We start from the raw sequence: 56,676 nt of genomic DNA on the forward strand, positions 1-56,676 counted from the left end.
CTTCGGCGGTTTCGAACCAGGCCGCTTCGCGCAGGAACACGCCTTCCATGAAACCGATGCACCAGCCGCGCAGGTCGGAATCATCCGGGTCTTCGCCCAGGTCAAGCTCGCAAGGCAGTTCAAACTCTTCATCCGAGGCCAGCTGGCGAGCGATGTGAGCCTTGAGCGCGATCAGTGTGGATTCGATGGCTTCACGCTCGGTGTCATCAGCGTAATGTGGCTCTTCGGCGAACAGCGCGTCGATCCACTCACGGTCCGGCACGGTTTCGGAACAGATCGACAGGGCGGTGAGATAACCGTGGGCGGCCACGTAGTCCAGCGCCTCGTCATGCAGTTCATCGGCGTCGAGGAAGACTTGCAGGCGGGTAAGTTGCTCAGCGAAGGACATTAAAGGGCTACCTTGGGAATTAAACAGATGCGGGAATTCTAGGCCTTCTTGAGCAGTCAGGCCAGCCGCGCGGCATATTTGCGCTCGATACGCACGACCTGTCCCCTGTAGGAGCTGCCGAAGGCTGCGATCTTTTGATCTTGCTTTTTAAAGACAGGATCAAAAGATCGCAGCCTTCGGCAGCTCCTACAGGGGATCAGTGTTTGTCCTAATGTGTCTTCTCAGCGGCACCCTTTGAAGAGGAGGCGTCGGGTATACTCCCGCGTTTTGTGATGCCCTGCTGGCGTTGCGGCTGAGATGTGAAGCGTCATGCAATGCGCACTTACGATTCGTTGGTGCAATCTGCGTGGTTCTGAACCAGCCTTGCGGGGATGTTTCGGTGATTTTTGGAGTTTTTATGCTCGAACAGGCTCAACGCGTCCTCAAGGACATCTTCGGCTACGACAGTTTCCGTGGCCGCCAGGGTGCAATCATTGAGCGCGTGGCCAACGGCGGTGACGCCCTGGTGCTGATGCCTACCGGTGGTGGCAAATCGTTGTGCTTCCAGGTGCCCGCGCTGTTGCGTGAAGGCCTGGCGGTGGTGGTGTCGCCCCTGATCGCGCTGATGGACGATCAGGTGGCCACCCTCGAAGAGCTGGGCGTCGCTGCCGCTGCATTGAACTCGACCTTGAGCGCCGAGCAGCAACGAGACCTGGCAGCGCGTATCAAGCGTGGCGAGGTGAAGATGCTGTACCTCGCCCCCGAGCGCCTGGTTCAGCCGCGCATGCTGGCTTTTCTGCAAAGTCTCGAAATCTCCCTGTTCGCCATCGACGAAGCGCATTGCGTCTCCCAGTGGGGCCACGACTTCCGCCGTGAATACCTGCAACTGGGCCAGTTGGCGGAGCTGTTCCCCAACGTCCCGCGCATTGCATTGACCGCCACGGCCGACAAGCGCACCCGCGAAGAAATCGTCGATCGCCTGCACCTGCAGGATGCAGAACGCTTCCTGTCGAGTTTCGACCGCCCCAATATTTTCTACCGCATCGTTCCCAAGGAGCAGCCGCGCAAGCAGTTGCTGGCGTTCCTTGCCGAGCGGCGCAGCGATGCCGGGATCGTCTACTGCCTGTCACGCAAGAAGGTTGACGAAGTCGCCGTGTTTCTCAGTGAACAGGGCTTCCCGGCACTGCCGTATCACGCCGGATTACCCAACGAAACCCGGTCCCATCACCAGAAGCGCTTCCTTAACGAAGAAGGGCTGATCATGGTGGCCACCGTGGCGTTCGGCATGGGCATCGACAAGCCAAACGTGCGTTTTGTCGCTCACCTGGACCTGCCGAAATCCCTGGAAGCCTACTATCAGGAAACCGGGCGGGGTGGCCGTGATGGCCTGCCGGCGGACGCCTGGATGGCGTATGGCCTGCAAGATGTGGTGATGCTCAAGCAGATGCTGCAGAACTCCGAAGGCGATGAGCGCCACAAACGCCTTGAACATCACAAGCTCGACGCCATGCTCTCGCTTTGCGAAGAAACCCGCTGCCGTCGTCAAACCTTGCTGGCTTACTTCGACGAAGACATGCCGGAGCCGTGCGGCCATTGCGACAACTGCGTCGATGGCGTGCAGACCTGGGACGCCACCGAGCCGGCCCGGCAGGCGCTCTCGGCCATCTACCGCACCGGCCAGCGCTATGGCGTCGGGCATCTGGTGGATGTATTGCTGGGCAAGGACAACGAGAAGGTCCGCAGCTTTGGCCATCAGCATCTGTCGGTCTATGGGGTCGGCAAGGCGATGGGGGAGAGCGAATGGCGCTCCCTGTTTCGTCAGCTGGTGGCCCGTGGTCTGGCCGATATTGACCTCGAAGGGTACGGTGGTCTGCGTTTGAGTGACACGTGCCGGCCGTTGCTCAAGGGCGAAGTCACACTGGAGCTGCGCCGCGACCTCAAGCCGCAAACCACCGCGAAGAGCAGCAAGAGCCCGGCGAGCCAACTGGTTCGTGGCGAAGAGCGCGAGCAGTGGGAAGCGTTGCGCGCCCTGCGTCGCAAGCTCGCCGAAGAGCATGGGGTGCCGCCGTACGTTATCTTCCCGGATTCGACGCTGCTCGAAATGCTGCGCAGCCAGCCGACCTCTCTGGCGGAAATGGCCAGGGTCAGTGGTGTGGGTGCACGCAAGCTGGAGCGTTACGGCGAGGCCTTCCTCGAAGTGCTCGGCGGCCAGGTCGAAGCGCCGAAAGTGGTGGCCGACGTGCGCCACGAGCTGATCACGCTGGCCCGTGCCGGCATGACTCCGATGCAGATCGCAGGCCAGCTGCAATGTTCGGAGAAGAACGTCTACACCATGCTCGCCGAGGCGATTGGCAAGCAGCAGTTGTCGGTGGAGCAAGCCCTGGACCTGCCCGAGGATTTGATGGGCGAGATTCAGGATGCTTTCCTGGACGGTGAAGGGGAGTTGCCACCCGTTGCGGAAATTATTCCGCTGTTTGCCGGGCGGGTACCTGAGGGCGTTTTGTACTGTGTTCGGGCGGCACTTCAGTCAGAATTTGAAATTTAAATGACCCGTTACATTGATGTAACGATTCAGTACATAGCAACCCTTGCTTAGCGCCAACGGCCATGCTTAGCTGACTAATAATTAGGTTTTCTCTATTTCAGTCTAACCATGAGTTTTTTATGCCGTTAACCGACCAACACCGTTTTGGCATGCAATTAGCCCAAATGTCCCGAGGCTGGCGCGCCGAACTCGACCGTCGCCTTGCCGGCCTTGGGTTGTCCCAGGCGCGCTGGCTGGTGCTGTTGCACCTGGCTCGTTTCGAGGACGCGCCTACTCAGCGTGAATTGGCGCAAAGCGTTGGCGTCGAAGGGCCAACCCTGGCTCGACTCCTCGACAGTCTGGAAGGCCAGGGCCTGGTCCAGCGCCAATCGGTTCTGGAAGACCGTCGAGCGAAAAAAATCGTGCTTTGTGCCCCGGCCCGCCCGTTGATAGAACAGATTGAGACCATCGCCAACCAACTGCGCCAGGAACTGTTCGATGGCGTCGACGAGGCGGATTTGAAGATTTGCATGCGCGTCCACGGACACATACTGGCCAACCTGGAAAAATCTTGAGGCATTGCCTCCCGCAGGATTTTTGAGATACCCCGTTCGGCAGACTATAAAGAACTACTAGGCAATATCGCGTTCGTACCGGATGTGCGAACGCGTACAGGTTGGTTCTGGTTATCTAAGGGATGCTCATGCTCGAGAGTTGGCACGTTGTAGTACGGTATTGCGCCAGACTGGTTTTGGTCGGTGTTGCTGTCAGTTACTCGGCATTGGCCCCCGCGCTGGGGTTGGGTGACATCACCCTGCATTCGGCACTGAATCAGCCGTTGCGCGCAGACATCGCCCTGGTGGATGCCGCAGGACTGGAAGAGGGCGACCTATCGGTCAGCCTGGCGACGGCGGATGAATTCAGTCGTGCCGGTATCGAGCGCGTGTTCTTTCTCAATGACCTGAAATTCACGCCGATCCTTCGTGGTAATCGCAGCGTGATCCGGGTCAGTTCCAACAAGGTGGTCAACGAACCCTTCCTGAATTTTCTGGTGCAGCTCAACCAGCCCAACGGACGCGTGCTGCGCGAGTACACGGTGTTGATCGATCCGCCTGGCGCTCCGGGAATTGTCCCGGTCGTCGATGAGCCGGTGGCCAGCGCGGCAAATTCCCCGTTCCCCAGTGTCAAACCTGCAACTGCAGCGCCTGCTGCGGCGAAAAAAACGGCGCCAGCACCCAAAGTCGAACCTGTCGCAGTTACTCCGGCGATCGATCCCGTCGCCGAACAGTTGGCTGCCAGCGTGCTGCAAAATCAGCAACTCCAGGTGACCATCAGCGAGCTCAATACAAAACTTCAGGCCCAGGTCGAGCAGATCGCCGGCCAGAAAAAGCAGGTCACCGAGCTGCAAACCCAATTGGCAGAAATCAAGCAGGCGCCGCCAGTCGTGCCGGTCGCTGTGGCACCCGCTCCAGTCGCCGTGGAAGAACCCGAGGCCAGTCGTTGGCCACTTGTTTTGGGGTTGCTGGGTTTGGTTGGGTTGGTCGTCCTTTGGCTGTTTCTCCGGCGACAACGCCAGCGGGCCGAGGTCTCTACAGAGGCCTCACCCGTTACGCCGTCTCGACATGAACCGGTACTGGATCAGGCTGCGGCACCCGCTGTCATGGCTACCATGCTGAAACCCGCTCCCGATCGACATGATGAAAGCCCTGCAGGCGATGTGCTTGAAGGCGTGGGTATCTATATGGCCTATGGACGATTTTCCGAGGCCGCGGGTTTGTTGCACGAGGCATTGGCCAAGGATCCACAACGAAAGGATCTGGCCTTGCAATTGTTGGAGGTTCTGGGGAAACATGGCGGCGTAGCCGCCTATGAAACTCAAGAAAACAACCTGCGTGACGCCGGTGTTGACGAACAAACCCTTCAGGAAATTCGTGGTCGTCATCCCAAGCTGAACACTTTGGCGCCGATGGCTGCTGTAACGATGGCGGCTGCACCGATCATCGCGATTGCGACACCCACACCCGCGGCGCCGGTCGTAGCGCCCAACGATGACTTCCAGTTGAATCTCGACGACCTGTCGATGGACGCCAACTGGGATCTGATCAGTCCCTTCGACAACGCTCCATCCCCGGCAAAGCTCACTGAAACGCCGCATGCGGATGAGCCTGCGTTCACCTCCAACCTTCACGTCTTGCCCGATGTGTTCGAAATGCCTGACGAGCCGGCGTCGGACGACACAGAGCTTGAATGGAGCGCCGAACCGGATGCGCAATCGCTGGATGACGATTTTCTTGCCGAGTTCAGCGATCCCGACCAGTCCCTGGAGCTTGAGCCGCTGAATCTGGAGCCAGATAACGCCGGCAAGCTCGAACAGGCGCAGACCTGCATCGATGACGGCGACCTGGACAGTGCAATCGAGCTGTTGAACGAGCTGCTCAAAGAGGGCGACGAACCGCTCAAACAGACTGCCCGGAGCTTACTGGCGGGTATCCGCTGAAAGGTTTTCAAAAGACTAAAACGTCTGCCCCAGATTCAGATAAACCGCCTGTTCATCCGCATCGTTGAAGCCATAACTGAAATTCAGCGGCCCCAAGGGCGTGTCGAATCCGATGAACACGCTGGCCGCGTTGATGTAGCCGCTGTCGAATTCATTGTCATTGTTCCACGCCCGACCACGCTCCAGCGAACCGCCGACGTACAGCGGGAAGTCCAGCGGCAGGTAGGAACGCGGGGTCAGGCGTCGGTAATAAACCCCGCGCATCAGGCTGATGTTCTGCCCCGAAATGGCGTCTTCTCTAAAGCCCGACAGTTGCCGTGCGCCGCCGAGCAGGAAGCTTGAGGTGACCACGTTGGCGTCGTTCAGCGTGCGGCCATAACGACCGCCGAGAATGAAGGTGTCCGGGCCGCTGCTCAGGGCTTTGTCCAGTTTGAATTCCCATTGCCGATATCGCTTGTCCGAGCCCAGCCCTGGCTCGTACTGACGGAACGCCAGGCCGATGTCTTCGCCTTCATGAGGGAAGTAGACGTTGTCCAGTGAGTCGAACGAGTACTTGAGCTCATAGAACCCCTCATTGAAACTTTCGCTCGGCAAGTCCTGATCGCCAATGCGCACGTCCGCCTTGCCCCAGGCTTCGCCGACACCGAAACGCACCTCGCCGCTGTTGCCGATTTGGCGACCGACGTTCAGGCCGAAGCCGTAGCGCTCAACGCGATATTGCGCGATAGGGTCGTTTTCGAGGACAGCCTCGACGTTCTGCGCATCGAAGGCCGCATAGGGCGCGATGAAGTAACGCGAACCGACATCCAGCGGCTGATAGAACTCGCTGTAGAGTTCTTGCCGGTCACCTATCTGCACGCGGGTCAGCCATTCGGCACCCATGCGGTTGATACCGTTGACCCGATAGCTGGCACCCAGGTTAAACGCACTGTCGCCCCGCATGTCGTCTGAAAGATTCAGGCCGACGCGCAAATAATCCGTCCCGCTGCGCTTGCCCCGGGCGCTGATGATAAGGGTGTGGTCCTTGCCCTTGTGAGCGACGCGATACTGTACCTGCTCGAAGTAATCCAGCCCGTACAGCGTGCCCATGTCGGTTTGCAGGCGGCCCAGGTCCAGGGGTTCACCGATGTGCTGGCGGATGTAGTAACGAATGACGTCGTCGCCGACTTTCGAATCGTTTTCGACCTTGATCGCGGTGATGATCGGTGTGCGCTGACTCGGCGCGCGCGCAGCGTTCAGTTCTTCATCCAGTGACTGCGCGGGTTTGAGTTTTGTCAGGCGGGCATCGAGGATCCGCGTGGCGCGATAGCCGGCGTCGATCATTTCCTGAGCCCGGCCAAAGTCGGTGACGCCGAAGCTTGCCAGTGATGGCTGGATCAATATGTCGTCTTGATGCAGGGCGGCGAGTTGTTCTTCGGAGTTGCGGCGGGTCATCAGGGTGATGGACTGGTTCAAGACATCGACCACCGTGACCAGTTGTTTGCGATTACGCAGTGGTGTGCCGATGTCGACCACAATGGCAATGTCCACGCCCATTTCCCGGGCGACATCCAAGGGGATGTTGTCGGTCATGCCGCCATCCACCAATAAGCGGCCGTCCATTTCGACCGGTGCAAACACGGCCGGAATCGACATGCTGGCGCGAATCACCTGGGGCAGGTGACCCTTGCGGAACACCACTTTTTCACCGCTGGCAATGTCGGTCGCGACCGCCCGGAACGGAATCGGCAGCTTGTCGAAATCCCGGGTATCACTGGCGTGGGCCAGCAGACTTTCCAGGAGCAGTGCGAGGTTCTGGCCCTGAATGACGCCCAGGGGCAGACCCAGACTGCCGTCGTCGCGAAAGCTCAGTTTCTGTTTGACGAGGAAGTCGCGGTCATCCTGTTTGCGCCGGAACGGTACATCCTCCCGTGGCGGTGCATCGGACAGGGCTTGCTGCCAATCGATGTTCAGGGCGAGCTTCTCCAGCTCATCGATCTTGTATCCCGACGCATAAAGCCCGCCGACCACCGCCCCCATGCTGGTCCCGGCGATTGCATCGATCTGGATCCCTTGCTCCTCAAGCGCCTTGAGCACGCCGATATGCGCCAGGCCACGGGCGGCACCACCGGACAGCACCAGGCCGACTTTCGGTCGAGGTGTTTCAGCGGCCTGAACGATCAAGGGCAGGAGGCAGAGCAGCAGGCAGGACAACAGATGGCGCATCATGAATCTCGGGACGAGCGAAAAAGGCCGCTATTATAGCGGCGCCCTCTGTCTCAGGAGTTTTGTCGATCATGACTGCAAGTAAACCGGAAATCATCATCACTTATTGCACGCAGTGTCAGTGGCTCCTGCGCGCCGCCTGGCTGGCGCAGGAACTGCTCAGTACCTTTGGCGATGACCTGGGGAAAGTGTCGCTGGTGCCCGGTACCGGTGGGGTCTTTCACATCTTTTGTGACGATGTGCAGCTCTGGGAGCGCAAGGCCGACGGCGGCTTTCCCGAGGCCAAAGTATTGAAGCAGCGGGTCCGTGACCGGATTGATCCGGACCGCGATCTGGGCCACAACGACCGCACTCAGTGAGACGCGGCCTCTGCTGCGACGACCTTCTTGTTTGATCCGCCTGAAAGCCGGCTCGATACCACGATCGCCACAATGATCAGCGCACCGCCGATCAGCATGCGCAGCGTCGGATTTTCATCGAACAGCAGCCATGCCACGGTGATGCCGTAGACCGGCTCCAGGGTGAATACCACCGCAGCCGTTCGCGCCTTGATCACCGCGAGACTGGCAACGAACAGGCTGTGAGCGACGCCCGTGCAGAACACCCCGAGCAGCCCGATCCACAGCCAGTCCAGGGCGCGAACTTCGCTCAATTGCGGTGCCGCAACCGGCAGCAGGCACAGCGCGACCACCACGTTCTGACACAGCGCTGCCTGCACCGGCGGGATGCGCCCCGAGCTGGCGCGGTTGGTCAATGAAAGCAGGGCGAACAGCAAGCCGGATGCGATGGCCCACAACAGGCCCGTGGTGGCTCCGCTGGCCAGATCGAAGTCAGGCGTGACCAACACCAGTCCGACACTCACCAGCACCACCAGCAGGATTTCGTTAGCGCGAATGCGTTCGCGGAAAATCAGTCCTTCGAGGATCACGGTGAATGCCGGGAAGCTGGCGAAACCCAAGGTGGCAATCGCCACCCCGGCGACCTTCACGGCGATGAAAAAACTTACCCAGTGTCCGGCCAGCAACAAGCCGCTGAGCAGCAGTCGACGCCAGTCCACCGTTTGGAGTTTGCGCCACGGTGTATCACTGGCGAATCGCGCAAACACCGCCAGTGCCAGTACGGCGAAAGCCGCGCGACCGAAAACGATGACGGCGGGAGAGGCTGCGGCGAGTTTGCCGAACACACCGGTCAGGCCGAACATCAATGCGCCGATATGCAGGGCGCCTAAAGCAGTACGGGGAGTCATTGCGATCCTTGAGAAACCTGTTGAACCGGGCCGACCCATTCATCAAAGATAAACGCGGTCCCCTGTAGGAGCTGCCGAAGGCTGCGATCTTTTGATCTTTTCAAGATCGATGAAAGAAAGATCAAAAGATCGCAGCCTGCGGCAGCTCCTACATTGAATCGTGTGAAGGCCGTCATGTCTGTCGTCAGGCTACTGTCATTTGTCGCCAGCCTCGCGTCGCAATGCCCCGGGCGAGGCGCCGAATTCCCTCAGCACCGCTGCCGCGAAGGCACTTTGAGAGCTGTAGCCAACCTGACTGGCGATCTCGCCAATGGGCAACGCCGACCCGCGTAACAAGTCGACGGCCCGGTGCAGGCGGCGGCTGCGTATGTAGTCCATCGGCGTCTGTCCGCACTCGGCAACAAACCGCGCATGCAACCGGGCGCTGGACAATCCGGCAACACGGGCGAGGTCGGCCACTTGCAATGGGTAAGCCGCGTGCTGATCGATGTGTGCGTTCAGCGCAGCGTAGGGCAGACGCCGGCCACCCACGGTCTCGGGTCTGGCGTTATTGAGGCTCGCTAGCAACAGCACCGCGCCCTGTTGCGCGATCACCGGATCGTTGACCTGGCTTCCCGCCAGCCAGCTCACTAACTGACTCTGTCCCGCGTCCAGTGGCAGGCGTCCGGCGTTGTCGAGCAGGCGCCGGCTGGCTTCGGCGTGATCGCCCAGGGACTGTGAAACCCATTGGTCGCTCGGCACGTCCAGCACCAGGCACCGACTGCCATTGGCGCTGCCGCAGGCATGGTGAAAACCCGACGGTACCACCACAAAACTTTGCTGGACGACCTGACTGCCATGCCCGCCGACTTCGAAGTCCAGCGCGCCCGACAGCCCGAACACCAGTTGCGCGTGGTCGTGGCTGTGGACAATCAGGTCTTCTGTGTAGTGGCGTAGCGTGAGGATCGGTCTCATCGCAGGTCTCCCGGGCAAGGTTGTCAGTCTACACCGAGGTTACTGCAGCGCGCTGTCACAGGACTGACGCGCACCTGTCATGGACGGTTCACCCGGCCGGCGCACAGTTGCAAAAACAATCGCAGAGGGTTGCCCATGACCAGCGCCGAGTTCGTCAAACCCAGTCGCAAGCAGCGTGTGCGTACCTTGTGGATTTCCGACGTGCACCTGGGTACCCGGGATTGCCAGGCCGAGCACCTGTCGCAGTTTCTCAAGCGCTACCACACGGACAAAATCTACCTGGTCGGTGACATCATCGATGGCTGGAAACTGCGCGGCGGCATGTACTGGCCTCAGGCGCACACCAACGTGATTCGACGGCTGCTGACGATGAGCAAGCGCGGCACCGAAGTGATCTACGTCACCGGTAATCACGACGAATTCCTGCGCCGTTATTCCAAGTTGATTCTGGGCAACATCCATCTGGTGGACGAGGCGGTGCACGTCACGGCCGACGGTCGACATCTGTTGGTGATCCACGGTGATCAGTTCGATGTGATCACCCGCTATCACCGTTGGCTGGCCTTTCTCGGCGACTCGGCTTACGAATTTACCCTGACCCTCAACCGCTGGCTCAACCATTGGCGTGCACGGTATGGCTACGGGTATTGGTCGTTGTCGGCGTACCTCAAACACAAGGTAAAAACAGCGGTCAGCTTCATCAGCGACTTCGAAGAAGCCATCGCCCACGAGTGTGTGAAGCGCGAGTTGCACGGTGTGGTGTGCGGGCACATCCACCATGCCGAGATCCGCAAGGTCGGCGGGGTGGATTACCTCAATTGCGGGGATTGGGTGGAGTCATGCACGGCGTTGATCGAGCATTGGGACGGGTCGATCGAGTTGTACCGGTTGGCGGACGCGCAGGCGCGGGAGTCCGGGTTGAAGGCGGTGAAAGTAGCGGAGCCCGCTTAGAATTTGCAGTATCAGGGCCGGCCTCATCGCGAGCAGGCTCGCTCCCACATTGGGCCTTCAGTGTTCATCGATACGGTGCGTCACCGAAGAAACCCTGTGGGAGCGAGCCTGCTCGCGATGGACCGCGAAGTGGTCCCGGGATTAATCAGGCTGGCGCATGCTCTTCCATGGCCGCCTTGTAGATCGAGTTCCTGGGCTGCGCAAACAGCCGCTCCATCATCGGTTCGAAGAAGCTCAATGGCAGCGTGTCATACGCCGGATCAAACGCCGCAGCATCGTATTTGGCACAAAACTCGATCGTCGCTTGATACTGCGGATGCTGGCTGAATTGCTCGCGCAAATGCCTGTCCATCCCCAGGTGGTGAAAGAAGTAATAGCCCTGGAAAATCCCGTGCTTCTCGACCATCCACAAGTTTTCCGGGCTGACAAATGGCTTGAGGATCGCCGCCGCGATGTCCGGATGATTGTAGGAACCCAACGTATCGCCAATGTCATGCAGCAACGCACAGACCACATATTCCTCGTCGCGGCCATCGCGCCAGGCGCGACTGGCGGTTTGCAGGGAATGAGTCAGGCGATCCACAGGGAAGCCACCGAAATCACCTTCCAGCAACTTCAGGTGCGCCACGATCCGCTTCGGCAACTGCCGCGCGTAAGCACTGAAATCGGCGGCGATAATGGCCCAGTCTTCCTGGGTGCCGTCTTTCATGTGGGTGAAGCGGGCGTTGGCATTCATCGGTTTTCCTCGTGTGACGGTTGTGCACCTAGAACGGCACGCGACCCAGGATCATGTCGCGGTACATGACGAAATCGCCGAACAGGCTGTAAAGCGGGTGTTGAAAGGTGGCGGGACGATTCTTTTCGAAAAAGAAATGTCCGGCCCAGGCGAAGCTGTAACCGGCCAGCGGAAGCGCCAACAAGAGCCACCAAGCGCCTTTAGCAATGGTCAGCGCCAGGATTAAAATAACCAGGGACGTACCGATGAAGTGCAATCGTCGGCAAGTACTGTCGCTGTGCTCACTGAGGTAATACGGGTAGAACTCAGCGAAGCTGTTGAAACGCTTGGTGTTTTCCACGACTGCGATCTCTGTGGTTATTGTTCTGACGGCAAGTTGTTCTGCGGGTAGCTTATTTGAGTCTAGAGTGATCATTGGCATCAGCCAGTGACAATGGGCGCCACTTTAGTATCCTTCGGGAAATTTGCCGCGGTAGACGGCTCACCAAGACAGAAAACGCCATGAGCGAACGAACGACTTCTGCAAGCTGGGCGATGGGGATTGTCAAAGCACTGGAGATGGACGGCCTGGATTGCCGGGTTCTGTTCAAGCAGCTAGGGCTCGACTACGCATCACTGAATGATCCTGATGCGCGCTTCCCTCAAGACTCCATGACACGACTGTGGCAGCGTGCGGTCGAGCTGTCCGGCAACCCGGCGATCGGCCTGAACATGGGCAAGGTGGTGCGACCGGCCTCCTTTCATGTCGCGGGCTACGCTTTGATGTCCAGCCAGACCCTCGCCGAGGGCTTTCAGCGGCTGGTGCGGTATCAGCGGATCATCGCAGAAAGTGCAGACCTGAGTTTTCGTCTGCTGGATGAGGGGTATGCGCTGATTCTGACGGTGCATGGCGACCACTTGCCGCCGACCCGGCAAAGTGCCGAAGCTTCACTGGCCTGCGCCTTGGGGCTGTGCAGCTGGCTGACCGGACGTACCTTGCAGCCGCGCAAAGTGGTGTTTCAGGGGGCTCACCCCGCCAACCTTGAACCCTATAAACAAGCTTTCCACGCGCCGCTGGTGTTCGACGCGCCGTATGACGCGCTGATCTTCGAGCGTGCCGACATGGAGGCGCCACTGCCGACCGCCAACGAGGCCATGGCGCTGTTGCATGACCGGTTTGCCGGCGAGTACCTGGCGCGCTTTTCCGAGAGTCGCGTGACCCACAAGGCGCGGCAGGTATTGTGCCGTTTGCTGCCGAGAGGCGAACCCAAGCGCGATGCCGTGGCGCAGACGCTGCACCTGTCGCAGCGAACCCTGCAGCGACGACTGCAGGAAGAAGGCACCAGCTTTCAGACGCTGCTGGACGACACCCGGCGCGAGCTGGCCGAGCAGTACCTGGCGCAACCGACCATGACCCTTCTGGAAATTGCCTACCTGTTGGGATTCGCTGACCCGAGTAATTTTTTCCGCGCTTTTCGACGATGGTTCGACGCCACCCCAGGCGAATACCGGGCGCGGCTGTCGGGCATGCCTGCGCCGGTCAGTGACGCCAAAACGCCGGTATACACAGAACGAACACCGTAATGATCTCGAGTCGGCCCAGCAGCATGCCGAACGACAGAATCCATTTGGCAGCGTCCGGCAACGTCGCGAAATTGCCCGCAGGGCCAATGGTCTCGCCGAGCCCCGGGCCGACGCCTGACACGGTACTGGCCGCGCCGGTCAACGCCGTCATCCAGTCCACGCCGAGCAGCGACAGCAGCAGGGCGATCACGCAGATGGTGATGGCGAAGAAGAACGAAAAGGTCAGAATCGAACGCACGATCTCTTCGTCGAGACGGTGACCGTTGTACTTTTGCTTGATCACCGCACGTGGGTGGATCAACTGGTTAAGGTTGGCCTTGAGCAGGATGTAGGCCACCTGGAAGCGGAAAATCTTGATCCCGCCGGCGGTCGATCCCGAGCAGCCACCGACAAAGCCCAGATAAAAGAACAACATTAGCGAGAAATTACCCCACAAGCTGTAGTCCCCCAGCGCGAAACCCGTGGTGGTTACCACCGAGGTCACGTTCAGCGCCACGTGCCGCAAGGCCTCCAGCCAGTGCAACTGAGTCGTCCACCAGTACCAGGTGCTGAGTACCAGCCAGGTCACCAGCAACATGCCGAGCAAGCCTTGGACCTGTTGATCCTTGATCAACGCCCGACGGTTGCCGCGTAACGTTGCCACGTACAGGGTGAACGGCAGGCTGCCGAGGATCATGATGACGATCGCCACCCAGTGCACCGCGGGTTGCGTCCAGTTGGCCAGTGATTTGTCGGACGTCGAGAAGCCGCCGGTGGAGATCGCCGACATTGCGTGGTTGATCGCGTCGAACGGGCTCATTCCGGCCCACCAGAACGCCAGGCTGCCGAGAATGGTGATGCCGACGTAAGCTGCCACGATCAGGCGCGCCACCATATGAGAGCGGGGCATGACCTTTTCAGAGCGGTCCGAGGACTCCGTCTGGAACAGGCGCATGCCGCCGATGCGCAGCAACGGCAGAATCGCTACCGCCATGCCGATAAAGCCGATACCGCCGATCCAGTGCAGCAATGAGCGCCACATCAGGATGCCGGGTGACATGGTGTCCAGGCCGTTGAGTACCGTCGCACCGGTGGCGGTGATCCCGGACATGCTTTCGAAGAACGAGTCGGTGTAACTGATGTGTTGGGTCAGCAGGAACGGCAGCGCGGCGAAGATGCACACCACCAGCCAGCTGCTGACCGTCAGCAGGTACATGTCCCGGGGCCGCAGGTGCACGTGTTCGGGACGACCGGGGATGACCAGGGCCAGACCGGCGACAAACGTGATCATGCTGGCCCACAGGAAGGATGGCAGGTCGCTGGTGCGGTCGAAGATCAGCAGCGTGGCCATGGGCACGACCATGGCGATGGCCAGCGTGATCAGGAAGATGCCGATGATGAAACCAATTGTCCGTAAGGTCGGCAACGCCATGAAGTCCGCTCGGGCTGAAATAGGGAAGGGCGCCATTCTACCCGCGGGGCAGGGCATGTAAACCGGCATCCCTGCGGCACTTACCGCTAGAATAGCCAATCATTTTTAAAGGAGGTGGCCGATGCAGGCTCTCGACGCTTTGCTCAACCGTGTTTCCGTTCCCCGATTGCTCGAGCCGGCGCCGACCGCAGAGCAGCGTGAAGTGCTGTTTGCCGCCGCCATGCGTGCGCCGGACCATGGTCATTTGCAGCCGTGGCGCTTCCTGACCGTCGAAGGCGCAGCACGCGAGCAAATGGGCGAGCTGCTGGCCGAGGCCGCGAAGCTGCAGGACGGTGAAGTGTCCGACGCCGCGCTGGACAAGGCGCGTAACGGTCCGCTGCGTGCGCCGTTGGTGGTCGTGGTGATCGCGCGTTTGCAGGATCACGTCAAATACCCCAAGTCCGAGCAATTGCTGGCTGCGGGCTGTGCAGCCCACGGGATTCTGCTGGCGGCTTATGCCCAAGGCATTGGCGCAGTGTGGCGCACTGGTGAGCTGGCGTATTCGGCCCATGTGGCCAAAGGGTTGGGGCTGGCGGAAGGGGAGGAAGTGATCGCGTTTCTTTATCTGGGGACACCGCAGAAAGAACCGCGCATTGCGGAGAAAGTCGACCTCGCGGAATTTGTCAGCGCCTGGCCTGCTAACGTTTGAAGATCAAGAGATCGCAGCCTCGTTTCACTCGACAGCTCCTACAGGGATGTGTGTGAACCTGCCTTCACCTGTAGGAGCTGTCGAGTGAAACGAGGCTGCGATCTTTTTGTATCAACTCCGCATTACGGTTGGACTGTGGCTCCCGGTGCCAACGGTAATTCCAGGCTGGCCACGAACCCGCCGTCCGGGTGATTGGCCAGCACCAGACTCCCGCCATGTCGCTCCGCCGCCCGCCGCGCAATCGCCAGGCCCAAACCGTGGCCTGCCGCTGTCTGCCCCGGCGCTCGATAAAACGGCTCACCCAATTGGCCCAGGTGTTCGACCTCGACACCCGGCCCATGGTCGCGAACACTGACCACAATCCGCTCTCCCTGACGTGCTGCGTGCATTTCAATCGGCTGACCTGGCGGGTTGAAGCGCTGGGCGTTGCGCAGCAGATTGTCCACGGCGCGTTCGATCATCGTCGGCCAGCCTTTGAGGTTCAGCGGCGATTCGGCTTCCAAACGCACGGTCTGCTCCGGCGAACCGAGCTGGGCGTCTTTTTGCAGGGTGTGCAGCAGCGCATTGAGATCAATGTCTTCAGCGCTGGCGTTGTCGGCGTCAACCCGCGCCAATACCAGGATTTCGCTGATCAGGGCTTCGAGTCGGTCGCATTCGCGCGTCAGACGCGGCCAGAGTCTTTCGCGTTCTTCAGGGTTCGCCCGCTCGGCCAGTGCCAGGGCAATGCGCAGTCGGGCGAGCGGCGAGCGCAGTTCGTGGGAAACGTCACGCAACAATTGCCGCTGACTGCCGATCAGGCTTTGCAGGCGTGCGCCCATACGGTTGAAGTCGTTGGCCAGCACGCCGAACTCGTCGCGACGATTGGCCAGTTTGACCAGGCTGTTTTGCTGATACGTGGTTTGCCCGAGATCATGCACCGCGCCGCGCAGACGGCTGAGCGGACGCGTGATGGACAGTGTCACGAGCAGGCTGAACAAGGTCAGCACCACCAGCGCAATCCCCAGCGCACTCAATGGCCAGAGCAGGCTTTCGCGATGCCATGAATCGAGTTCCGGGTGCGGGATGCGGTAGATCAACAGGTAGGTGTTGCCGGTTTTTTCGCTGGTGTATTCATCGGTCAGACGACGCCACGGCAGACGGCGATCACCATCGTTCTGGCGCGCTTCGAAGGCGGCCGCCCGGCGTGGAAACGTGCCGCGAACCACCGGATCACCGCTCTCGTTGAGCACTTGAACGTCGATGTGATACTGGCGTTTGCGCTGCTCGAGAATGTCCTGGGCCGCTTCCTCACCCTGAGCTTCGTAGGTTTGTGTCCACTGTTCTGCCAGGGTATTGAGCCCCGGGTGGCGGCTGAGTATCCAGGCGTCCTGATTCAGCATGTGCCCCAGCAGAATGGAGAGACCTGCAACCAGAGCGATGGCCAGCCAGAAGCTGGCCAGAATACGCCAGAACAATGAGCGCACAGAAAATCCTCGAACAAACGCAGATCCCCTGTATGAGCGAGCCTGCTCGCGATAGCGCAGTGTCAGTCGATTAGCTTGGTTTGACACACCGCTATCGTCGGAACGCCGCCCGGAGCAGGCTCACTCCTACAAGGGTTTTGAATAGAGTCAGACCCAACGGTTGAGGCCGTTGGGTCCATGGGTCAGCTCATTATTGCGCTTTTTGCGGTTGTTGCGCTTTCCAGGCCTTGAACTCGGCCCATTCGGCGCGACGCTCTGCCTGTTTCTTCTGGATCTCGTCGAATTGCTTCACTTGATCCGGTTTCAGCAGGGCGCGTACATCCGCCTCGGCTTTTTTGTGATTGGTCGCCATTTCGTCTTTCATGGCTTTCTGGTCGGCTGGCGAGAGTTTCTCCAGGTACTTGTCGACCACTTGCTTACGCTCGTGCATCTGCTCGCCCATGATCTTGCGGATCTGTTCGCGCTGTTCGCGGCTCAGGTCCAGCTGGCTGTACGGGCCTTTGCCGTGCCTGTCATGCATCTGACCGCCGTGGCGTGGACCGTCCATCGGGCCACCCATCGGGCCTGTGCCTTCAGGCATCGCCATGGCAACGGTTGGCAGGGCGGTAGCGAACATCAGAGCGATAAGAGTCTTGCGCATGGTGAATCTCCTTGTCTCGTTCCCGGTACGTTCCGGATGAGTACAGATTACGGAGATCAAGGTCAGCGGCGGTCAGCGGAGCGTAAAGCTTGGGTAAAGACGGTTTCGGACCGTCCTTACAAACTCCGAGTCTCCGATTTCTTTTTTACGACGCATAACCTGTAGCAGCTGCCGAGCCTGCGAGGCTGCGTTCGAGTGCGCAGCGCTCGCCAGTTCGACGAATGCTGCGCATCCGAACGCAGCCTCGCAGGCTCGGCAGCTGCTACAGGAGACAACGCAGCACCTGCAGGGGCGAGTTTTAAAGGCTGTAGTAGTAACCGCGGCTGCGCAGGGCAACGATGCGAGGGCGGCCGTCGGGGTGCGGGCCGATTTTTTTGCGCAGGTTGCTGACGTGCATGTCCAGGCTGCGGTCGTACAGGGTCAGCTTGCGACCGAGGGCGATTTGCGCCAGTTCCTGTTTGTCCAGCGGTTCGCCGGGCTGCTTGAGCAGCGCTTCGAGCAGGCGGCTTTCCGAGACTGTGAGGGTGAATTCCTGTTCATCGATGCTGACCACGCCACGCACCGGGCTGAAGCACAGGTCACCCAGCTCTACCTGACTGGTCACGGCCACCGGATGGCTGCGACGCAACACTGCGCGCAGGCGGGCGGTCAGTTCCCGAGGATCGCAGGGCTTGGCCAGATAATCGTCAGCGCCAAGTTCCAGGCCCAGGATGCGGTCCAGCGGTTCCCCACGGGCTGACAGCATCAGCACTGGCAGGTCCGGGTGATCGCTACGCAATTGTTTGAGCAATTCCAGGCCGCTGCCGTCCGGGAGCATCACATCCAGCACCACGGCTGCCGGCGAAGTTTCAGCCAACGCGCGGCGGGCGCTTTGGCCGTCGTGGCACGCACGGACCTGAAAGCCTTCCTGGCTCAGCCAACTGCCCAGGAGCTCACACAGTTCCTGGTCATCATCAATTAATAACAACTCGCTCATGAATCACTCAATTTAACCATTGCCGACGTTTTCGACTTGCACCACTGGCGAAGATACCGCAGAGCAGTGCCAACAGTGCAACTCCCGCTCCCGTGACGAACCACTGTTGTTGATCGGTCAACAGACGCGGCTGCTGGGGGCTGGCCTGTGCTTCCTTGAGTTGCAGCTTGAGGCGCTGGTTCTCTTGGCGCAATCGGCTCAGTTGGGCGCTTTCGCGTTCGCCATCGTTACTTTGCAATTGTTTGCTCAGTACTTCTCGTTGCTGCTCGCTTGCCTGCAAACGTTGCTGCAGTTCGCTGATCTGGCTGCCGGCACTCGGGGAAACGGGCGTCGAACCGGCGCTCTCTTCACCTTGGGCGGTGCCCACCACCGACAACGTTACCAATATCAGACACAACGGACCCTTGCGCATCGCGACTCCTGATTCCAATCGGGTTATTGGGCAAGTTGTCGGCAGGCAAACGGGAATAATGAGCGATTGAGAGCACGATGAACCCACAAAGGTTCATCGTGCAGGAGCGTATCAGGGCAGAACTTGCTTGAACGGCTTGACCGAAACGTTGGCGTACACGCCGGCGGCGATGTACGGATCGGCGTCGGCCCAGGTCTGGGCGGCGCTCAGGGAATCGAATTCGGCAACGATCAGGCTGCCGGTGAAGCCCGCTGCGCCCGGATCATTGCTGTCGACCGCCGGGTGTGGGCCGGCCAATACGATACGGCCTTCGCCCTTGAGCTGTTGCAGGCGCTCGAGGTGCGCAGGTCGCGCGGCCAGGCGGGCTTCCAGGGAGTTGGCGACGTCTGTGGCAATGATTGCGTAAAGCATGTCAGTCCTCGGTTTTTGGAGTTGTGGTATCGGCGTCGTGCAGGTGGCGGGACAAGTAAATGCCCTGGCCGACCAGGAACAGCAAGGTCATGCCCAGGCTACCGAAGACCTTGAAGTCGACCCAGTAGCTCTGGAATGTGAAGGCGACGAACAGGTTGGCCGCACCGCAGAACAGGAAAAACGCGATCCAGGCAATGTTCAGGCGGGTCCAGACCGGATCCGGCAGCGTCAGCGCGTGGCCCATGATGCGTTTGATCAGCAGGCGGTCACCGATGAAGTGGCTGCCGATGAATGCCAGGGCGAACAGCCAGTTGACCACGGGCGCTTTCCATTTAAGGAAGGTCTCGCTGTGGAAGGCCAGGGTCAGGCTACCGAAGACCAGGCAGGCGATGAGGGTCAGCCACTGGCTCTTCTCCAGCTTACGCTGAGTGATGAACAGCGCGCCGTACACCACCAGGGAACTGATGATCAGCATGGCGGTGGCGCTGTAGATACCGCCTACAGTCAACTCATGGCCGGCGATGTCGACGACCCGGGGATCGAGTTTGTAGACGATGAAAAACAGGAGAAGCGGGATGAAATCGATGAATTGTTTCACAGTGGCAGCCAGAAGCAGGATGTGGCGGCATAATAACAAACATATGGGCGCGCGATAGCGCCAGCTGATTTGAGGTAATACATCCCCGTGAATGTTGATTTGCACTGCCATAGCACGGCCTCCGACGGCGCACTGGCGCCCAGGGTTTTGGTCGAGCGTGCGTTCGAGAAAGGCGTGCGAGTCCTGGCCTTGACCGATCACGACACCCTCGAAGGGCTCGATGAGGCCCGTACGACGGCAACGGCGCTGGGGATGCAGTTGGTCAACGGCGTCGAATTGTCCTGCACCTGGGGCGGTGCCACCATCCACGTGCTGGGCTACGGTTTCGATGTCAACGCGCCTTCATTGGTCGAAGCCATCGCCAAACTGCACGATGGTCGCTGGCTACGGTCCGAAGAGATAAGCCGCAAGCTCGCACTCAAGGGCATGCCCGGAGCGCTGGAGGGCGCCCGGGCCATTCAGCAGGAACTGGGTGACAGCGGCAATGCGCCGGCCCGTCCGCATTTCGCTGACTGGATGGTGCGCGAAGGTTTCGTCAAGGACCGCGCTGAAGCGTTCCGCAAATGGCTGGGTGCCGGCAAGCTGGGGGACGTCAAGCAGCATTGGCCGACTCTCGAGGAGACCGTCGAAACCCTACGGGCCGCGAAGGCCTGGGTGAGCCTCGCGCATCCCTGGCACTACGATTTCACTCGCAGCAAACGTCGTCGGCTGATTTCTGACTATATTCAAGCAGGGGGCCACGCAATCGAAGTGGTCAATGGCCATCAGCCTGCAGAGCAAGTGGGTAGCCTGGCGATTCTTGCCCGTGAGTTCGGTCTGCTGGTCAGTGCCGGCAGTGATTTTCATGGCCCTGGAGGCTGGTCCGAGATCGGTGAATATCGCCCGCTCCCGGAGGATCTGCCACCACTTTGGTGTCGATTCAAACATGACCCAATTATTGCCGCCGTCTGAACAGGTAGAAAATGTGAGTCAATTTTTCCAGATTCATCCGGAAAACCCGCAAGCGCGCCTGATCAAACAGGCTGTCGAGATCATCCGCAAAGGCGGGGTGGTGATTTATCCCACAGACTCGTCCTACGCCATTGGTTGCCAGATCGGCGACAAGAATGCCGTGGAGCGCGTGCGCCGATTGAGACAGCTGGATGAAAAGCACAACTTTGCGCTGATTTGCAGTGACCTGTCGCAGTTGGGCCTGTTCGCCAAGATCGATACCGGCACCTTCCGGTTGCTCAAGGCCCATTTGCCGGGGCCTTACACCTTCATTCTCAACGCCACCCGCGAAGTCCCGCGGCTGTTGCTGCACCCGAAAAAACGCACCATCGGCCTGCGCGTGCCGAGCCATCCAATTGCCCTGGCATTACTGGAAGAGCTGGGTGAGCCCTTGATGAGCGTGACGCTGATCATGCCGGGGGACACCGATCCACTGACGGATCCTTACGAAATGCGGCAGATGCTTGAACATCAGGTCGACCTGATCATTGACGGCGGCTTTGGCGGGATCAAGGCGTCCACCGTGATCAACCTCGCCGATGGCGAACCGGAAGTCATTCGTGTCGGTTGTGGCGACCCTGCGCCGTTCATGGCCGAGGCCTAGATGTCTGCAGTAGAACCCGTCGACAGTCAGGCCGGTGCCCAGCAAGAGCTGCCTTTCGCCATGGTCTATGGCCAGGCGGTCATGGAAATGCCGCTGGACCTGTACATTCCGCCTGATGCCCTGGAAGTCTTCCTCGAAGCGTTCGAAGGTCCACTCGACCTGTTGCTGTACCTGATCCGCAAACAGAACATCAACATCCTCGATATCCCGGTGGCGGAAATTACCCGTCAGTACATGGGCTATGTCGAGTTGATGCAGACGGTGCGCCTGGAGCTGGCCGCCGAGTATCTGGTGATGGCTGCGATGCTGGCCGAAATCAAATCGCGGATGCTGTTGCCCCGTGCAGAATCGATTGAAGCCGAAGAAGACGACCCGCGCGCCGAGCTGATCCGCCGCTTGCAGGAGTACGAGCGTTTCAAGGCGGCGGCTGAAGGCATTGATGGTCTCAGTCGTGTAGGTCGTGATGTTGTGGTGCCCAAGCTCGATGCCCCCGAGGCGCGTGCGCGCAAGCTGGTGCCGGACGTGAGCCTGGAAGAGTTGCTGATGTCCATGGCCGAGGTCCTGCGCCGTGGCGATATGTTCGAAAGTCACCAGGTCAGTCGTGAGGCGTTGTCCACGCGAGAACGCATGAGTGATGTACTGGAGCGGCTCAAGGGCGGTGGTTTCGTGCCCTTTGTCGAGCTGTTCACTGCCGAAGAAGGGCGCCTGGGGGTGGTGGTGACCTTTATGGCGATCCTCGAATTGGTCAAGGAATCCCTGGTCGAGCTGGTGCAGAATGAGCCGTTCGCGGCGATCCACGTGCGGGCCCGAGCCGAATAACGAGTTGAATCATGAACCTGACTGAACCACGCGAGCTGGCGCCATTGCTTGAAGCCTTTCTGTTGGCCTCGGGAAAGCCGCAATCGCTTGAACGCCTGTTCGAACTCTTTGAAGAGGGTGAGCGACCAGAACCGCCCGTTTTCAAGAAAGCGCTGACGATCCTGGCCAAGTCCTGTGACGGCCGCGCCTTCGAGCTGAAGGAGGTTGCCTCGGGCTATCGCTTGCAGATTCGCGAAACATTCTCGCCGTGGGTCGGCCGCTTGTGGGAAGAGCGCCCCCAGCGTTACTCCCGCGCCATGCTCGAAACCATGGCGCTCATCGCCTATCGCCAACCCATTACCCGGGGTGAAATCGAGGACGTGCGGGGCGTGGCGGTCAACAGTCACATCGTCAAGACGCTGCTTGAACGCGAGTGGATCCGCATCGTCGGCTACTGTGACGTGCCCGGAAAACCGGCGATGTTCGCGACCACCAAGGTGTTTCTCGATCACTTCAACCTGAAGAACCTCGACGATCTGCCGCCGCTGGCGGAGCTGCGAGAGCTGGAACCGGATCCAGTGCTTGATTTCGACGATGCTCCGGTGCCCGCGAGTCTGCAGGCGTTGGCGGATGCCAGTGCCGAACAGGAAGAGCCGAAGGAAGAAACCAGCTTCCATACGCTATTGCTGGAGCTGGACACCATGGAAGACGGGATCAAGACCGACTTCGATGACCTCCTGCGCGATGGGGCGGTAACTCAGAGCGAAGAGTTTCAGGATCAACCTGAACCTGGGATTGAAGTTGAACTTGAGGTTGAGGTCGAGCCTGAACCTGCGATTGAAGTTGAACTTCAGGCAGAGCCTGACGACACACTTGAAGAGGAACAGGACGACGATGTGCTCGGCGTTGCCGAAGCTCGCGAGAAACTCCTGGCCGCCGTCGCTGCCCTTGAACAGCAAAAGCCCGAGCCCGAGTTAAGCGACGAAGAAGCCGAAGCCCGCGCCCTGGCCGAAGCAATTGAAGCCGAACGCCGCGAATTCGAAGACTGACCCAAACCCTGCGTGCAATGAAGATCCTTGTGGGAGCGGGCTTGCCCGCGATGAGGGCGTGCCAGTCGACATTCTTGCTGCCTGACCCACCGCGATCGCGGACAAGCTCGCTCCCACAGGGTTTTGTGTTACCTGGAGTATGTGATGAGCTCAACCAAAGACCCCTGCATCAGCATCTGCAAATTCACCGACGATATCTGCGTCGGCTGCGGTCGCAGCAAGCGCGAGATCAAGGCCTGGAAGAAACTCGACAAGGTCGACAAACGTTCGGTGCTCGCCGAAGCGGCACTGCGCTTGATCAAGCTCGGCGCCACCGGTCGGCGGAAAAGCAAATAACCTTGCATCAATCAGCTAGTCTCTGATGCGCGAACGCCGTCATGAGCGTATGATTCGCGACCCTTCGGCGACTGCTTCGCCAAAGTACCCAGATTTACATCGCTTCAGGTCGCTCAATTCAGGGCTTCCTGAACAGACCACACCGGGAGGTGCCCAGATGAGTATCAACGACCAGAAAGACGACCAGGAAATCGGCCCAGCAGGCGAAAAACTGCAGAAAGTCCTCGCCCGTATCGGCGTCGGCTCGCGCCGTGACGTAGAAGCCTGGATCAGCCACGGCCGCATCAAGGTCAATGGCAAAGACGCCACCCTCGGTCAGCGCGTCGACCTGCATGACGCCATCACCATCGATGGCAAGGTGATCAAGCGCGAAGAAGCCGCCGAGTCGGTGCGCCGTGTGATCATGTACAACAAGCCCGACGGTGAGATCTGCACCCGTAACGACCCGGAAGGCCGTCCAACCGTATTCGACAAGATGCCGCGCCCGAAAGAAGGCCGCTGGATCAACATCGGTCGTCTGGACATCAACACTACCGGTCTGCTGATGTTTACCACCGACGGTGAACTCGCCAACCGCCTGATGCACCCGTCCTACGAAATGGACCGTGAATACGCGGTGCGTGTTCGTGGTGAAGTCGATGACGAGATGATCGAGCGTTTGAAAGCGGGCGTCGTCCTCGAAGACGGTCCGGCCAAGTTCACCGACATCAAGCAGGCACCAGGAGGCGAAGGCTTCAACCACTGGTACCACTGCGTGGTGATGGAAGGTCGTAACCGCGAAGTTCGTCGTCTGTGGGAATCCCAGGGCCTGGTGGTCAGCCGCCTGAAGCGCGTGCGTTTCGGTCCGGTGTTCCTCAACTCCGACCTGCCGATGGGCCGCTGGCGCGAAATGAGCCAGTACGAAGTCGACATTCTGAGTGCTGAAGTGGGCTTGACCCCAGTGGCCATGCCGCAGATGAACGCCAAGAGCAAAGACAAGCTCGAGCGTATGCAACGTAAATCGTCCCGTCCGATGGGCACTACCGAGCGCGTACGCACACTGCGTCCTGCGGCAGGCGCACCGGCTGCCGGTCCTCGTCCAGCCCGTGAGCCGCATATCGAAGGCGAACGTCCTGCCCGCAAACCGGCAGCGCCTCGTGCCGATGGCGAGCGCGGTCCACGCACTCCGCGTCCGGCCAACGGTCGCACTGAACGTGGCGAAGGCCGCGGCGCGCCTACGGGCGGTCGCAGTGATCGCGGCGCACCGGCTGGTCGTGGTGAATCAGGTCGTGGAACGCCAGTGGCGGATCGTCCGACCGATACCAAGCGTCCGGCCAAGCCTGCGCCGAAAAAACGCCCAGGCATCGTTCTGGTCGACAAAGACGCGCCATCGGGCAAGCGTCGTGGTGCGCCAGCCGGTTCGGGCCAGCGTCCGGGCTTCGGTCGCCGCAAGCCTGAGTAATCGGTAAGCGGCACATGAAAAACGCCAACCTTCGGGTTGGCGTTTTTTTTTGCCGCCTTTAATGATGTGGTGAATTCAAGGGCCTCTTCGCGAGCAAGCCCGCGCCCACATTGATTCAAGATGTACCAGAGAGTGCGTACGCCCATTTACCCTGTGAGAGCCGAGCTTGCTCGCGATGGCGTCTGCGGCCATTCCATCCAATTGCGGAATGGAAAACCTGCGTTACGGCCTGTAACGAAAAACTTACGAAATTCCCCGATTCATCCAGCGCAATCGACACTTCCTGAATTCTGTAAGGAATTCCTTCCGTCGGGCGCTTCGATGACCCCTCGCCAGCGCTCTGGCCCGCTTGTTTCAGCCTCCATAGAAGGATCAGATGCGCCCCATGCCTGCCGTGCAGGTGCATAAAAACAAGGAGGCGCAATGAACGCCGTGATCCATCTTCATCTCCCCAAGGGACGTTTTCTTACCGTTCCCGTCGATGACCCGCAAAGGTCTGACTCAATTTTTGCATTCTCCCGGCAGCTCCTGGGCGGACACACGCAATCCCGGCAAATGACACGCTGATCCAGTGATGTCTGGCAGCAGGGGGTTACAGGTGTACAATGCGCCGCGTTTTAACTGTGACCTCCTGCGCATCTGCGCAAACCTCAGGGCTATCCGCCTTGTTCACTCCGCTGCGCCACAAGCGTGTCGGGTTCGATTTCGTCACAGATAAAAACAAACAGGTGACGCATGAACGTTGTAAATACGCTGAACTCCTGGTGCCTGCGCTGGGGTTTGATCGGCGCTGCTTGAAATCGCAACTGAGCAGCATCGTCTACTGAACATCATCAAACCTTGCGTGAGACCCTTTTCATGAGTGGACAAAACTCGCATTCAGGCGAGCTGAAGCGCGGCCTGAAAAATCGCCACATTCAACTGATCGCCCTCGGTGGCGCCATCGGTACCGGGTTGTTCCTGGGCTCGGCCGGCGTGCTGAAATCTGCTGGCCCGTCGATGATCCTCGGCTATGCCATCTGCGGCTTCATCGCTTTCATGATCATGCGCCAACTGGGCGAAATGATCGTCGAAGAGCCGGTGGCCGGTTCTTTCAGCCACTTTGCGCACAAGTACTGGGGTGGTTTCGCCGGCTTCCTGTCGGGCTGGAACTGCTGGATTCTGTACATCCTGGTGGGCATGTCGGAACTGACCGCGGTCGGCAAGTACATTCACTATTGGGCGCCGGACATCCCGACCTGGGTCTCTGCTGCCGGATTCTTCGTACTGATCAACCTGATCAACCTGGCGAACGTCAAAGTCTTTGGCGAGGCCGAATTCTGGTTCGCAATCATCAAGGTCGTGGCCATCGTCGGCATGATTGCGCTGGGCAGCTACCTGCTGGTCAGCGGCAACGGCGGTCCGCAAGCATCGGTGACCAACCTGTGGGTCCATGGCGGCTTTTTCCCGAACGGGATTAGCGGCTTGGTCATGGCCATGGCGATCATCATGTTCTCCTTCGGCGGCCTGGAAATGCTCGGTTTCACCGCAGCAGAAGCCGACAAGCCGAAAACCGTGATCCCGAAAGCCATCAACCAGGTGATCTACCGGATCCTGATTTTCTACATCGGCGCACTGGTCATTCTGCTGTCGCTGACACCGTGGGACAGCTTGCTGGCCACCCTGAATGCTTCCGGCGATTCCTACAGCGGCAGCCCGTTCGTGCAGGTGTTCTCGATGCTTGGCAGCAGCACAGCCGCGCACATCCTGAACTTTGTCGTGCTGACCGCCGCATTGTCGGTCTACAACAGCGGCACCTACTGCAACAGCCGTATGTTGCTGGGCATGGCCGAGCAGGGTGATGCGCCCAAGGTCCTGGCGAAGATCGACAAGCGTGGCGTACCAGTACGCTCGATCCTGGCTTCGGCAGCGGTGACATTGATTGCCGTGCTGCTGAACTACCTGATCCCGCACAGTGCGCTTGAGCTGTTGATGTCACTGGTAGTGGCCACTTTGGTAATCAACTGGGCGATGATCAGCTTCTCGCACTTCAAGTTCCGCCAGCACATGAACAAGACCCAACAAACGCCGCTGTTCAAGGCGCTGTGGTACCCCTACGGTAACTACATCTGCCTGGCGTTCGTGGTGTTCATCCTGGGTGTGATGCTGCTGATTCCTGGCATCCAGATCTCGGTCTACGCGATTCCGGTGTGGGTTGCGTTCATGTGGATCTGCTACGGCATCAAGAACAAGCGCACCGCCCGGCATGCATTGCAGCCCGCTGTGAAGTAAAGCAACGCGCAGAAACCACAAACCCGGCCATGTGCCGGGTTTGTTGTCTTTGCCGCAGCAATCACCTTGCACCCTGTAGGAGCTGTCGAGTGCAACGAGGCTGCGATCTTTTGATCTTTGGCGATTGTGAAATTGCCGAAGATCGAGATCAAAAGATCGCAGCCTCGTTGCACTCGACAGCTCCTACAGTGGTTCGTGACGGCATTCGCGGTATCCTGCACGTTCTGAATACGGACGCTTTCCATGCTGGTGATTTCCAACAACGTGCATCTGCCGGATGCCGAGATCGAGTTGACCGCCATCCGCGCCCAGGGCGCCGGTGGACAGAACGTCAACAAGGTTTCCAGTGCCATGCACCTGCGCTTCGACATCCCGGCCTCGTCCTTGCCCGAATTCTACAAAGAACGCCTGCTGGCGCTGCGTGACAGTCGCATTACCAGCGAAGGCGTGCTGATCATCAAGGCCCAGCAATACCGGACGCAGGAGGCCAATCGCGCCGATGCGCTGGAGCGGTTGATCGAGTTGATACTTAGCGCCACCAAGGTCGAAAAGAAACGCCGGCCGACCAAGCCGACGCTGGGTTCGAAGAAGCGTCGACTGGAATCCAAGACCAAGCGCGGCAGCATCAAGGCCGGGCGAGGGAAGGTCGATTTCTAGCGAGCGCCACGCTCTTCACGGTATTTTTCATCAAGGTACCTGGGCGCCTGGCGGTACAGGTAAACACTCAAACCCAAACCACTTAACGCGGCAATGGCGGCGAACAGGAAGATCGAGGCAAAACCGAAACCTGCTGCAATGGCACCCGCCAAAGGTCCGGTAATTCCCAGCGACAAGTCGATGAACAGCGAGTAAGCACCGACCGCCGCCCCACGGCTTGAAGCCGGAACCAGGTTCACCGCTTCTACGCCAAGCGCCGGGAACACCAGCGAAAAGCCGAATCCGCTCAGTGCTGCGCCGGCCAGTGCCCAGTGGGCGTCCGGCGCCAACCACAGCAACAGCAAGCCCAGGGTTTCCACTGAGAGACAGGCAATCGCCACGCGAAAGCCGCCGAGGCGATTGATCAGGTTGCCGAACAGCAATCGAGCACCAATGAAACTGGCGCCGAACAGGCTCAGGCAAAGCACCGCGTTGTCCCAGTTTTGCGTGGCGTAATACAGGGTGATGAACGTGGCGATGGTGCCGAACCCGATCGAGCCCAGTGCCAGACCGCAGCCATGGGGCAACACTCGCCCCAGCACGTGCATGAACGGCAAGCGTTCACCGACGACAATCGGCGCGGCGGTTTTTGGCCAGGCCAGCGCCAGGCCGAGAACGGCCAACAGCACAATGCTCACGCCCATGCTCCACAAGCCCCACTCCCTCACCAGCAACACGCCCAGCGGCGCGCCAACGGCCAATGCGCCGTAGCTGGCAATGCCGTTCCAGGAAATCACCTTGGCGGTGTTCGCTGCGCCGACGCGTCCAATGCCCCAGCCTATCGATCCCGAGCCCACCAGGCTTTCCGCGCTGCCGAGGACCAGGCGACCGATCAGCAGGCTGACGAGGCTAAGCGCCGGCAGGCTTTGAGTCCACGCCGAGATCAGCATGAACACGCCGCTTAAACCACAACCGGCGAGGCCATACATCACCGCGAGTTTGCTGCCTTTGTTGTCGATGATCTTCCCGGCATACGGCCGGCTGAGCAGGGTGGCGAGGTATTGCACGCTGATCACCAGACCGGCGATCACGGCGCCGAAACCCAGGTCACTGTGGACGTAGCCAGGCAATACGGCCAGGGGAATGCCGATATTCAGGTAGCCAATAAAGGTGAACAGAACGATGGAGACAACTTGCAGCGTGACCGCCAGGGGGCGCTGGTTTTCAGACATGGGTAAAGGTCCACGGGAAAGCAGGATAGATAGGCAGCTTATGATAGCGGCGCGAGCGGCCGCAGGTCGTGAAAAAGTAAAACTATTTGCCGGATGGCTGATCAGGGTTTGGCAGGGGCAACCAGTTGCGTCGTGACCAGGGCGGCCAGGGCATTTTCTTCGCTGCCGAAACGGGCGAGCAGGGCGGCTTGTTTTTCGGGGGAGAGGCGATTCCAGATCTCGATCATTTTCTCGGCGGTGCCGATCAATGCGCTGGCTTGCTCTTCGCTGAATTCGTCAGACATGGGGGGCTCGGGTTTCAGGCAGTGTGGAAAGCGCATGTTAGCGCTTTCCACACGGTCTGGTAGTGCGGTGTATCAGTCTTCGCTGTCAGCCTTGCGACTGTCAGTGGCTTCTGTCGGCTCGGGCTGTTGGGCGCCGGCTTGTTGCGTGGTTGTCTGCTCAGTTTCGTGCAGGCTTGGGAAGGGGAGATTAGGGATCTCGTGCATGGTTCGCGCTCCTCGCAAAGTCTGTTGATAGATCTGGTAGATCCGCGCTTTTACAAAGCTTGCGCAGGATACAGCAGGAGAAATGACAAATAGACTTTTATCTGGGATTTCTGCGACAGATGGCCGCAGGGGGATTCGCCGAGTGCGGAACCGTGGATCCTGCGATCATCCTCTGTAGGAGCTGTCGAGCCTGCGAGGCTGCGATCTTTTGATGTTTTTAAGGGCAACATCAAAAGATCGCAGCCTCGCAGGCTCGACAGCTCCTACAGGGATATGAGTGCGACCTTACAGCTTCGCAGGCTCCGAAGCTGCAAGAAGGGTTACTTGCAGACTTCAGCGATGGCTTCGGCCAGCAGGTCCAGGCGCGTAGCGTCTATTCCTGCCACGTTCGCCCGGCCAGTACCGACCATGTAGACGCTGTGATGATCACGCAGGTTCTTCACCTGCTCAGGCGTCAGGCCGGTGTAGGAGAACATCCCCCGTTGCACCCCGATGTGCGCGAAACGTTCACGCAATCCGTGAGGCTCGAGCGCTTCGACCAGGCCACTGCGCAGTTGGGCGATACGCAAACGCATGGCCTCCACTTCGTCGGCCCACAGGCTTTTCAGTTCTGGATCGCCAAGAATGGTCGCTACCACCGCGGCGCCATGATCCGGCGGCGTCGACCACAGGTTGCGGGCAATGTTGGCCAGCTGGCTGCGAACATCCACCAACTTGTCAGCGGTTTTCGCGCAAACAATCAGCGCGCCAGTGCGATCCCGATACAGGCCGAAGTTCTTCGAGCACGAACTGGTGATCAGTACTTCCGGCAACTCGGCAGCGAACAGTCGGGTCGACCAGGCATCCTGCTCCAGACCATCGCCAAAACCCTGGTAGGCGAAGTCGATCAGCGGCAACAAATTGCGACTGCGCACGATGTCCAGCACGCGACGCCAGTCTTCATGGGACAGATCGAAGCCGGTCGGGTTGTGGCAGCAAGCGTGCAGCAACACCACATCGCCCGTGGGTACTTCATTAAGCACCGCCAGCATCGCCTCGACGTCGAGACGGTTGTCTTGGCCGACGTAAGGGTAGTGGCTGACCTTGATCCCGGCTGCCGCGAAGATGGTTTCGTGAATCGGCCAAGTCGGATTGCTCAGCCAGACACCACGCCCCGGAAGGCATTGGGCGATGAAGTCCGCGCTCAGGCGCAGTGCTCCAGTGCCACCCGGTGTCTGAGTCGCGCCGGCCCGTTGTCCAGCGATCAGCGCGGAATCCGCACCCAGCACCAACTCGTTGATCGCCTTGCCAAACGCCGGCTCGCCATGACCACCGATATAGGTCTTGGTCGACTGACGGTCGACCAGCCTCGCCTCGGCCAGTTTCACCGCTTGCGGAATGGGCGTCAGGCCTTGAGCGTCTTTGTAGACGCCCACGCCGAGGTCGAATTTGCGCGGATTAGCGTCCTGCGCATAAGCCTCCATCAACCCGAGGATCGGATCGCCGGGCACCCGGCCGATGGCGTCGAAGTGCATTACTTACGGCCCTCGGCGTCCTTGGCCACTTCGTCAGTGCGCGCGGCCATGATGAAGTCATTGCGGTGCAGGCCTTTGATGGAGTGGCTCCACCAGGTCACGGTGACTTTGCCCCACTCGGTCAGCAGGCCCGGGTGGTGACCTTCAGCCTCAGAGATCTCGCCGACCGCATTGGTGAATGCCAGTGCGTGCTTGAAATTCTTGAACAGGAAGACTTTTTCCAGCTGCATGATGCTGTCGCGAACTTCGATGTTCCAGTCTGGAATCTGCTTGATCAGTACCGGCAATTCTTCGTCGCTGACTTGAGGAGCGCCGGCTTGGCAGGCTTCGCAGTGGGCTTGGTTCAGAGCGTTCATGGTGTATTCCTGAATTCGATTCTTGTTGGAAATTACTATCTTTGCGCGCAACTCGCGAGCGGGATCTGCTCAGGCCGCTTTGGGCTTGGGCGGAAATTTCGGTGCGTGCAAACCAAGCTGCATGCCTTGCTGGACCATGCCCATGATGTCTTCGTGGGCCAGGTCGAACAGGCGCTTGAGGTTGGGCAGGACAAAGTACAGCGGCTGCAGAATGTCGATGCGGTAAGGCGTGCGCATGCATTCCAGCGGGTCGAAGGCCTGATGTTCCGGCTCGTCCGAGAGGCAGTAAACGGTTTCTTTCGGCGAAGAGAGGATGCCGCCGCCATAGATTCGCTGGCCTTGAGGCGTGTCGACCAGGCCGAACTCAATGGTCATCCAGTAAAGACGCGCCAGGTACACGCGTTCTTCCTTGCTCGCCTGCAGGCCGAGTTTGCCGTAGGTGTGGGTAAATTCGGCGAACCAGGGGTTGGTCAGCAGCGGACAGTGACCAAAGATCTCATGGAAAATGTCCGGCTCCTGGAGGTAATCCAGTTCTTCACGGGTACGAATGAAGGTCGCGACGGGGAACTGCTTGTTGGCCAGCAATTCGAAAAACGTCTGGAAGGGAATCAGTGCCGGAACGCGGGCGACTTGCCAGCCGGTGGTTTCACCGAGGACCTTGTTGATTTCGCCGAGTTGAGGAATGCGGTCGTGGGGCAGACCGAGTTTTTCGATACCGTCCAGATATTCCTGGCACGCACGACCTTCGATCACTTTCAGTTGGCGAGTGATCAGCGTGTTCCACACCGCATGTTCTTCGGCGGGGTAATCGATAAAACCTTGCGCATCGGGCTCGCGAGCCACGTATTGCGTCTGCTTCATGCTGCTCTCCTGCTAGGGAATTTCGTTCTTGTTATGTCCAGCTATGGAGTTAGAAATAACCCAAGGTGCGAGGCGATGCAGCTGCAGGTAGTAGCAGCAAGTAGGAAAATTCTTATCAAATCGTAAAGTTTTCGTTACGGATTTCCTGCTGTGGCGCAGTTATTGAGTTTTTCGAGTTTGAAAAGCGTCGTAGGTGTCACATAATCTTGACGACTATCTGCGCGCTTAGTCAGAAAGGTCGGGCGCTAACCTTGGGGGAGCCAGTCTGCTGGCGATAGCGGTGTTTCATTCGACATCAACATCGACAGATGAGACGTCATCGCCAGCAGGCTGGCTCCCACAGGTCAATCATCGTTTATCAGGTCTTTCATATGCGTATCAAAGTCCATTGCCAGAACCGCATCGGCATTCTGCGCGACATTCTCAACCTGCTGGTGGAGTACGGGATCAACGTCGCTCGCGGCGAAGTGGGTGGTGAGCATGGGAATGCGATCTACCTGCACTGCCCAAACCTGATCAACCTGCAGTTCCAGGCGTTGCGTGCGAAATTTGAATCCATCGCCGGTGTATTTGGCGTCAAGCGTGTAGGGCTGATGCCCAGCGAGCGTCGGCACATGGAGCTCAATGCCTTGCTCGGTGCGCTGGAATTTCCGGTGTTGTCGATCGACATGGGCGGCTCGATCGTGGCGGCCAATCGTGCGGCAGCGCAGTTGCTCGGCGTGCGGGTGGACGAAGTGCCGGGCATTCCCTTGTCCCGTTACGCAGAGGATTTCGACCTGCCAGAACTTGTCCGCGCCAACAAGTCGCGGATCAACGGGTTGCGAGTGAAGGTAAAAGGCGATGTGTTCCTGGCGGACATCGCACCGCTGCAATCGGAGCACGATGACAGCGAAGCCATGGCCGGCGCAGTACTCACGCTGCACCGCGCGGATCGGGTGGGCGAGCGCATCTACAACGTGCGCAAGCAGGAATTGCGCGGGTTCGACAGCATTTTCCAAAGCTCGAAAGTGATGGCCGCCGTGGTCCGCGAAGCCCGACGCATGGCACCGCTGGATGCGCCACTATTAATAGAGGGCGAAACCGGCACCGGCAAGGAGCTGTTGGCGCGGGCTTGCCACCTGGCCAGTCCACGCGGTCAATCGCCGCTGATGGCGCTCAACTGTGCCGGCCTGCCAGAGTCCATGGCCGAAACTGAACTGTTCGGCTACGGTCCCGGCGCCTTCGAAGGCGCGCGGGCTGAAGGCAAGCTCGGGCTGCTGGAATTGACGGCGGGCGGTACGTTGTTTCTCGATGGCGTCGGCGAAATGAGCCCGCGCTTGCAGGTGAAATTGCTGCGCTTCTTGCAGGACGGATGCTTCCGTCGTGTCGGCAGCGATGAAGAGGTTTACCTCGATGTACGAGTGATTTGCGCAACCCAGGTGGATTTGTCCGAACTGTGCGCGCGCGGTGAGTTTCGCCAGGACCTGTACCACCGCTTGAATGTACTGTCGCTGCACATCCCGCCGCTGCGCGAATGCCTGGATGGTCTGACGCCGCTGGTTGAGCACTTCCTTGATCAGGCCAGTCGGCAGATCGGCTGCCCGTTGCCGAAGTTGGCGCCAGCGGCCATGGAGCGGCTCAGTCATTACCATTGGCCCGGTAATGTGCGGCAGCTGGAGAACGTCTTGTTCCAGGCGGTTTCCCTGTGTGAAGGCGGCACCGTCAAGGCTGAACATATTCGTCTGCCGGACTATGGCGTGCGTCAGCCCCTTGGCGATTTTTCGCTGGAAGGCGGGTTGGACGACATCGTCGGCCGGTTTGAAAAGGCAGTGCTGGAGCGCCTGTATTCCGAGCATCCAAGCAGCCGACAGCTGGGCAAGCGGTTGGGGGTTTCACACACCACGATTGCCAACAAGTTGCGGGAGTATGAGGTGGGCAAGGACAGCAGCATTTAAGATCAAAAGATCGCAGCCTCGTTGCACTCGACAGCTCCTGCATGGGATCGCGTGTTTACGTGTAGGCGCTGTCGAGTGCAACGAGGCTGCGATTTTTTGATCCGTTGCCGCGTAGCGGCATAACACCGCCGGTTTTTCGTCTTCTCTACATTCCTCCTTTCCTCGTAAAACCCCTCAAGTCCTTTGTTTGCCGGGTCCGGTGCCGCCAGAAAAAAGTTGGTCTGCAAATTGCTTATGGCTCAGCAGTACAGCAGTGGGCGGCAAACGTCCGGCATGCAGAGGAAAGAGTGTGGACAAGTACCTTTATGTAGCGATGACCGGCGCCAGCCAGAATGCATTGGCGCAAAAGGCTCATGCGAACAACCTGGCGAACATCTCCACCAACGGTTTTCAGAAAGACCTGGAGCAAGCGCGCTCGATGCCGGTGTTCGGCGACAGCTTTCCGGCGCGTGCGTTTGCCATGTCCGAGCGTCCGGCCACCGACTTCTCCGCCGGCTCCCTGGTGGAAACCGGTCGTGACCTCGATGTCGCGGTTCAGGGCAATGGCTGGATTGCCGTGCAAAACCCCGATGGCGGTGAAAGCTATGTGCGCACCGGCAGCCTGAACGTCGACGCGCTAGGCGTGCTGCGAGCCGGCAACGGTATGCCGGTGATGGGCAACGGTGGACCGATTGCCGTGCCGCCCGAGCAACAGATCGAAGTTGGCGAGGACGGCACCATCAGCATCCGTGCGATGGGCGAAGGCCCGCGAGTGATGGCCGAAGTCGACCGCATCAAGCTGGTCAACCCTGACTTCAAGAACATGACCAAAGGCCTGGATGGTTCGATCCATACCAAGGACGGCAAGCCGGCTCAAGCCGATGCTGGCGTGAAACTGGTGTCCGGTTTCCTCGAGTCGAGCAACGTCAATGCTGTCGAGGAAATGACCTCGGTGCTGGCGCTGGCCAAGCAATTCGAATTGCACATCAAGATGATGAACACCGCCAAGGAAGACGACCAGGCCATGGCTCGGGTCTTGCAGATCAGCTAATTACCAGAACGTCGCGCCGTAAAACAGGCGCACGAGGAGAATCGAATGCTTCCGGCTCTATGGGTTGCCAAAACAGGTTTGTCCGCCCAGGACACCAACCTGACCACCATTTCCAACAACCTGGCCAACGTGTCGACCACGGGTTTCAAACGTGATCGCGCCGAATTCCAGGACCTGCTCTATCAGATCAAACGCCAGCCAGGCGCCCAGTCGACCCAGGACAGCGAACTGCCGTCGGGTCTGCAAGTGGGTACCGGTGTGCGCATCGTCGGCACCCAGAAAAACTTCACCGCCGGCAGCCTGCAAACCACCGAGCAGCCATTGGACATGGCTATCGACGGTCGCGGTTTCTTCCAGATTCTGCAGCCGGACGGCACCACGTCCTACACCCGTGACGGTACTTTCCATCTGGACTCCAACGGCCAGATCGTCAACGCCAGCGGTTTCGCCCTGGAGCCGGCCATTGTCATCCCGAACGATGCCCAGACCTTCACTGTCGGTCGCGACGGTACCGTGTCCGTCACCGTTCCTGGCAACGCCGCGTCCCAGGTGATCGGCAACCTGCAAACCGCCGACTTCATCAACCCGGCCGGCCTGCAAGCCGTGGGTAACAACCTGTTCCTCGAAACTGCTGCCAGTGGCGCGCCGCAAGTCGGTACGCCGGGCCTCGCCGGTTTCGGCACCACGCTGCAGAACACCCTGGAAACGTCCAACGTCAGCACCGTTGAGGAGATGGTCAACATGATCACTACCCAGCGCGCCTACGAGATGAACTCCAAGGTGATCTCCACCGCCGACCAGATGCTCTCGTTCGTAACGCAGAATCTGTAATCAAGTCTATGAGGCGACCATGAGGTCGCCTGCAACACCGTGAGGTAGGGTCATGAATCGCTTTGTATCTGTTCTGGCACTGAGTGGGATCACCGCGCTCGCGGGCTGCGTCGCCCCGACGCCCAAGCCCAATGACCCTTATTACGCTCCGGTGTTGCCGCGCACGCCGCTACCGGCTGCCGCCAATAACGGCTCGATCTATCAGGCCGGTTTCGAACAGAACCTGTACAGCGACCGCAAGGCTTTCCGGGTCGGTGACATCATTACCATCACCTTGAACGAGCGGACACAGGCGAGCAAAAACGCCAACTCGCAGGTGGGCAAGACCAGCAAGACCGACATCGGGCTGAGCTCGTTTTTCGGTGGTGGCCTGAGCACCAATGACCCGGTGGGTGGTGGTGACCTGAGCCTGGACGTCGGTTATGCCGGCGACCGCGCCACCAAGGGCGATAGCAAGTCGGGGCAGAGCAACAGCCTGACCGGTTCGATCACCGTGACCGTTGCCGACGTGCTGCCAAACGGCATCATCGCCGTGCGCGGAGAGAAGTGGCTGACCCTCAACACCGGCGATGAGCTGGTGCGGATCGCCGGCATGGTCCGGGCAGATGACATCGCCACTGACAACACCGTTTCCTCGACCCGTGTCGCCGATGCACGCATCACCTACTCGGGCACTGGTGCCTTTGCCGATGCGAGTCAGCCAGGCTGGTTCGACCGTTTCTTCCTCAGCCCGCTGTTCCCTTTCTAGGTGGCCATCTTGAAGCTTAAACATCTGACGGTGGCCGCCCTGTTGTTGTCCGCGGCCTTCAGCGCTCAAGCCGAGCGGCTGAAGGACATCGCCAGTATTTCCGGCGTGCGTTCCAACCAATTGATCGGCTACGGCCTGGTGGTCGGGCTTAACGGTACCGGTGACCAGACAACACAGACCCCGTTCACCCTGCAGACCTTCAACAACATGCTCTCGCAGTTCGGCATCAAGGTGCCGCCGGGTTCGGGCAACGTGCAGTTGAAAAACGTCGCTGCGGTGTCAATCAGCGCCGATTTGCCAGCCTTCGCCAAGCCCGGTCAGCAGGTTGATATCACCGTCTCGTCCATCGGTAACTCCAAGAGCCTGCGTGGCGGCACCTTGCTGCTGACGCCGCTTAAAGGGATCGACGGTAATGTCTACGCCATCGCCCAGGGCAACCTGGTGGTGGGTGGTTTTGATGCGGAAGGTCGCGATGGTTCTAAGATCACTGTCAACGTCCCGTCGGCCGGTCGCATCCCTGGCGGTGCGTCGGTTGAACGCTCGGTGCCGAGCGGCTTCAACCAGGGCAACAGCCTGACCCTGAACCTTAACCGTTCGGACTTCACCACGGCGAAGCGCATCGTCGACAAGATCAACAACATGCTCGGCCCTGGCGTCGCCCAGGCCATCGACGGCGGTTCGATTCGCGTCAGTGCGCCACTGGATCCGAGCCAGCGTGTCGACTACCTGTCGATCATCGAGAACCTCGAAGTCGATCCTGGTCAGGCGGTGGCCAAAGTCATCATCAATTCCCGCACGGGCACTATCGTGATCGGCCAGAACGTAAAGGTTTCCCCGGCAGCCGTGACGCACGGCAGCCTGACCGTGACCATTACCGAAGACCCGATCGTCAGCCAGCCCGGCCCTCTGTCCAACGGTCAGACGGCGGTCGTGCCGCGCTCGCGGGTCAACGCCCAGCAGGAAGCCAAGCCGATGTTCAAATTCGGGCCGGGCACCACCCTCGACGAAATCGTTCGCGCGGTTAACCAGGTCGGCGCGGCACCGGGTGACTTGATGGCGATCCTCGAAGCATTGAAACAGGCCGGCGCGTTGCAAGCCGATCTGATCGTGATCTGAGGACGGCGACCATGGATATGTACAAGAGCGGTCTGGTCAGCAGCAGCGATTCGGGTTCCTACTCGGACCTGAATCGACTGAACCAGCTCAAGGTCGGCGACAAGAACAGCGATGGCAACATGCGCAAGGTTGCGCAGGAGTTCGAGTCGCTGTTCCTGGGAGAAATGCTCAAGTCCATGCGCTCCGCCACTAACACGCTGGGGCAGGACAACCCGCTCAACACGCCTGAAGCCAAGCAGTACCAGGAAATGTACGACCAGCAACTGGCGGTTTCCATGTCCCGCGAGGGCGGTGGCATTGGTCTGGCCGACGTGTTGATGCGCCAGATGTCGAAGAACAAACCGATGGCGCCGGGCGAGGCTGCTGCAGCGTCCGCCGCCAAGCAGGCCGAAGCGAAAGCTGCCGTGGAAACGCCGATTGCTGCCGGCACGGTCGCCATCAATGGACCGTTGTCACGCGTCAATGGACAGCGTCCGCTGTGGGCTTCGCGTTCGATCCATGCGCCGCAGGCAGCAGGCGAGGGCGCGCACCGCAATGACATGGCGTTGATCAATCAGCGTCGATTGGCGTTGCCGCCGAAACTGGCGGATCGCTTGCTCGCCGGACTGGTGCCGTCAGCATCGACCCCGGCAGCGAAAGCCACCTCGGCGATCAACAAAATCGAAGTGCCGCAAACCAGCACAACCGGTTCCGGCTCGCTCTATAACGGCGATTGGCTGACGGCGCAAACCGAGGCGCCGTCGACCGGCCGTCTGCAGATTTACGGCCGGGCCATGGCGCAGATTCCGCTGGCACCGCCGAAGAAAGCGTTCAGCTCCGCCGACGAATTCGTCAATGCCATGTTGCCCATGGCCAAGGAAGCGGCCGATCGCATTGGTGTCGATCCACGCTACCTGGTGGCCCAGGCCGCGCTCGAAACCGGTTGGGGCAAATCGGTCATGCGCGCCCAGGATGGCAGCAGCAGTCACAACCTGTTCGGCATCAAGGCCAGCAGTAGCTGGAAGGGCGATTCGGCGCGGGCCATCACCAGTGAATTCAGGAATGGCGAGATGGTCAAGGAGACGGCGCAGTTCCGTTCCTACGACTCGTACAAGGACAGCTTCCACGACCTGGTGACGTTGTTGCAAAGCAACAATCGTTATCAAGATGTCGTGAAGTCGGCCGATAACCCGGAACAATTTGTACGCGAGTTGCAGAAGGCCGGTTATGCAACCGACCCGAACTACGCAAGCAAGATTTCGCAGATAGCCAAGCAGATGACGAGTTATCAGAACTACGCTGCGGCGGGCGTTTCCACCACGCCTATATAGGCACAAGGTATAAGGTCTGAACCATGAGTTTGCTCAATATCGGGATGTCGGGGCTCAACGCCAGTCAGGTGTCGCTGGCGACCGTCGGCAACAACATTGCCAACGCCAACACCGCTGGCTATTCACGCCAGCAGACCATTCAGAGCAGCAATACATCCAATCTGAGTGGCGGCGTGTTCATCGGCAGCGGTACGACCCTGGCGGACGTGCGTCGGGTCTATAACGCTTATCTCGATCAACAGCTGCAGACCAGCACGTCGCTGAGCAATGATGCCAACGCCTACCTTGAGCAAGTGAACCCGCTCGACAAGCTCTTCTCCGACAAGACCACGGGGATCAGCGCGGTCTTGAGCAGCTTCTTTTCGTCGGTACAAACGTCCGCCGCTACCCCAAGCGATACGGCTGCCCGGCAACTGCTGCTGACCAATGCACAGACGTTGAGCAACCGCTTCAACGCCTTGGCCTCGCAGATGCAACAACAGAACGAGGGCATCAACAGCCAGTTGACGACGATGACCGAGAAGGTCAACCAGTTGACGTCCTCCATTGCCTCGCTGAACAAGCAGATTTCCCAGGCCAGCAGCTCGACCGGCAGCGGCCCGAGCAACTTGCTCGATGCGCGTAACGAAGCGGTCCGCACACTCAATGAACTGGTCGGCGTGACGGTTCAGGAGCAGAACGGCAGTTACAACATCTCCCTGGGGACGGGCCAATCGCTGGTGTTGGGCAATACGTCCAACACCCTCACGACGGCCCGAACCGGGATCGACAAGAGTCAGTTGACCATCCAGGTGAACTCCCCATCTTCAGTCACTGATGTGACCTCCGTTGTCAGCGGCGGCAAGATCGGTGGTTTGCTGCGCTATCGCGATGACGTGCTGGTCCCGGCAATGAATGACCTGGGCCGTACGGCGATTGTGGTTGCCGACAAGATCAACCGCCAGTTGGGGCAGGGGCTCGATGCCAATGGCGAGTTTGGTTCATCGCTGTTCTCCAGCATCAACAGCTTGACCGCTATCAGTCAGCGCAGCCTGGCGTCGTCGAACAACAGTACCGGTTCCGGCAACCTGGATGTCACCATCACCAATTCCAGTGCGCTGACGACGTTTGACTATCAGGTAACGTTTACAGCGGCGGACAAGTACACGGTCAAGCGCTCCGACGGCAAGGACATGGGAGCTTTCGACCTGTCCCCGGCGGCAGAAATCGACGGTTTCAAACTTGATCTGAACGGTGGTGGTCTGAGCGCGGGTGACTCGTTCAAGGTGATCCCGACCCGGACCGGCGCAAGCAGCATCACCACCCAGATGACCGACTCGAACAAGCTCGCCTTCGCCGGTGCGCTGGTTGCGACCAGTAACACGGGCAACGGCGGTACCGGTGCGCTGACTCCGCCGGCGTTGACCATTCCGATGGATATCTATGGCGGCGCGGATCTGGCTGCGCTGCAAGACGGCATCAAGAATTCCATGCCCGTGACGCTGACCTTCAAAGACGCCGCAGGCGGGAGCCAGGGCTACGAAGTGTTCAACTCGAAAGGGCAGAGCATCGGCACCGGCACCATCGTGCCGGGCCAGGGCAACGACCTGACGATCAACGTGCCGATGCTCGATTCTTCGGGTGCCGTGATTCCAGGTAAGTCGTTCTCCTTCAACACCACGGTCAGTGGCTCGCCTTCGAAGAACGACAAGTACGAAGTCGCGTTCAACGTCGATGGCAAGAAAGACAACCGCAACGCCAACGAACTGTTGGGTTTGCAGACCAAGGCAACGGTCGGCGTCACTGGCGGCAACGCCGGCATGAGCATGACCACCGCCTACAGCCGGCTGGTGGAACAGGTCGGCGCCAAGGCCAGTCAGGCCCTGGGTGACAGCACCGCCAGTGGCGCAATCCTGGCCCGGGCCAAGTCCGAAGTCGGTTCCGTCTCCCAGGTCAACCTGGATGACGAAGCCGCCGATCTGGTCAAGTTCCAGCAGTACTACACCGCGTCGTCGCAGATTATCAAGGCCGCGCAAGAAACCTTCAGCACGCTGATCAATAGTCTTTAAGGGAGTTTTCGACGATGCGTATTTCTACTGCCCAGTACTTTGAGACGAGTGCGGCCAAGTACCAGAATAATTTCTCTTCGGTGGTCAAGACTCAGGAACAGATCAGTTCTGGAGATCGCATTCAGACGGCTGGTGACGATCCTGTGGGCGCCGCGAAGTTGCTGATGCTGCAACAGCAGAAAGACATGCTGGGCCAATACAGCACCAATATCGGCAGTATCAAAAACACGCTGGCGAACGAAGAAAGCGTGCTGGATAGCATCAACACGGCGCTGCAGCGTGCTCGTGAGTTGACGCTGAGTGCGGGTGATGGTGGCAAGAGCGATGCGGATCGCAAATCGATCGCGGCAGAACTTGGCGAGATCGAAGCTAACGTCCTGAGTTTGCTCAATAGCAAGGACCCGTCCGGTAATTACTTGTTCGCGGGTTCGAAGACTACAACGCAACCTTATGTGCGCAACAACGACGGCACCTACACCTACCAGGGGGACGATACCCAACTCAGTCTGCAGATCTCGGACACCCTGTCCATTGCCACCAGTGATACCGGAAAGAGCATCCTCGAATCGGCGATAAATTCGGGACGCACCCAGGCAATCCTTGATCCGTCCAAGCCCAATGACGGCACGGTTTCAGTATCTGCCGGCCTGTTGACTTCCAATGCGGCCTACACCAAGAACTTCTCTGCCGGCGAGCCTTACGAGCTGAAGTTTATCGACAGCACACACTTCAGCATCGCCGATAAAGACGGCAATGACGTGACTTCCGAGGTGTCCGGGAATGGCACGTTCGACTCGAAGAAAGAAGGCAGCGCCAGCATCAATTTGCGCGGCGTGCAGTTCGATATCACGCTGCGACTCAAGGCTCCAATTGATCCCGCGACCACGCTGCCAATGACGCCTGACGCTGAGGTCAAGGATCATATTTTCACGTTGGGCAGCAAGCCCGACAGCTTCAACGCATCCCGTACACCCAGCAACGCATCGACCGCGCAAGTCACGGGTTCCGGTGTTGCTGATCAAGCGGCCTACGTCAACGGGTTCCCCAGCAGCGGTGTGGTCGTCAAGTTCACCGATGCCACCAACTATAAGGTGTACGCCCAGCCGATGAGTGCAGACAGCAAGTCGATTGGCGATGGTGTGCTGACGGCGGGCTCTATCACGGTGGCAGGCGTCAAACTCGATTTCACAGGTTCTCCAGGCGCTGATGATCAGTTCGTCGTGGGTGCCAGCGGCCATAAGACCCAGAGTGCGCTCGACACGTTGAGCCAGTTGCGCCAAGCGCTGGAAACGCCTTCCGACGGTGACGTCATGGCGCAGATCAAGCTCAAGGACGCGTTGAATTCGGCCATTGGCAACCTGAACAACTCCAGTGAGCAAATCCTGAGTGTTCAGGGCGCAATCGGTGCGCGCTTGAACTCGGTGGATATTGCCAATACCGAGAACATCAGCCTCAGTCTATCCAATGCCAGTACCCAGGTAGCCATTGGTAGTACCGATATCGCAACCGCTTCGATCGACCTGGCTTTTCAGCAATCGCTGCTGCAGGCATCGCAATTGGCATTCGTGAAAATCTCTCAGTTGAGCCTGTTCAACAAATTGTGATCCTCTCTTGATAGCCGGCATCCCAGGTGTCGGCTATGTCTTCTTTATCCCTTCTTGACCCTTGAATCGGTACTTTTTGTCATTCAGCAGGCGACTGATCGCTTGTTTGTGGCTGGATGTTTGGCACAAGGCACGCATAATGCGTGACCTGCGAGTCATAAAGCGCATCTTCACTGTATTGTGTAAAAAAGGATGGGCAGGGGGCTGACCCCTGTCGGGCGTGTTTTCAGGATTTCTGAAGCGCCTGCGCCGTATTTTTTCGCTCGGTGAAATCCAGTATTGTCAGTACCTCTCGGTCTTGCGAGCGGTGATCTCCAGCTATTTAGTATTGGGAAGCCACAATGATTGGCATAAAAAGCATTGCTAGCTACGTGCCAGCGAGTGGGCTGGATAATTACGCTCAGGGCGCGAAGTTCGAGAAGGATGAAGAGTTCATCCTCGGGAAAATCGGTTCGGCGTTCCTGCCGCGCAAGGATCCGGCTCAGGAAACATCCGACCTCTGTGTCGAAGCGGCCAATGCCTTGTTTGCGAACAATCCTCAGCTGGATCGTCAATCCATCGACGTGCTGATTGTCGTCACCCAAAACGGTGACGAAGAAGGCTTGCCGCACACCTCGGCCATCGTTCAGGACAAGTTGGGCCTGTCGACCAATGTTGCGGCGTTCGACATCTCCCTGGGTTGCTCGGGCTATGTCTACGGCATCTATGCCATCAAGGGCTTCATGGAAGCCGCAGGCTTGAAGAATGGCCTGCTGATCACCGCCGACCCGTATTCGAAGATCGTCGATCCGGAAGATCGCAACACCACGATGTTGTTCGGTGATGCCGCTACCGCTACCTGGATGGGCGAAGACGCAACCTGGCAGCTTGGCAAAGCCAAGTTTGGTACCGACGGTTCCGGCGCACCTCATTTGAAGGTCACAGACGGTGTGTTCTATATGAACGGGCGCCAGGTCTTCAACTTTGCCTTGCTCAAGGTGCCAGCGCATTTGCACGAGTTGCTGAACGAGTCGGGCCTGACGTCTCAGGATGTCGACGCGTTCTGCATTCACCAGGGCAGCGCCGCCATCGTCGACGCTGTGGCGCGACGTTTCGAAGGCGAGCCGGAGAAGTTCATCAAGGACATGGTCGAGACCGGCAACACCGTGTCGTCGAGCATTCCGCTGCTGCTGGAAAAGCACATGTTCGACTCCAGCTGGAAGCGCGTGGCAATCAGCGGTTTCGGCGTAGGCCTGTCCTGGGGATCGGCGATTATTCATCGCCCCTGACGCGCCAGTTAATTAACGCCAAAAAAACGCCCATGACCGCGAGGTCATGGGCGTTTTTGCATTCCGGGGCTCTGATCTAAGGCCTTGAAATTCAAGGAGTGGCACGGTGCTAGTAAATAAAATCAAAAAAACGCTCAAGCAACCTGCTTTCACGACGATAACTATTACGAAGGTTCTCTAGGCCACACCCGGCGGTTGCCAGGGCCGGAAGCCGCAGTATCCAACCAACGAGGAATTCGTCATGGCTTTATCAGTAAACACCAACATTACATCGTTGACCGTTCAGCGGAACCTGAACAAAGCCGGCGATGCCCTGGGCACCTCGATGACCCGTCTGTCTTCCGGCCTGAAAATCAACAGCGCTAAAGACGATGCCGCCGGCATGCAGATCGCCAACCGTCTGACCTCCCAAGTCAAAGGCATGACCGTTGCGATCAACAACGCAAACAACGGTACTTCCATCGCCCAGACCGCTGAAGGCGCGATGCAAGAATCGACCAACATTCTGCAACGTCTGCGTGAGTTGGCTCTGAACTCCGCGAACGGTGACAAATCCCAGGCTGACCGTGATTCCCTGCAACAGGAATTCACCGCTAAAGTCGGCGAGCTGACTCGTATCGCTGCTACCACTACTTTCGGTGGTCGTAACCTGCTCGACGGTACCTTCCAGAACGTTGGCTTCCAGATCGGTTCCGACGCTAACCAGACCATCTCGTTCGGCATGAGCGACATCAGCGCTACTGGTTTGAAAGGTACTTACAGCGAAGCAACTGTTGCTGGTTCGTTGACTTCCCTGTCGGCTTCGGTGACTGGTAATCCGGTTACTCTGCCAGGCGGCACGCCTGCTGTAACAACTACTGTTCTTGACAGCGCTACCGGTAATGCTACCTGGGGTACCATTCCAGCTGGTGGCGAAACGCTGACTATCAATACCAAAGCAGTAAGCATTACCGCTGGTATGACTCTGGCGAATGCTGTATTGGCAATTAACGGCACAGCGGGTGTCGGAGTTACTGCAAGCGATGATGGTACTGGTAAGCTTAAGCTGGAATCTACTACAGGTTCGGCAATTACCCTTGCTGGTAACACTGCAAACATGGGTATGGCTACACCAGCAGTAGTTGTCGGTAGCTCTACCACCACACCTGCAGTTCCAGGAAAATTGGACGCTAAAGCTGAAATCAATATCAACGGTAAAGACGTTGCTTTTGCTGTTAACGATACTATGGCTGCCATCGCCACCAAGATTAACACTGCCAACACCGGTGCAACTGCAACCGGCGTAGCGGCTACAGTTTCCGCTGAAGGCCGCCTCGAGCTGACTTCTGCTGACGGCAAAGCAATCAAACTGGGCAACGGTACTACTGCAGCAAACGCGAATGGTGGTGCAGGCGCACTAGCCAAGCTGGGCCTCTCTGCAGGTAGCACTGAAGCCAAGCTGACTACAGCTACTTCGGTTAGCCTAAACGGTACTGAAGTTAAGTTCACTGCTGGTTCGACCATGGCAGACATTGTGTCCTCCATCAATAGTGCAAGCACTGGCGTTACCGCAAGCACCAACAAAGACGACAACTCTCTGGAGTTGTTCTCTACCAAAGACATCACCATTGCTGATGGCAGCACTGGCAAAGGCCTGGCGACTCTGGGTCTGACCACTGCATCTACCGCGCCAACAGTCGCAGTAAAAATGGAAACCACCGTTGCTGATCTGAGCGTTCTGACTTCAGCCAGCGCTCAGCAAACCATCCAGGCTCTGGACGGCGCGATTCAGCAGATCGACACCCAACGTTCGCAGCTGGGTGCTGTTCAAAACCGTTTCACCAGCACCGTTGCCAACCTGCAAAGCATCTCGGAAAACTCCACCGCAGCCCGTAGCCGCGTACAGGACGCCGACTTCGCTTCCGAAGCCGCCGAGCTGACCAAGCAACAAACCCTGCAACAGGCTTCCACCGCGATCCTGTCCCAGGCTAACCAACTGCCATCCGCTGTACTGAAGCTGCTTCAGTAATATCGGTAGCGTTTAACTAACGGAAGGGCGCGTACGTGCCCTTCCGTTTTTTCGGTTTTGAGGTGATGACATGGATATGAGCATTAAGCTGAACGCGCATTACCCGGCTGCCGCGAAACAAGCGGCTAGCGCCTCTGTCACTCTGGCACCGCCAGTGGTCGAGCAAGAGCCCGCCGCCACTGAAGACACCAAGCGAGTGGCGCTGGAAAAGGCCGTGACCGATATTCGCGAGTTCGTGCAATCGACTCAGCGAAACCTGGATTTTTCCATCGATGATTCCACTGGCAGGGTAGTGGTCAAGGTGGTCGCTACGGAAAGTGGCGAAGTCATTCGGCAGATTCCCTCGGAAACTGCTTTGAAGCTTGCCCAGAATTTAAGTGATGCCAGCAGCCTGCTGTTTGATACGAAGGCCTGAGCTGGCATGAAATGTGTTTCTGACTGCTGCCAAGGCGATGTACGCCAATAAAGCGGCAGCCACAGGACAAGGAGATTACAGATGGCGAGTTCAACGATTACCGGCGTGGGGTCGGGCTACGACACTCAGGGTATTGTGAAAGCCTTAGTTGGTGCGGAAAAGGCACCCAAGCAGACGCAGATCACCAACCAGCAGAAAGACACGACCATTCAATTGTCGGCTGTCGGCACCGTGAAGGGTGCGCTGGACACCTACCGCGCTGCACTCGCCAAACTGAACAATCTGTCCGCTTTCAATGGACTCGCTGCTTCCACGTCCGAAGAAAAAAACGTCAAGGTTACCCTCGGCGACGGCGCCTCCAGCGGCAAGTATGTGGTTGTGGTGCAGGATCTCGCGACCTCGTCGAAAATCACCAGCAAAGTATTTGCCGGGGGCGCGACGGGCGCAGCCAATCCGGGTACTGAGGCTCAGACGCTGACGATTACCCAGTCCGGCAAAAGTTATGATGTGTCGATTCCTGGTGGCGCTAGCCTTAGTCAGGTGCGCGAGTCGATCAACACTCAGCTCTCGGCGCAAGGCATCAGTGCGAACGTCTTGAGCGATGCCAATGGTGCGCGCCTGGTGATCGGCTCCACCAACAGTGGCGCGGGTACCGACATCACGTTGAGTGGTAGTTCGGATCTGGCCATGGGCTATGACGCTGGTGCGGCAGCCAAGAACGCCAAGTACACCATCGATGGTGTCGCCATGGAGTCGACCTCCAACAAGGTGACTTCAGCTATCAGTGGCGTAAGCCTGGAACTCGTCGCCAGTGACAAGGACAAGCCTATCACCATCAGCGTGGACAGCAACGCTGCCACCCTGAAGACCTCGGTCCAGTCATTCGTCTCGGCCTACAACGCGCTGATGACCAGCATCAACACCCAGACCAAGGTTACCGCTACCGGTGACTCCGCGACCACCACGGCCGGTGCGCTGACCGGTGATGCGTCCATGCGCCAGCTGGTTGCCAGCCTGCGAAGCGAACTGGTCAACAGCTCGGGTTCGAGTGCCATGAGCGGACTGTCGCAGATGGGTATTACCACTGACCAGAAAACCGGCTTGCTGTCCCTGGATGACAAGGCGTGGGACAAGGCTGTGGTCAAGGGCTCTGCGGATATCGCCAAGCTATTCACCGGTGATAAAGGTTTGATCACCCGCATGAATAAGGCCACAGACACCTATGTCGGTGCGACCGGTCTGCTTGCTTCGCGCGTGACGGATTTGAATACCAAGTTGACGGACCTGACGACTCAGCAGTCGGACCTTGATCGTCGCATGGACAGCTTGCAGACGTCCCTGACGGCCAAGTACACCGCAATGGACAGTCTGATCGCCAAGATCAACGCCAGCAGCTCCAGCATCATGACCACGCTTAACTCGCTGAATAATCCGAAGTCGGATTGATGATGGGGGCGTTGAAACGCCCTGTAGAACAGCGTGTGAGTGGTCCGGATTTTTTGGCTTTGGATTAAAGTTTTATGCGACACAGTCGACAAAATGGTTAGAGAAACTTTTTTGCCTGTGGCCTGTAACGAGGTAGCAACATGAACCCTATGAGAGCCCTTCGCCAGTATCAGAAGGTCAATTCCCACGCCCAGATATCCGAGGCCAGCCCGCATCGGTTGATTCAACTGCTGCTTGAAGGCGGCCTGGATCGACTGGCTCAGGCCAAGGGCGCATTGGCCCGCGGTGATATTGCCCAGAAATGCCTGCTGATCACCAAGGCGATCGACATCATAACCGGTCTGCGTCAGGGCCTCGACGCGGAGAAGGCGGAAGACCCGGCCACGATCGAACAGCTCGACAGTCTGTACGAGTACATGAATGCGCGGTTGGTGCAGGCGAATGTCAGCAACGACACGCAGATCATCGATGAAGTCATGCAGCTGTTGGTTACGGTAAAAAGCGGCTGGGATGCCATCGCAACCCAATAGGCCCACAAGCCTGAGGAACGACGCCATGAGTCAAGCACTGCAACGGATTGAAGAAACCCGCGAAGCGCTCATTGATGCGCTGGCCGAGCGTAACTGGGATGCGATCGGCGAGCTGGATGTGGCCTGCCGCGAATGCGTGGACGAGGTGCTGAGTGAAGCGCCGATCGATGAGGAAGCGCTGCGGACCAATCTGGAGAGTTTGCTGGCGGTCTATAAAGATTTATTGACGGTGACGATGGGTGAGCGTCAGGCGATAGTCGACGAGATGTCGCAGATCACTCAAGCGAAGAGCGCTGCAAAGGTTTACCATCTGTTTGGTTAATTAATTCCCGGTTAATCCAGACAATGTGCGCCATAAATTTGACTGTGCACGGTTTTTTGACTTAACTAGTGGCTGTTCACCGATATCACGCGTCTACAGGCTTAACGGTCTGCAAGCGTCTAGCTTGCCCACTCATTTCGGGCACCGAGTTGACTAGGGAAGTTGCTATTGCATGTGGCGTGAAACCAAAATTCTGCTAATTGATGACGATAGCGTCCGCCGCCGCGACCTGGCGGTGATTTTAAATTTTCTCGGTGAAGAAAATTTTCCCTGCGGAAGCCATGACTGGCAGCAGGCTGTCGGCTCTTTGTCGTCTAGTCGTGAAGTGATCTGTGTCCTCATCGGGACGGTCAATGCTCCTGGCGCACTTTTGGGCTTGTTAAAGACACTCTCAACCTGGGATGAGTTCCTTCCGGTTTTGTTGATGGGCGATAATTCTTCCGTCGACTTGCCTGAAGACCAGCGTCGCCGAGTGCTTTCGACCCTTGAAATGCCGCCCAGCTACAGCAAATTGCTCGATTCGCTGCACCGTGCCCAGGTCTATCGCGAGATGTATGACCAGGCCCGCGAGCGCGGTCGTCATCGCGAACCCAATCTTTTCCGCAGTCTTGTCGGCACCAGCCGGGCGATTCAACACGTCCGTCAGATGATGCAGCAAGTCGCCGATACCGACGCCAGTGTGTTGATCCTGGGCGAGTCCGGCACCGGCAAGGAAGTGGTTGCGCGCAACTTGCACTATCACTCCAAGCGTCGTGACGCTCCATTCGTTCCAGTCAATTGCGGGGCGATCCCGGCCGAGTTGCTGGAAAGCGAACTGTTCGGCCACGAGAAGGGTGCGTTCACCGGAGCGATCACCAGCCGTGCCGGGCGCTTTGAGCTGGCCAACGGTGGCACGCTGTTCCTCGACGAAATCGGCGACATGCCGCTGCCGATGCAGGTCAAGCTGCTGCGCGTGTTGCAGGAACGTACTTTCGAGCGCGTGGGCAGTAACAAGACCCAGAGCGTGGATGTGCGCATCATTGCCGCGACCCACAAGAATCTCGAAAGCATGATCGAGATCGGCACCTTCCGCGAAGACTTGTACTACCGCCTGAATGTGTTCCCGATCGAAATGGCGCCGTTGCGCGAGCGTGTCGAAGACATCCCGTTGCTGATGAACGAGTTGATCTCGCGCATGGAGCACGAGAAGCGTGGTTCGATCCGTTTCAATTCTGCAGCCATCATGTCGCTATGCCGTCACGGCTGGCCCGGCAACGTCCGCGAGCTCGCCAATCTGGTGGAGCGCATGGCGATCATGCACCCGTACGGGGTGATCGGCGTGGTCGAGTTGCCGAAGAAATTCCGCTACGTCGACGACGAAGACGAGCAATTGGTCGACAGTTTGCGCAGTGACCTGGAAGAGCGGGTGGCCATCAACGGCCATACCCCGGACTTCTCGGTGAATGCCTTGCTGCCGCCGGAAGGCCTGGACTTGAAAGACTACCTCGGTGGTCTTGAGCAGGGGCTGATTCAGCAGGCGCTGGATGATGCCAATGGCATCGTGGCGCGTGCTGCCGAGCGCTTGCGTATTCGTCGCACCACCCTGGTGGAAAAGATGCGCAAATACGGTATGAGCCGTCGTGACGGTGATGAACAGGCAGATGATTGACGCCTGTTTGGCCCTCCTGTAGGAGCGAGCTTGCTCGCGATGCATTCAAAGGCACCGCGTTCAACCAGTAAGCACGCGTTATCGTTAACGATTTTCGCGAGCAAGCTCGCTCCTACAGTAGGCGGTTTTTTTAGGCACGGGTATTGCTACATCCCTCGCAACGTTCCGTTTAACTGACGGTCAGCCAAGCGAGAGTGCACGATGCCCCAAGCCGCCCAGATGTCTCCTGTCCCTGACGCTTCGGGGCTATCGTCGTCCGCAGAGCAGGCAAACCGGCTTGGCCTTGAGCAGTCGTTTGCCCTGTTCAGTCAGATGTCGAATCAGCTGACCGACTCTTACAGCATGCTCGAAGCCCGGGTGACCGAGCTCAAAGGCGAGCTGGAAGTGGTCAGCGCTCAGCGCATGCAGGAACTGGCGGAAAAAGAACGCCTCGCCAATCGCCTGCAAAACCTCCTTGATCTGTTGCCCGGTGGCGTCATCGTCATCGATGCTCAGGGCATCGTGCGCGAAGCCAACCCCGCTGCGTGTGAGCTGCTCGGCCTGCCGCTCGAAGGCGAGCTGTGGCGCCATGTCATTGCTCGCTGCTTTGCGCCCCGTGAAGACGACGGGCATGAAATCTCGCTCAAGGATGGTCGGCGTTTGTCGATCTCCACTCGCTCGCTCGACGCCGAACCGGGTCAGTTGGTGTTGCTCAATGACCTGACTGAAACCCGCCATCTGCAAGATCAGCTCGCCCGTCATGAACGCCTGTCGTCGCTCGGGCGGATGGTCGCATCGCTGGCCCATCAGATTCGTACCCCTTTGTCCGCCGCGTTGCTTTACGCCAGTCATTTGACCGAGCAGGAACTGCCCGTCGCCACTCAGCAACGCTTTGCCGGGCGCCTGAAAGAACGTCTGCATGAGCTGGAGCACCAAGTGCGAGACATGCTGATCTTCGCCCGTGGCGAGCTGCCGCTGACGGATCGCGTTACGCCAAAAATGCTCATGCAATCGCTGCAAGCGGCGGCACTTGCTCATGTGCAGGATTTGCCGATTCGCTGGCAGTGCGACAGTCATGTCGGGGAGTTGTTGTGCAATCGCGACACCCTGGTCGGCGCGATCCTCAACCTGATCGAGAACGCCATTCAAGCCAGTGCCGGTGATGTGCGCTTGAAGGTCCATCTCTATACCCGTGATAACAACCTGCGCGTGTCGGTCAGTGACAGCGGCAGTGGCATAGAGCCAAACGTGCTGGCGCGTCTGGGCGAGCCTTTTTTTACCACTAAAAACACCGGAACCGGCCTGGGCCTGACCGTGGTCAAGGCGGTGGCCCGCGCTCATCAGGGAGAATTGCTGCTGCGCTCGCGACCGGGTCGCGGAACGTGTGCGCAGGTCATCCTGCCGCTTTTTTCGGGTGAAAAGAGCATCGATCAGGGAGCGGAGTGAAGAACATGGGGATCAAGGTTTTACTGGTCGAGGACGACCGCGCGTTACGCGAAGCACTGGCCGATACATTGCTGCTCGCGGGGCACGATTACACCGCCGTCGGTTCGGCGGAGGAAGCACTCACGGCCGTTGGCAAGGACGCATTCAATCTGGTGCTCAGCGACGTCAACATGCCGGGCATGGATGGCCATCAGTTGCTGAGTCTGCTGCGAGCGCGCCAGCCACAACTGCCGGTGCTGCTGATGACCGCCCATGGCGCTGTCGAGCGTGCAGTCGATGCGATGCGGCAGGGCGCGGCGGATTATCTGGTAAAGCCCTTCGAACCCAAGGCGCTGCTCGATCTGGTGGCTAGGCATGCCCTGGGCAGTCTCGGCGCGGCCGAGAGCGAAGGCCCGATCGCGTTCGAGCCAGCCAGCGCACAGTTGCTTGAACTGGCAGCCCGGGTGGCGCGCAGTGATTCGACCGTGCTCATCTCCGGCGAGTCCGGGACCGGCAAGGAAGTGCTCGCGCGATACATCCACCAGCATTCCCATCGTGCCAGCCAGCCGTTCATTGCGATCAACTGCGCCGCGATCCCGGACAACATGCTGGAGGCCACGCTGTTCGGTCATGAAAAAGGCTCGTTCACCGGTGCCATCGCTGCGCAGGCAGGCAAGTTCGAGCAGGCCGATGGCGGCACGATTCTGCTCGACGAAATTTCCGAAATGCCTTTGAGCCTTCAGGCCAAGCTGTTGCGCGTGTTGCAGGAGCGCGAAGTCGAGCGGGTCGGCGCGCGCAAGCCGATCACGCTGGACATTCGGGTGGTAGCGACCACTAACCGCGACCTCGCGGCGGAAGTGGCAGCAGGCCGTTTCCGTGAAGATCTTTACTATCGTCTGTCGGTGTTTCCGCTGGCATGGCGTCCGCTGCGCGAGCGCACCGCCGACATACTGCCGCTGGCCGAGCGTCTTTTGGCCAAACACGTCAATAAAATGAAGCATGCCGCGGCGAAGCTATCGCCCGAAGCTCAAGCGTGTCTGATCGGTTATCCGTGGCCTGGCAACGTGCGCGAATTGGATAACGCGATTCAGCGAGCACTGATTCTGCAGCAGGGCGGGTTGATTCAGCCTCAGGATTTCTGCCTGTCCGGTCCTGTGGCCTGTGCGCCGTTGACGGTTATGGCACCGGCTGCGCGAGTGATTGAAGTCGAGGTCGAAACGGCGGGGGCGCTGGGCGATGACCTGCGGCGCCGTGAATTCCAGATGATCATCGACACCTTGCGCGCCGAGCGTGGTCGCCGCAAGGAAGCCGCCGAACGCCTGGGCATAAGCCCGCGCACGTTGCGCTACAAGCTGGCGCAAATGCGCGACGCCGGAATGGACGTGGAGGCCTACCTGTTCGCCACTTGAAACTGCTTCTTGTAGCAGCTGGCGAAGCCTGCGTCCGATTGCGCAGCAGTCGTTAGTTTTTGTGCATGCGGTCTTTCATATACGCCGCGTCAAATGAATAAACGACTGCTGCGCAGCCGGACGCAGGCTTCGCCAGCTGCTACAGGGTGAGTCGAGATTTCAAATGTTGAAAGGTGCTGAAAGGGCTTTTGTATGACATAGCCACGGAGCTGGCACCCTTGTTGCTAATACCTGACTACCCGCCGAGTGAGCGTCAAAAAATTGCGGGTCGCCAGCGACGTCAAAAGAGAGAAACCATGAGCCAAGGTATTGAATTTAATCGGTTGATGCTGGATATGCGTGCCATGCAAATGGACGCAATGTCTGCGCCGAAATCGACTGCCGCCGTCCCTCAATTGCCGGGCAACAGTTTCTCCGACATGCTCGGTCAGGCCGTCAATAAAGTGAACGAAACCCAGCAGGCCTCCAGCCAGCTGTCCACCGCATTCGAGATCGGCAAGAGCGGCGTCGATTTGACCGACGTGATGATCGCCAAAGAAAAAGCCGGTGTGTCTTTCCAGGCTATTACCCAAGTCCGTAACAAGCTGGTTCAGGCGTACCAAGACATCATGCAGATGCCGGTTTAAGGACGATATTGAGTCATGGCAGAAGCAGCCTCTGATAACGTTCCGGCCAAGGCCACTCCAATAGACGGTAAACCGCCGCTGTTCGGGTTGTCCTTCCTGGAAAACCTCTCCGAGATGACCATGTTGCGTCAGGTAGGCCTGTTGGTCGGTCTGGCAGCGAGCGTGGCGATTGGCTTCGCCGTGGTGTTGTGGTCCCAGCAGCCGGACTACCGGCCTTTGTACGGCAGCCTTGCCGGTATGGACGCCAAGCAGGTCATGGATACCCTGGCCGCCTCTGATATTCCCTACACCGTTGAACCGAATTCCGGTGCCTTGCTGGTCAAGGCCGAAGACTTGTCCCGTGCGCGGCTCAAACTCGCGGGCGCTGGTGTCACTCCCAGCGACGGCAACATCGGTTTTGAAATCCTCGACAAGGACCAGGGCCTGGGCACCAGCCAGTTCATGGAAGCGACCCGTTATCGTCGCGGCCTTGAAGGTGAACTGGCCCGAACCATCTCCAGTCTGAACAACGTCAAGGGTGCCCGCGTGCACCTGGCGATCCCGAAAAGCTCGGTGTTCGTGCGCGATGAGCGCAAGCCCAGCGCGTCGGTGTTGATCGAACTGTATTCCGGCCGCTCCCTGGAGCCTGGCCAGGTACTGGCGATTATCAATCTGGTGGCAACCAGCGTCCCCGAGCTCAGCAAATCCCAGGTCACCGTGGTCGATCAAAAGGGCAACCTGCTGTCGGATCAGGCGGAAAACTCCGAATTGACCATGGCGGGCAAGCAATTCGATTACAGCCGTCGCATGGAAAGCATGCTCACTCAGCGCGTGCATAACATCCTGCAGCCGGTGCTGGGCAACGACCGCTACAAGGCCGAAGTCTCGGCCGATGTGGATTTCAGCGCCGTCGAGTCGACCTCCGAGCAGTTCAATCCGGACCAACCGGCGTTGCGCAGCGAACAGTCGGTGAACGAACAGCGTACCGCCAGCAACGGTCCACAAGGCGTCCCGGGTGCCCTGAGCAACCAGCCGCCGTCGCCAGCGTCTGCCCCCGCAACGACCGGTGGCGCTACCGCGTCGGCCGGCATGGTTCAGCCAGGTCAGCCTCTGCTGGATGCCAACGGTCAGCAAATCATGGACCCGGCCACTGGCCAGCCAATGCTCGCACCGTATCCAGCAGACAAGCGTCAACAATCCACCAAGAATTTCGAACTCGACCGTTCCATCAGCCACACCAAACAGCAACAGGGCCGTTTGAATCGCCTGTCGGTGTCGGTCGTGGTGGACGATCAGGTCAAGATCAACCCGGCCAACGGTGAAACTTCTCGCGCGCCATGGACTGCCGATGAATTGGCGCGCTTCACACGCCTGGTGCAGGACGCGGTCGGTTTCGATGCCAGCCGTGGCGACAGTGTCAGCGTGATCAACATGCCGTTCTCCGCCGAGCGCGGCGAAGTGATCGCCGATGTGCCGTTCTATTCCCAGCCGTGGTTCTGGGATGTGATCAAGCAAGTGCTGGGTGTACTGTTCATTCTGGTGCTGGTGTTCGGCGTGTTACGTCCGGTGCTCAACAACATCACCAATGGCGGCAAAGGCAAGCAATTGGCCGGCATCGGCAGTGACGTGGAATTGGGTGGCATGGGCGGCCTCGATGGCGACCTGGCTAACGACCGCGTCAGCCTTGGCGGTCCGCAAAGCATCCTGCTGCCAAGTCCTAGCGAAGGCTATGACGCACAGTTGAATGCAATCAAGAGTCTGGTGGCAGAAGATCCGGGTCGCGTGGCCCAGGTCGTGAAAGAGTGGATTAACGCAGATGAGTGATAACCGAGCCGTTGCCGCCAAACTGTCCAAGGTCGACAAAGCCGCGATTCTGCTGCTGTCCCTGGGCTCAACCGATGCTGCGCAGGTGTTACGCCACATGGGCCCGAAAGAGGTTCAGCGCGTGGGCGTGGCGATGGCGCAGATGGGCAACGTGCACCGCGAGCAGGTCGAGCAGGTGATGAGCGAGTTTGTCGACATCGTCGGCGACCAGACCAGCCTGGGCGTCGGTTCTGACGACTATGTGCGCAAAATGCTCACCCAGGCCTTGGGCGAAGACAAGGCCAACGGCCTGATCGACCGGATTCTTCTGGGCGGCAACACCAGTGGTCTCGACAGCCTGAAGTGGATGGAACCACGCGCCGTCGCCGACGTGATCCGTTACGAGCACCCGCAGATCCAGGCGATCGTGGTGGCGTATCTCGACCCGGACCAGGCCGGTGAAGTGCTGGGCAACTTCGACCACAAGGTGCGCCTCGACATCATCTTGCGGGTATCCTCGCTGAACACCGTTCAGCCTGCTGCCCTGAAAGAACTCAACCAGATTCTCGAGAAGCAGTTCTCCGGCAACTCGAATGCTTCGCGCACCAACCTGGGTGGCATCAAGCGCGCAGCCGACATCATGAACTTCCTCGACAGCTCGATCGAAGGTCAGTTGATGGACTCGATCCGCGAAGTCGACGAAGACCTGTCCGGTCAGATCGAAGACCTCATGTTCGTGTTCAACAACCTGGCCGATGTCGACGACCGCGGGATTCAGGCATTGCTGCGCGAAGTGTCCTCCGATGTGTTGGTGCTGGCCCTCAAAGGGTCGGACGAAAACGTCAAGGAAAAGATCTTCAAGAACATGTCCAAACGAGCGGCCGAACTGTTGCGCGACGACCTCGAGGCCAAAGGCCCGGTGCGCGTCAGCGACGTGGAAACTGCACAGAAAGAAATCCTCACTATTGCCCGCCGTATG

At 58.9% G+C, this 56,676-nt stretch carries 55 protein-coding genes (2 of these 55 running past the window's edge); 36 read left to right on the forward strand and 19 right to left on the reverse strand.

What is annotated here, in order from left to right; genetic code table 11:
- Nucleotides 1–388, reverse strand: partial view of a UPF0149 family protein gene (locus ACA063_RS07420; RefSeq protein WP_162436857.1) — the 5' portion only. Its footprint begins 200 nt before the window's first position; 388 of the gene's 588 nt are visible here — the first part of the coding sequence; it begins with the start codon at nt 386–388; the stop codon falls past the left edge of the window.
- A gap of 397 nt (nt 389–785) precedes the next feature.
- On the opposite strand from ACA063_RS07420, the gene recQ reads away from it, so the two are divergent.
- From recQ to ACA063_RS07435, 3 genes are all read left to right on the forward strand, one after another.
- Nucleotides 786–2,912: a DNA helicase RecQ gene (gene recQ / locus ACA063_RS07425; protein WP_497665350.1), complete on the forward strand. Its 2,127-nt coding sequence runs from the start codon at nt 786–788 to the stop codon at nt 2,910–2,912.
- Between the two features lie 119 nt (nt 2,913–3,031).
- Entirely contained in the window at nt 3,032–3,466 is a 435-nt protein-coding gene (locus tag ACA063_RS07430) for a MarR family transcriptional regulator (protein ID WP_194690684.1), read from the forward strand.
- A gap of 128 nt (nt 3,467–3,594) precedes the next feature.
- Complete coding sequence (locus tag ACA063_RS07435; protein WP_497665351.1) at nt 3,595–5,388, forward strand: motility hub landmark protein FimV; 1,794 nt, start codon at nt 3,595–3,597, stop codon at nt 5,386–5,388.
- A 15-nt stretch (nt 5,389–5,403) separates the two neighbouring features.
- Here the strand turns inward: ACA063_RS07435 and ACA063_RS07440 are convergent, their stop codons facing one another.
- A complete protein-coding gene (locus tag ACA063_RS07440) occupies nt 5,404–7,593 on the reverse strand; it encodes a patatin-like phospholipase family protein (RefSeq protein WP_497665352.1) in 2,190 nt (729 codons plus the stop codon).
- Between the two features lie 71 nt (nt 7,594–7,664).
- Here ACA063_RS07440 and ACA063_RS07445 point away from each other — a divergent pair, with 71 nt between their 5' ends.
- Nucleotides 7,665–7,952 (forward strand): Rdx family protein, encoded by a 288-nt coding sequence (locus ACA063_RS07445; RefSeq protein ID WP_162436852.1) that lies wholly within the window; start codon nt 7,665–7,667, stop codon nt 7,950–7,952.
- Here the strand turns inward: ACA063_RS07445 and ACA063_RS07450 are convergent.
- Nucleotides 7,946–8,839 carry a DMT family transporter gene (locus ACA063_RS07450; RefSeq protein WP_497665353.1) on the reverse strand — a complete coding sequence of 298 codons (894 nt, stop codon included), beginning with the start codon at nt 8,837–8,839 and terminating at the stop codon, nt 7,946–7,948. The two genes, ACA063_RS07445 and ACA063_RS07450, sit on opposite strands and share 7 nt — an antisense overlap.
- Before the next feature lie 195 nt (nt 8,840–9,034).
- Nucleotides 9,035–9,793, reverse strand: coding sequence for a helix-turn-helix transcriptional regulator (locus ACA063_RS07455; RefSeq protein WP_497665354.1), 759 nt, complete (start codon nt 9,791–9,793; stop codon nt 9,035–9,037).
- Nucleotides 9,794–9,928: 135 nt separating this feature from the next.
- Here ACA063_RS07455 and ACA063_RS07460 point away from each other — a divergent pair, with 135 nt between their 5' ends.
- The gene (locus tag ACA063_RS07460; RefSeq protein WP_497665355.1) at nt 9,929–10,744 is read left to right on the forward strand and encodes a UDP-2,3-diacylglucosamine diphosphatase; all 816 of its coding nucleotides are present in this window, start codon (nt 9,929–9,931) and stop codon (nt 10,742–10,744) included.
- 145 nt (nt 10,745–10,889) lie between these two features.
- Here ACA063_RS07460 and ACA063_RS07465 read toward each other — a convergent pair whose 3' ends face one another.
- Together ACA063_RS07465 and ACA063_RS07470 are read right to left on the reverse strand one after the other, a co-directional pair.
- Nucleotides 10,890–11,480, reverse strand: a complete 591-nt coding sequence (locus tag ACA063_RS07465; protein WP_497665356.1) for an HD domain-containing protein — start codon at nt 11,478–11,480, stop codon at nt 10,890–10,892.
- A 28-nt stretch (nt 11,481–11,508) separates the two neighbouring features.
- Entirely contained in the window at nt 11,509–11,820 is a 312-nt protein-coding gene (locus ACA063_RS07470; protein WP_162436847.1) for an Mpo1-like protein, read from the reverse strand.
- Nucleotides 11,821–11,981: 161 nt separating this feature from the next.
- Here ACA063_RS07470 and ACA063_RS07475 point away from each other — a divergent pair, with 161 nt between their 5' ends.
- Nucleotides 11,982–13,043, forward strand: a complete 1,062-nt coding sequence (locus ACA063_RS07475) for an AraC family transcriptional regulator (RefSeq protein WP_497665357.1) — start codon at nt 11,982–11,984, stop codon at nt 13,041–13,043.
- On the opposite strand, the gene ACA063_RS07480 is transcribed toward ACA063_RS07475, so the two are convergent.
- Nucleotides 13,000–14,454 carry a TrkH family potassium uptake protein gene (locus tag ACA063_RS07480; protein WP_497665358.1) on the reverse strand — a complete coding sequence of 485 codons (1,455 nt, stop codon included), beginning with the start codon at nt 14,452–14,454 and terminating at the stop codon, nt 13,000–13,002. The genes ACA063_RS07475 and ACA063_RS07480 overlap by 44 nt on opposite strands.
- A 121-nt stretch (nt 14,455–14,575) precedes the next feature.
- Between ACA063_RS07480 and ACA063_RS07485 the strand changes: the two genes are divergently transcribed.
- On the forward strand, nt 14,576–15,142 hold the full coding sequence (locus ACA063_RS07485) for an NAD(P)H nitroreductase (RefSeq protein WP_497665359.1): 567 nt from the start codon (nt 14,576–14,578) through the stop codon (nt 15,140–15,142).
- 122 nt (nt 15,143–15,264) lie between these two features.
- On the opposite strand, the gene ACA063_RS07490 is transcribed toward ACA063_RS07485, so the two are convergent.
- The 6 genes from ACA063_RS07490 to ACA063_RS07515 all read right to left on the reverse strand — a co-directional run bounded on the left by ACA063_RS07490 (nt 15,265) and on the right by ACA063_RS07515 (nt 19,642).
- A complete protein-coding gene (locus tag ACA063_RS07490; RefSeq protein ID WP_497665360.1) occupies nt 15,265–16,605 on the reverse strand; it encodes a sensor histidine kinase in 1,341 nt (446 codons plus the stop codon).
- Between the two features lie 190 nt (nt 16,606–16,795).
- The gene (locus ACA063_RS07495) at nt 16,796–17,245 is read right to left on the reverse strand and encodes an LTXXQ domain protein (RefSeq protein WP_497665361.1); all 450 of its coding nucleotides are present in this window, start codon (nt 17,243–17,245) and stop codon (nt 16,796–16,798) included.
- A gap of 298 nt (nt 17,246–17,543) precedes the next feature.
- Complete coding sequence (locus ACA063_RS07500) at nt 17,544–18,221, reverse strand: response regulator transcription factor (RefSeq protein WP_162436841.1); 678 nt, start codon at nt 18,219–18,221, stop codon at nt 17,544–17,546.
- Between the two features lie 7 nt (nt 18,222–18,228).
- Nucleotides 18,229–18,633, reverse strand: a complete 405-nt coding sequence (locus ACA063_RS07505; protein ID WP_497665362.1) for an SH3 domain-containing protein — start codon at nt 18,631–18,633, stop codon at nt 18,229–18,231.
- A 111-nt stretch (nt 18,634–18,744) separates the two neighbouring features.
- The gene (locus ACA063_RS07510; protein ID WP_497665363.1) at nt 18,745–19,044 is read right to left on the reverse strand and encodes a YciI family protein; all 300 of its coding nucleotides are present in this window, start codon (nt 19,042–19,044) and stop codon (nt 18,745–18,747) included.
- Nucleotide 19,045: 1 nt separating this feature from the next.
- Nucleotides 19,046–19,642 carry a septation protein A gene (locus ACA063_RS07515; RefSeq protein WP_162436838.1) on the reverse strand — a complete coding sequence of 199 codons (597 nt, stop codon included), beginning with the start codon at nt 19,640–19,642 and terminating at the stop codon, nt 19,046–19,048.
- A gap of 87 nt (nt 19,643–19,729) precedes the next feature.
- Between ACA063_RS07515 and ACA063_RS07520 the strand changes: the two genes are divergently transcribed.
- From ACA063_RS07520 to arfB, 9 genes are all read left to right on the forward strand, one after another.
- Complete coding sequence (locus tag ACA063_RS07520) at nt 19,730–20,593, forward strand: PHP domain-containing protein (RefSeq protein WP_497665364.1); 864 nt, start codon at nt 19,730–19,732, stop codon at nt 20,591–20,593.
- A 13-nt stretch (nt 20,594–20,606) separates the two neighbouring features.
- Nucleotides 20,607–21,236, forward strand: coding sequence for an L-threonylcarbamoyladenylate synthase (locus ACA063_RS07525; protein WP_247289436.1), 630 nt, complete (start codon nt 20,607–20,609; stop codon nt 21,234–21,236).
- On the forward strand, nt 21,237–22,055 hold the full coding sequence (locus ACA063_RS07530) for a segregation and condensation protein A (RefSeq protein ID WP_162436836.1): 819 nt from the start codon (nt 21,237–21,239) through the stop codon (nt 22,053–22,055).
- 11 nt (nt 22,056–22,066) lie between these two features.
- Nucleotides 22,067–23,083, forward strand: coding sequence for an SMC-Scp complex subunit ScpB (scpB, locus tag ACA063_RS07535; protein ID WP_497665365.1), 1,017 nt, complete (start codon nt 22,067–22,069; stop codon nt 23,081–23,083).
- 144 nt (nt 23,084–23,227) lie between these two features.
- On the forward strand, nt 23,228–23,419 hold the full coding sequence (locus tag ACA063_RS07540) for a DUF1289 domain-containing protein (protein ID WP_497665366.1): 192 nt from the start codon (nt 23,228–23,230) through the stop codon (nt 23,417–23,419).
- Nucleotides 23,420–23,576: 157 nt separating this feature from the next.
- Nucleotides 23,577–24,860, forward strand: coding sequence for a 23S rRNA pseudouridine(2605) synthase RluB (gene rluB / locus ACA063_RS07545; RefSeq protein ID WP_194690673.1), 1,284 nt, complete (start codon nt 23,577–23,579; stop codon nt 24,858–24,860).
- Nucleotides 24,861–25,465: 605 nt separating this feature from the next.
- Nucleotides 25,466–25,687, forward strand: coding sequence for a hypothetical protein (locus ACA063_RS07550; RefSeq protein ID WP_194690672.1), 222 nt, complete (start codon nt 25,466–25,468; stop codon nt 25,685–25,687).
- A 31-nt stretch (nt 25,688–25,718) separates the two neighbouring features.
- Nucleotides 25,719–27,131: an amino acid permease gene (locus ACA063_RS07555; protein WP_497665367.1), complete on the forward strand. Its 1,413-nt coding sequence runs from the start codon at nt 25,719–25,721 to the stop codon at nt 27,129–27,131.
- A 243-nt stretch (nt 27,132–27,374) separates the two neighbouring features.
- Nucleotides 27,375–27,788: an alternative ribosome rescue aminoacyl-tRNA hydrolase ArfB gene (gene arfB / locus ACA063_RS07560; RefSeq protein WP_123434006.1), complete on the forward strand. Its 414-nt coding sequence runs from the start codon at nt 27,375–27,377 to the stop codon at nt 27,786–27,788.
- On the opposite strand, the gene ACA063_RS07565 is transcribed toward arfB, so the two are convergent.
- The 6 genes from ACA063_RS07565 to phhA all read right to left on the reverse strand — a co-directional run bounded on the left by ACA063_RS07565 (nt 27,785) and on the right by phhA (nt 32,218).
- Nucleotides 27,785–28,999: an MFS transporter gene (locus ACA063_RS07565; protein WP_497665368.1), complete on the reverse strand. Its 1,215-nt coding sequence runs from the start codon at nt 28,997–28,999 to the stop codon at nt 27,785–27,787. The genes arfB and ACA063_RS07565 overlap by 4 nt on opposite strands.
- A 101-nt stretch (nt 29,000–29,100) precedes the next feature.
- Nucleotides 29,101–29,283 carry a hypothetical protein gene (locus ACA063_RS07570; protein ID WP_162440431.1) on the reverse strand — a complete coding sequence of 61 codons (183 nt, stop codon included), beginning with the start codon at nt 29,281–29,283 and terminating at the stop codon, nt 29,101–29,103.
- Between the two features lie 72 nt (nt 29,284–29,355).
- The gene (locus ACA063_RS07575) at nt 29,356–29,487 is read right to left on the reverse strand and encodes a hypothetical protein (RefSeq protein WP_497665369.1); all 132 of its coding nucleotides are present in this window, start codon (nt 29,485–29,487) and stop codon (nt 29,356–29,358) included.
- A gap of 320 nt (nt 29,488–29,807) precedes the next feature.
- On the reverse strand, nt 29,808–31,001 hold the full coding sequence (locus tag ACA063_RS07580) for an amino acid aminotransferase (RefSeq protein WP_497665370.1): 1,194 nt from the start codon (nt 30,999–31,001) through the stop codon (nt 29,808–29,810).
- Entirely contained in the window at nt 31,001–31,357 is a 357-nt protein-coding gene (locus ACA063_RS07585; RefSeq protein ID WP_162440429.1) for a 4a-hydroxytetrahydrobiopterin dehydratase, read from the reverse strand. Before ACA063_RS07585 ends, ACA063_RS07580 begins: the two co-directional genes overlap by 1 nt.
- 69 nt (nt 31,358–31,426) lie before the next feature.
- On the reverse strand, nt 31,427–32,218 hold the full coding sequence (gene phhA, locus ACA063_RS07590) for a phenylalanine 4-monooxygenase (protein WP_162440428.1): 792 nt from the start codon (nt 32,216–32,218) through the stop codon (nt 31,427–31,429).
- Nucleotides 32,219–32,589: 371 nt separating this feature from the next.
- Here phhA and ACA063_RS07595 point away from each other — a divergent pair, with 371 nt between their 5' ends.
- From ACA063_RS07595 to fliG, 20 genes are all read left to right on the forward strand, one after another.
- Entirely contained in the window at nt 32,590–34,152 is a 1,563-nt protein-coding gene (locus tag ACA063_RS07595; protein WP_497665371.1) for a sigma-54-dependent transcriptional regulator, read from the forward strand.
- 289 nt (nt 34,153–34,441) lie between these two features.
- Complete coding sequence (locus tag ACA063_RS07600; RefSeq protein ID WP_162440426.1) at nt 34,442–35,182, forward strand: flagellar basal body rod protein FlgF; 741 nt, start codon at nt 34,442–34,444, stop codon at nt 35,180–35,182.
- A 45-nt stretch (nt 35,183–35,227) separates the two neighbouring features.
- Nucleotides 35,228–36,013, forward strand: a complete 786-nt coding sequence (gene flgG, locus ACA063_RS07605; RefSeq protein WP_045058874.1) for a flagellar basal-body rod protein FlgG — start codon at nt 35,228–35,230, stop codon at nt 36,011–36,013.
- A 52-nt stretch (nt 36,014–36,065) separates the two neighbouring features.
- Entirely contained in the window at nt 36,066–36,761 is a 696-nt protein-coding gene (gene flgH / locus ACA063_RS07610; RefSeq protein ID WP_162440425.1) for a flagellar basal body L-ring protein FlgH, read from the forward strand.
- Nucleotides 36,762–36,767: 6 nt separating this feature from the next.
- Nucleotides 36,768–37,877, forward strand: coding sequence for a flagellar basal body P-ring protein FlgI (locus tag ACA063_RS07615; protein ID WP_497666485.1), 1,110 nt, complete (start codon nt 36,768–36,770; stop codon nt 37,875–37,877).
- An 11-nt stretch (nt 37,878–37,888) separates the two neighbouring features.
- Nucleotides 37,889–39,187 carry a flagellar assembly peptidoglycan hydrolase FlgJ gene (flgJ, locus tag ACA063_RS07620; protein WP_497665372.1) on the forward strand — a complete coding sequence of 433 codons (1,299 nt, stop codon included), beginning with the start codon at nt 37,889–37,891 and terminating at the stop codon, nt 39,185–39,187.
- Nucleotides 39,188–39,210: 23 nt separating this feature from the next.
- Nucleotides 39,211–41,235: a flagellar hook-associated protein FlgK gene (gene flgK, locus ACA063_RS07625; RefSeq protein ID WP_497665373.1), complete on the forward strand. Its 2,025-nt coding sequence runs from the start codon at nt 39,211–39,213 to the stop codon at nt 41,233–41,235.
- Nucleotides 41,236–41,249: 14 nt separating this feature from the next.
- Nucleotides 41,250–42,839 carry a flagellar hook-associated protein 3 gene (locus ACA063_RS07630; protein WP_497665374.1) on the forward strand — a complete coding sequence of 530 codons (1,590 nt, stop codon included), beginning with the start codon at nt 41,250–41,252 and terminating at the stop codon, nt 42,837–42,839.
- 341 nt (nt 42,840–43,180) lie between these two features.
- Entirely contained in the window at nt 43,181–44,107 is a 927-nt protein-coding gene (locus ACA063_RS07635; protein WP_194690664.1) for a ketoacyl-ACP synthase III, read from the forward strand.
- 241 nt (nt 44,108–44,348) lie between these two features.
- Nucleotides 44,349–46,115 carry a flagellin N-terminal helical domain-containing protein gene (locus ACA063_RS07640; RefSeq protein ID WP_497665375.1) on the forward strand — a complete coding sequence of 589 codons (1,767 nt, stop codon included), beginning with the start codon at nt 44,349–44,351 and terminating at the stop codon, nt 46,113–46,115.
- A 70-nt stretch (nt 46,116–46,185) separates the two neighbouring features.
- Nucleotides 46,186–46,530 (forward strand): flagellar protein FlaG, encoded by a 345-nt coding sequence (locus tag ACA063_RS07645; protein WP_497665376.1) that lies wholly within the window; start codon nt 46,186–46,188, stop codon nt 46,528–46,530.
- Nucleotides 46,531–46,611: 81 nt separating this feature from the next.
- Complete coding sequence (gene fliD, locus ACA063_RS07650) at nt 46,612–47,976, forward strand: flagellar filament capping protein FliD (RefSeq protein ID WP_497665377.1); 1,365 nt, start codon at nt 46,612–46,614, stop codon at nt 47,974–47,976.
- Between the two features lie 140 nt (nt 47,977–48,116).
- A complete protein-coding gene (fliS, locus tag ACA063_RS07655; protein ID WP_162440417.1) occupies nt 48,117–48,506 on the forward strand; it encodes a flagellar export chaperone FliS in 390 nt (129 codons plus the stop codon).
- Nucleotides 48,507–48,531: 25 nt separating this feature from the next.
- Complete coding sequence (gene fliT, locus ACA063_RS07660) at nt 48,532–48,828, forward strand: flagellar protein FliT (RefSeq protein WP_497665378.1); 297 nt, start codon at nt 48,532–48,534, stop codon at nt 48,826–48,828.
- A gap of 172 nt (nt 48,829–49,000) precedes the next feature.
- The gene (locus tag ACA063_RS07665) at nt 49,001–50,476 is read left to right on the forward strand and encodes a sigma-54 dependent transcriptional regulator (RefSeq protein ID WP_497665379.1); all 1,476 of its coding nucleotides are present in this window, start codon (nt 49,001–49,003) and stop codon (nt 50,474–50,476) included.
- Nucleotides 50,477–50,695: 219 nt separating this feature from the next.
- Nucleotides 50,696–51,901, forward strand: a complete 1,206-nt coding sequence (locus tag ACA063_RS07670; RefSeq protein WP_497666486.1) for a sensor histidine kinase — start codon at nt 50,696–50,698, stop codon at nt 51,899–51,901.
- 5 nt (nt 51,902–51,906) lie between these two features.
- Nucleotides 51,907–53,289, forward strand: coding sequence for a sigma-54-dependent transcriptional regulator (locus ACA063_RS07675; RefSeq protein ID WP_497665380.1), 1,383 nt, complete (start codon nt 51,907–51,909; stop codon nt 53,287–53,289).
- A gap of 296 nt (nt 53,290–53,585) precedes the next feature.
- Nucleotides 53,586–53,915, forward strand: coding sequence for a flagellar hook-basal body complex protein FliE (gene fliE / locus ACA063_RS07680; RefSeq protein ID WP_194690657.1), 330 nt, complete (start codon nt 53,586–53,588; stop codon nt 53,913–53,915).
- 15 nt (nt 53,916–53,930) lie between these two features.
- Complete coding sequence (gene fliF, locus ACA063_RS07685; RefSeq protein ID WP_497665381.1) at nt 53,931–55,718, forward strand: flagellar basal-body MS-ring/collar protein FliF; 1,788 nt, start codon at nt 53,931–53,933, stop codon at nt 55,716–55,718.
- Nucleotides 55,711–56,676: the 5' portion of a flagellar motor switch protein FliG gene (gene fliG, locus ACA063_RS07690; protein WP_008021334.1), read on the forward strand. It continues 54 nt past the right edge of the window; only the first 966 of its 1,020 coding nucleotides appear in the window; it begins with the start codon at nt 55,711–55,713; its stop codon lies beyond the right edge, outside the window. The genes fliF and fliG overlap by 8 nt, the downstream gene beginning before the upstream one ends.

This window comes from Pseudomonas sp. LBUM1643 (genome assembly GCF_059716215.1).

Excerpts from the sequence above, each read along its gene's own strand:
- recQ (WP_497665350.1), top strand. The coding sequence starts at position 786 with ATGCTCGAACAGGCTCAACGCGTCCTCAAGGACATCTTCGGCTACGAC.
- ACA063_RS07430 (WP_194690684.1), top strand. The coding sequence starts at position 3,032 with ATGCCGTTAACCGACCAACACCGTTTTGGCATGCAATTAGCCCAAATG.
- ACA063_RS07435 (WP_497665351.1), top strand. The coding sequence starts at position 3,595 with ATGCTCGAGAGTTGGCACGTTGTAGTACGGTATTGCGCCAGACTGGTT.
- ACA063_RS07440 (WP_497665352.1), bottom strand. The coding sequence starts at position 7,593 with ATGCGCCATCTGTTGTCCTGCCTGCTGCTCTGCCTCCTGCCCTTGATC.
- ACA063_RS07445 (WP_162436852.1), top strand. The coding sequence starts at position 7,665 with ATGACTGCAAGTAAACCGGAAATCATCATCACTTATTGCACGCAGTGT.
- ACA063_RS07450 (WP_497665353.1), bottom strand. The coding sequence starts at position 8,839 with ATGACTCCCCGTACTGCTTTAGGCGCCCTGCATATCGGCGCATTGATG.
- ACA063_RS07455 (WP_497665354.1), bottom strand. The coding sequence starts at position 9,793 with ATGAGACCGATCCTCACGCTACGCCACTACACAGAAGACCTGATTGTC.
- ACA063_RS07460 (WP_497665355.1), top strand. The coding sequence starts at position 9,929 with ATGACCAGCGCCGAGTTCGTCAAACCCAGTCGCAAGCAGCGTGTGCGT.
- ACA063_RS07465 (WP_497665356.1), bottom strand. The coding sequence starts at position 11,480 with ATGAATGCCAACGCCCGCTTCACCCACATGAAAGACGGCACCCAGGAA.
- ACA063_RS07475 (WP_497665357.1), top strand. The coding sequence starts at position 11,982 with ATGAGCGAACGAACGACTTCTGCAAGCTGGGCGATGGGGATTGTCAAA.
- ACA063_RS07480 (WP_497665358.1), bottom strand. The coding sequence starts at position 14,454 with ATGGCGTTGCCGACCTTACGGACAATTGGTTTCATCATCGGCATCTTC.
- ACA063_RS07485 (WP_497665359.1), top strand. The coding sequence starts at position 14,576 with ATGCAGGCTCTCGACGCTTTGCTCAACCGTGTTTCCGTTCCCCGATTG.
- ACA063_RS07495 (WP_497665361.1), bottom strand. The coding sequence starts at position 17,245 with ATGCGCAAGACTCTTATCGCTCTGATGTTCGCTACCGCCCTGCCAACC.
- ACA063_RS07500 (WP_162436841.1), bottom strand. The coding sequence starts at position 18,221 with ATGAGCGAGTTGTTATTAATTGATGATGACCAGGAACTGTGTGAGCTC.
- ACA063_RS07505 (WP_497665362.1), bottom strand. The coding sequence starts at position 18,633 with ATGCGCAAGGGTCCGTTGTGTCTGATATTGGTAACGTTGTCGGTGGTG.
- ACA063_RS07510 (WP_497665363.1), bottom strand. The coding sequence starts at position 19,044 with ATGCTTTACGCAATCATTGCCACAGACGTCGCCAACTCCCTGGAAGCC.
- ACA063_RS07530 (WP_162436836.1), top strand. The coding sequence starts at position 21,237 with ATGTCTGCAGTAGAACCCGTCGACAGTCAGGCCGGTGCCCAGCAAGAG.
- scpB (WP_497665365.1), top strand. The coding sequence starts at position 22,067 with ATGAACCTGACTGAACCACGCGAGCTGGCGCCATTGCTTGAAGCCTTT.
- ACA063_RS07540 (WP_497665366.1), top strand. The coding sequence starts at position 23,228 with ATGAGCTCAACCAAAGACCCCTGCATCAGCATCTGCAAATTCACCGAC.
- rluB (WP_194690673.1), top strand. The coding sequence starts at position 23,577 with ATGAGTATCAACGACCAGAAAGACGACCAGGAAATCGGCCCAGCAGGC.
- ACA063_RS07550 (WP_194690672.1), top strand. The coding sequence starts at position 25,466 with ATGCGCCGCGTTTTAACTGTGACCTCCTGCGCATCTGCGCAAACCTCA.
- ACA063_RS07555 (WP_497665367.1), top strand. The coding sequence starts at position 25,719 with ATGAGTGGACAAAACTCGCATTCAGGCGAGCTGAAGCGCGGCCTGAAA.
- arfB (WP_123434006.1), top strand. The coding sequence starts at position 27,375 with ATGCTGGTGATTTCCAACAACGTGCATCTGCCGGATGCCGAGATCGAG.
- ACA063_RS07565 (WP_497665368.1), bottom strand. The coding sequence starts at position 28,999 with ATGTCTGAAAACCAGCGCCCCCTGGCGGTCACGCTGCAAGTTGTCTCC.
- ACA063_RS07570 (WP_162440431.1), bottom strand. The coding sequence starts at position 29,283 with ATGTCTGACGAATTCAGCGAAGAGCAAGCCAGCGCATTGATCGGCACC.
- ACA063_RS07575 (WP_497665369.1), bottom strand. The coding sequence starts at position 29,487 with ATGCACGAGATCCCTAATCTCCCCTTCCCAAGCCTGCACGAAACTGAG.
- ACA063_RS07580 (WP_497665370.1), bottom strand. The coding sequence starts at position 31,001 with ATGCACTTCGACGCCATCGGCCGGGTGCCCGGCGATCCGATCCTCGGG.
- ACA063_RS07585 (WP_162440429.1), bottom strand. The coding sequence starts at position 31,357 with ATGAACGCTCTGAACCAAGCCCACTGCGAAGCCTGCCAAGCCGGCGCT.
- phhA (WP_162440428.1), bottom strand. The coding sequence starts at position 32,218 with ATGAAGCAGACGCAATACGTGGCTCGCGAGCCCGATGCGCAAGGTTTT.
- ACA063_RS07595 (WP_497665371.1), top strand. The coding sequence starts at position 32,590 with ATGCGTATCAAAGTCCATTGCCAGAACCGCATCGGCATTCTGCGCGAC.
- flgG (WP_045058874.1), top strand. The coding sequence starts at position 35,228 with ATGCTTCCGGCTCTATGGGTTGCCAAAACAGGTTTGTCCGCCCAGGAC.
- flgH (WP_162440425.1), top strand. The coding sequence starts at position 36,066 with ATGAATCGCTTTGTATCTGTTCTGGCACTGAGTGGGATCACCGCGCTC.
- flgJ (WP_497665372.1), top strand. The coding sequence starts at position 37,889 with ATGGATATGTACAAGAGCGGTCTGGTCAGCAGCAGCGATTCGGGTTCC.
- flgK (WP_497665373.1), top strand. The coding sequence starts at position 39,211 with ATGAGTTTGCTCAATATCGGGATGTCGGGGCTCAACGCCAGTCAGGTG.
- ACA063_RS07630 (WP_497665374.1), top strand. The coding sequence starts at position 41,250 with ATGCGTATTTCTACTGCCCAGTACTTTGAGACGAGTGCGGCCAAGTAC.
- ACA063_RS07635 (WP_194690664.1), top strand. The coding sequence starts at position 43,181 with ATGATTGGCATAAAAAGCATTGCTAGCTACGTGCCAGCGAGTGGGCTG.
- ACA063_RS07640 (WP_497665375.1), top strand. The coding sequence starts at position 44,349 with ATGGCTTTATCAGTAAACACCAACATTACATCGTTGACCGTTCAGCGG.
- ACA063_RS07645 (WP_497665376.1), top strand. The coding sequence starts at position 46,186 with ATGGATATGAGCATTAAGCTGAACGCGCATTACCCGGCTGCCGCGAAA.
- fliD (WP_497665377.1), top strand. The coding sequence starts at position 46,612 with ATGGCGAGTTCAACGATTACCGGCGTGGGGTCGGGCTACGACACTCAG.
- fliS (WP_162440417.1), top strand. The coding sequence starts at position 48,117 with ATGAACCCTATGAGAGCCCTTCGCCAGTATCAGAAGGTCAATTCCCAC.
- fliT (WP_497665378.1), top strand. The coding sequence starts at position 48,532 with ATGAGTCAAGCACTGCAACGGATTGAAGAAACCCGCGAAGCGCTCATT.
- ACA063_RS07665 (WP_497665379.1), top strand. The coding sequence starts at position 49,001 with ATGTGGCGTGAAACCAAAATTCTGCTAATTGATGACGATAGCGTCCGC.
- ACA063_RS07670 (WP_497666486.1), top strand. The coding sequence starts at position 50,696 with ATGTCTCCTGTCCCTGACGCTTCGGGGCTATCGTCGTCCGCAGAGCAG.
- ACA063_RS07675 (WP_497665380.1), top strand. The coding sequence starts at position 51,907 with ATGGGGATCAAGGTTTTACTGGTCGAGGACGACCGCGCGTTACGCGAA.
- fliE (WP_194690657.1), top strand. The coding sequence starts at position 53,586 with ATGAGCCAAGGTATTGAATTTAATCGGTTGATGCTGGATATGCGTGCC.
- fliF (WP_497665381.1), top strand. The coding sequence starts at position 53,931 with ATGGCAGAAGCAGCCTCTGATAACGTTCCGGCCAAGGCCACTCCAATA.